We start from the raw sequence: 57,432 nt of genomic DNA on the forward strand, positions 1-57,432 counted from the left end.
ATGCGCTTAGCCTTCGATGTTGGGGGGCCATTTCTGGGTGTTGATTTCCGAGGTGTACTTCAGGAAGGCGACGATGTCGTCGAGTTCCTGCTCGGTGAAATTGAACTGCGGCATCTGACGGCGTCCCGGCGTGCCGGTCGGCTGCGACTTGATCCACGCCTTGATGAACTCGCCGCCGCGACGCGGATAGACGTTGCCCAGCTCCGGTGCGAAGTACGCGCCTTCGCCCAGCAGCGTGTGGCAACCGATACAGTTGCGCGTTTCCCAGATGTGCTTGCCACGCAGGACCGACTCCGTCAGGTTCGCACGGTTGTCGGATTTCGGCAGGCCGCTCATGGTGTCGAAAGACAACGCCACCAGGAGCAGGAAGAAGAACACCGCCCCGCCGTAAAAGATGTTGCGAGCCATCGCCTTTGTAAAGGTACCGCTCATGGTTTGTCCCTCATTGTTTTGTCATACGCCCGAGTGATTGAGAAATAACCCGAAGGTTGCAGGCATTCTCTGCAGCGGGAGGTTGGCGCTCCATGATTTGAATCAATTTCGGGAATCGGAATGAAAATCGTCACGATCAATGGAAACGGGGCCGGGGCCGTGGAGGGGAATTCCCCTTCCACTGCCCCGGCCCCGTCGGTCGGTGCGGGTGCGTCTGCGTTTAGTAGGTGTAGCTCACCATCATGCCACCGCCCCAGTCCGGGCTGTTGTCCGAAAAGCCTTTCACGCCATAGACCTGCAGCTTCCATTGCGCGCTGAGCTTCTGGCTCACGAACAGCGATGCTTCGCTGACGGGGTCGCTGGTCGAGCGCAGCTTCCCGCGCCAGTCATAGGCAACACCCACGGTGGTCTCGGGCGCGACCTTGGTGGCGACGCCGACGGACGCATAGAACGGGTTGCGCAGCTCCTTGTCACCCATGTCCTTCCATCCCAGGGTGCCGAACGTGGTCACGGCACCGAAGGCCTTGGCCAGATCGACCTGCAGCGCGTAGTCGGTCTTCTCGCTGCCCAGGCAGTCGTTTTCCGCCGTCGGTGCCTTCACCTTGGCAACGGCGTCGAGCAGCAGTCCGCCGCTGCTGCCATCGAGCAGGTTGTAGCCCGCGCTCGCGGTGATGTCGCCCACCCCGGTCTTGGTGCCGGCACAGTTGGTCCCCTGGATCGGGTCGCCATCCTGGGTGACGACCGCGTCCTTGACGCTCAGGTAGGGCACGGTCAGCTTCAGCGTGATCGGGCCGGTTTCGTATTTCGCCGCGATCGGCACGTACCACGTCTCGCTGGTGGTGTCCGTGCCGTACTCGCCGCTGGAGTAATCCAGACCGGTGGTCAGGGTCAGATTGCCGGCGGCGGCGGGGAGCGCCATTGCCGCCAGGATGCTTGCAACGATGGTACGGGTATGCTTCATGTGTTCCTCCCTGTCAGACTGCTCGTGTTGGATGCCCAAGATCAGTTCCGGCCGCTGCGGTCGACCCCCTCGGGTCTGTCGACCCCTTCCGGCCGCTCAATTCTTTCCGGTCTCTCGATTCTCTCCGGCCTTTCCACCCGTTCCGGTTTTTCTACCCGTTCCGGGCGTTCGATCCGCTCGGGACGCCCGCTTCTGTCCAGCGTTTCGTCGCGCTCACGGCGCCCGCTGCGATCGTCTGCAGTCCCCTTATCCACGCGCTCGCGTTCACCCGACGTGGACATCCCCTTCTCGATGCGATCGCGACTGCCCTCGTTTTCCGTTTCCGTGCGCCCGTCATCGCCCGAGCGCCCCTTGCCGGATCGATCGCGATCGTCCGCGCTGTCGTCATCGCCCTTGCCGGAACCCGATTTCGTGCCGACCTCGCCGCGTCGTCCGCTCCGCTCCGAGGCCCCCTCGCGCACGAATTCGATCCGCATTGCCTTCACTTCCCGCGCGTCGCTGAATATGCCATGAACCCGGACGCGCCGGTCGGTGGTAAGCGTCCCCGCATCCCCGCCCGCAAAGGTCGTGGCTTGGCCGAGTTCCACCGAGAACGCGCCTATCATAACGCGGTTATCCAGATGATCAAGCACCAGGCCCTCGACGATCGCATTGCGTACGCGGCCCGCGAACGGGATGAGGGGGTCCTTCCGCGCCTGCGTCACCTGCAGGGCATTCCCCGTCCAGGTTCCGCGCACCAGCAGTTCGCGGCCTTCGGCGGGGGGCTGGCCCGCGAGTGGCAGGCCCTGCAGCGAATTGGTGCGTTCGATTGCGCCGATCGCGCTCGCTTCACGCAGTTGCGGCGCCCGTTCGATGCGCGTTGCCACGACCGTGCCGTCCGCGGCGCGCAGGCCGCTGACCCGCACCGGTTCGCCGAGCCGCAGGCCCGGATCGACCTTGGCATCCGGTGCGATGCGTACCGCCTGACCCATCACGCGCAGCGGCGACGACGCATCCGGCAGTGCGGTGAGCGGTCCCTCGTAAGCATTGAGGATGGTGATGTTGCGCGCCTCGAGCCCGCGGCTGGACACGCCGGCCTCGACTGCGACGACCTGGCCGACCGCAAGTCGCGCCGTTGCGCTGCCGATGCCGTTTTCCGTCACCGGCACGGCGGCTTCGTAATGCACTTCGACGCCATTCACGCAGATCGACGCGAAGCCCGTGATCGTACCGACGATCCCGGTGCCGCCGAAGCCGCCTTCGCTGGCCGGGGCGCCCGTGCCGCCGACGCCGCTGCGCGCGACATTGCCGGTCCCGCCGAAACCGCCTTCATTCGCGGCAGCCGGCGCTCCGGTCCCGCCGAAGCCGCCTTCGTTCGCGACAGCCGGTGCTCCGGTCCCGCCGAATCCCCCGTCGTTCGCGGCGGACGGTGCGCCGGTTCCACCAATTCCGCCTTCGCGCGCGGGCGCGCCGCTGCCGCCGATGCCGCCCGGGTAGACACAGGCCTGGGTGGCTGCTTGTGCGCCGGTCGCGGCACAGGCCGATAGTACGAGCGTCGCGAGAAGTTTTCGGGCAAAACGCACAAGAGGAGTCACGATTCTGTCTTCCCGGAGTCGGACGCCTCGGGCGGCGGCGCACTTTCTTCAGTATAGAAGTAAAGACCGATTGTCATGCGTTGGCGTGGAGTGCTCGTCGATGCGTCGCCGGCCTCGAGTTCGGAGGCGAGTGCGTTGAATGCGATCAGTGCCTGCATGCCGTCGGCCGCGACAGCCTCGCGCAACCGCTCGATGCTGGCGGGCGACAGTGCATCGTAGTGCACGCTGCGCTCGAAGAATGCGGGCCCGTCGGCGGTCAGGTTATGGACTGCCGCGCATGCGTGGTCGTGTACGTTGTGGCCGAAATACGCGGCTTTCTCGTCGAAGCCCTTCTGGGGCACGAACGCCGACGTCTCCAGATGTACGCGGTCGAGCTCGTCGATGCGCGCGATACCGAGCCGCTGCCACTCGTCGAGCACGACGCGGGCGCGGATGTCTTTGCTGACGTGGGCAACGAGTGCGTCGAAGGAGCGTTCTCCGCCGACGCTGGCGAGGCGGGCAAGTGGGGCGGCCGTACCGGGCTGGACGCAGAACGGTGGCTTGCTCAACCACGTGCTGACGAGGTGGGCGCCCAGCGAGACCGCTTCGGGCAGTTCCTCGCTCGGGTCTTGCGGGGCATCGCGCAGACGCCGGACGTCCTTGCGGTGGACGCCGGTGATGAGGCTGATGCGGCTGTCACTCGGGGATTTGTCGTCGAGGCGGAATTCCTTGTCCGCGACCTCTACGAAGATGCCCTTGAGCATGTCCGCGAAAAAGGTGTAAGTGATCCCTTTTCGCAGCATCAGCCGCACCAGCGGCTGCATCACGTGCCGAAGCGCGTGAAGCAGGGTGGCTGGGGGGGAAGGGGGCGGCATGGATGGATTACGGAGCGATCGTGCTGGCTAGTCTATCGCTCCGTGGGAAAAAATTCCATGCGCCCGCTCCGGATGGGCGAGCGATCAGCCGCGCCCGCCGCGCCCGCTCGAGTCGATGCGCTCGGGACGCTCGACACGTTCAGGACGGTCGGCACGTTCAAGACGCTCGACACGCTCCACGCGTTCGACACGCTCGGGGCGGTCGGCCCGCTCGACGCGCTCGGCACGCTCGATGCGCTCGACCCGCTCAGGGCGAGCTTCCCTGCCCTGGCGATCGATACGGTCTCGCGTTTCGACGCGCTCGCGGTTGCGCACGATCTCGCCAGCGTCGTTGCGGCGGATTTCGGTGCGGGTCTCGACGACCGTGCCATCGACGATTTCCCTGCTGCGGGTGCGCTCGCGCAAGACCACGCCGTCGGCATTGGTGCGAGTGTCGGTGCGGCTCTGCTCGAGGAGCTGCCCGTCGGCACTGAAGGTCTGTTCCATCACACGCGCGCGTGCGGGTGCTGCGCCGGTCGCGCTCAGGGTGCGGGTACGGGTCACGGTCGTCGTGCCGTCAGGGTTGGTCACCGTTGTAACGGTCTGGACGGGGTTGGCGCCGTTCGGCTGGTCGTCGTCGACAGTGCCGTCGCCGCGCAGTTTCACGCCATTGACGATGTCGTCGTCTGCGGCGTCCGCTACGCCGGGCTGGTCGTCATCGACGGTGCCATCGCCGCGCAGTTTCACGCCATTGACGATGTCGTCATCGATGGCGGCGCCCACCGCACCGGGCTGATCGTCATCGACGGTGCCGTCGCCACGCACCTTGACTCCGTTGGCGTTGAAATCGTCCGCGCCGGCAGCAACGACGTTTGTGCCAAGGGCAGCCAGCAATACGGTGGCAGCACAAAGGGGCACGCTGATCCACGGAAATTTTTTCATTGCTTCCTCCTAACTCTGTCGGACGTGGGAAAATTTCCCGCGTAACCGAAGCTTAGATAGGGGGGTGCCTTGCGTCAAGGTGGATTTCAGGCGAGCTTGTATCAGGATGTGTAGCGAATTGCAGCCGTAAACGGCGGAGGCCCGGCCGGTTTCCCGGGCCGGGCCTCCGCGCACGTCAGCGCGCGCCGATCAGGCGGTCGCGAGCGGGATCTTGCCGATCTTCACCTGCCATTCCTTCGGGCCGGTGTTGTGCACGCTGGTGCCGTTCGAATCGACCGCGACGGTCACGGGCATGTCCTGCACGTCGAACTCGTAGATCGCTTCCATGCCGAGATCGGCGAAGCCGACGACCTTTGCCGTCTTGATCGCCTTGGCGACGAGGTAGGCCGCGCCGCCGACAGCCATCAGGTAGGCCGACTTGTTGTCGCGGATCGCGTCGATCGCGGCGGGGCCGCGCTCGGCCTTGCCGACCATCGAGATCAGGCCGGTCTGCTCGAGCATCATGCGCGTGAACTTGTCCATGCGCGTCGCGGTGGTCGGGCCGGCGGGGCCGACGACTTCGTCGCGCACCGGGTCTACCGGGCCGACGTAGTAGATCACGCGGTTGGTGAAATCGACCGGCAGCTTCTCGCCCTTCGCCAGCATGTCCTGGATGCGCTTGTGCGCGGCGTCGCGACCGGTGAGCATCTTGCCGTTCAGCAGCAGCACCTGGCCCGGCTTCCACGACGCGACTTCTTCCTTCGTCAGGGTGTCGAGATTCACGCGCGTGGCGACCTTGGTGTCGGCCTGCCAGGTGACGTCCGGCCAGTCTTCCAGCTTCGGCGCTTCCAGCTTCGCCGGGCCGGAGCCGTCGAGTTCGAAGTGCACGTGGCGGGTCGCGGCACAGTTGGGGATCATCGCCACCGGCAGGCTCGCCGCGTGCGTCGGATAGTCGAGGATCTTGACGTCGAGCACGGTCGTCAGGCCGCCGAGGCCCTGTGCGCCGATACCCAGCGCGTTGACCTTTTCGAAGAGCTCGAGGCGCAGTTCCTCGGCACGCGTGAGCGTCGCGCCGGAAGCGGCCTTTTCCTTCAGCTCATGGATGTCGACCGGCGCCATCAGCGATTCCTTCGCGAGCAGCATCGCCTTCTCCGGCGTGCCGCCGATGCCGATGCCGAGGATGCCCGGCGGACACCAGCCGGCGCCCATCGTCGGGACGGTCTTCAGCACCCAATCGACGATCGAGTCGGACGGATTCAGCGCGTAGAACTTGGTCTTGTTCTCCGAGCCGCCGCCCTTGGCCGCGCAGATCACTTCGACGTGGTCGCCCGGGACGATCTCGTAATGCACGACCGCCGGGGTGTTGTCCTTGCTGTTCTGGCGCTTGCCCGCCGGATCGAGCAGAACCGAGGCGCGCAGCTTGTTGTCGACGTTGGTGTATGCGCGGCGCACGCCCTCGTTGACCATCTCCTGGACGCTCATCTTCGAGTCCCAGCGGACGTTCATGCCGACCTTGAGGAAGACCACGGCGATGCCGGTGTCCTGACAGATGGGGCGGTGGCCTTCGGCGCACATGCGCGAGTTGGTCAGGATCTGCGCGATGGCGTCCTTCGCGGCGGGGCTTTCCTCACGCTTCCAGGCCTCGCCGAGAGCCTTGATGTAGTCGAGCGGGTGGTAGTAGCTGATGTACTGGAAGGCATCCGCGACGGACTGGATCAGGTCTTCTTCGCGAATCACGGTCATGGCGCATCTCCTGGTAAGGCCGGGTCACTCGGTAGGGGCGCAATTCTAACAGCCCCGGGGCGACGACGTCCCGCGGGAAGGGTAACGTTCGGCTGCAGAGGGGTGTAAGTCCTGTGTAAGATATAAAGCCTTAAATGCCGAACAGATCGCGAAGGCAGCATCTTCAGCGAACGACTAACAAGACCGGCTCGACCGGTCGGCCCTGCAGGGCGCTTCAATTACTTTGAATAGTTGAGGAGAGGTCAGTATGTCGAACGAACAGCAGCCCCGTATGTATTACCCGTCGGAAGAAATCGTCAAGAACGCCGCGGTCTCGGGCATGGACGCGTATCGCGCGCTGTGCAAGGAAGCCGAGGACGACTACGAGGGCTACTGGGCGCGCCAGGCCCGCGAGCTGGTCGAGTGGAAGAAGCCTTTCACCCAGGTGCTCGACGAAAGCAACGCCCCCTTCTTCAAGTGGTTCGCCGACGGTCAGCTGAACGTCTCCTACAACTGCCTCGACCGCAACGTCAATAACGGTCTGGGCGACAAGGTCGCGCTGATCTTCGAAGCCGACAACGGCGAAGTGACCCGCGTCACGTACAAGGACCTGCTGTCGCGCGTGTGCAAGTTCGCCAACGCGCTGCGCGGCATGGGCGTCAAGAAGGGCGACCGCGTCGTCATCTACCTGCCGATGTCGATCGAAGGCGTCGTCGCGATGCAGGCCTGCGCCCGTATCGGCGCGACCCACTCGATCGTCTTCGGCGGCTTCTCCGCCCAGGCGCTGCGTGACCGCATCAACGATGCCGGCGCGGTCGCGCTGATCACCTCCGACGGCCAGTTCCGCGGCGGCAAGGCGCTGCCCCTGAAGCCGATCGCCGATGAGGCGCTCGGCATGGGCGGCTGCGAGTCCATCAAGAATGTCATCGTCGTCCAGCGCACCGGCGGTGCCTCCACGATGGTCGAGGGCCGCGACAAGTGGTTCCATGATGTCGTCGCGAACCAGACCGAAACCTGCGAGCCGGAGTGGGTCGATGCCGAGCATCCGCTGTTCCTGCTCTACACCTCGGGCTCGACGGGCAAGCCGAAGGGCGTCCAGCATTCGACGGGCGGCTACCTGCTGCACGCGATCCTGACCATGAAGTACACGTTCGACATCAAGCCGAACGACATCTTCTGGTGCACCGCCGACATCGGCTGGGTGACCGGCCACACCTACATCACCTACGGCCCGCTCGCCTGCGGCGCGACCGAGATCGTGTTCGAAGGCGTGCCGACCTACCCCGACGCCGGCCGCTTCTGGAAGATGATCCAGGACCAGAAGGTCACCGTCTTCTACACCGCGCCGACCGCGATCCGTTCGCTGATCAAGGCTGCGGAAAACACCCCGAACGTCCATCCGAAGAACTACAACCTGTCGAGCCTGCGCATCCTCGGTTCGGTCGGCGAGCCGATCAACCCGGCCGCGTGGGAGTGGTACTACGAGAACGTCGGCGGCAGCCGCTGCCCGATCGTGGATACCTTCTGGCAGACCGAGACCGGCGGCCACATGATCACCCCGCTGCCGGGCGCGACCCCGCTGGTGCCGGGCTCCTGCACGCTGCCGTTCCCGGGCATCATCGCTGCCGTCGTCGATGAGACCGGCACCGAAGTGCCGAACGGGCAGGGCGGCATCCTCGTCGTGAAGCGTCCGTGGCCGGCAATGATCCGCACGATCTGGGGCGACCCGGAGCGCTTCAAGAAGTCCTACTACCCGGACGACTTCAAGGGCAAGCTGTATCTCGCCGGCGACGGTGCGATCCGCGACAAGGACAGCGGTTACTTCACGATCACCGGCCGTATCGACGACGTGCTGAACGTCTCGGGCCACCGCATGGGCACGATGGAAATCGAATCGGCGCTCGTGGCCCACGAGAAGGTTGCCGAGGCCGCAGTCGTGGGCCGTCCGGACGACCTGACCGGCGAGGCCATCGTCGCCTTCGTCGTGCTGAAGGGTTCGCGTCCGACCGGCGAAGAGGCCAAGGCGGTGATCAAGGAGCTGCAGAACTGGGTCGGTCACGAGATCGGGCCCATCGCCAAGCCCAAGGACATCCGCTTCGGCGAGAACCTGCCGAAGACCCGTTCGGGCAAGATCATGCGCCGGCTGCTGCGTCAGCTGGCGAAGGGGGAGGAGATCACCCAGGATACGTCGACCCTCGAGAACCCGGCGATCCTGGAACAGCTCAAGCAGTCCGCGAGCTGACCCTTTCATGACGGGTGACCGGTCCGCCAGAGGCCGACCCCGGACAAGAACAAATTGAGGCAGGCCGGCGCGAGCCGGCAGTGGGAGGAGGAGAAGGCGCGCGCAAGCGCGCCTTTTTTTTCCCGAGGGCGGCCCGGGTCCGCGGGCCGCCCGCCGGGCATCGTTATACTTCGGGTAGCCATCGTCATCATGAGGAAGACATGATGCGCAGAGGTCTGGCCGGGCAGCGGCTCGTCGCAGCGTTCCTCGGGGGGGCGTTGCTGTTCAACTATCCCGTGCTGTCCTTGCTGGACAGGTCCGAACCCTTTTTCGGCATGCCCATGCTCTGGGTGTGCCTGTTTGCCGTGTGGGCGGCGCTGATCGCCGTGGTCGCGTGGATCGCGGAGCGAGGGGCGCGTTGAGGAGCCACGGATGCTCACGGGCACGGTCGTAGTCGCGGCGTCGTTCGCCTACCTGATGTTGCTGTTCGCGGTGGCGTGGTACGGCGACCGGCGGGCGGAGCAGGGGCGTTCGATCATCGCGAATCCATGGACCTATGCGATGTCGCTCGCCGTGTATTGCACGGCGTGGACCTATTTCGGCAGCGTCGGGCGTGCGGCCTCGGGCGGAGTGTGGTTCCTGCCCATCTATCTCGGTCCGACGCTGGCGATGAGTTTGTCGTGGATCGTGATGCTGAAGATGATCCGCATCTCGCGCACGTACCGCATCACCTCGATCGCCGACTTCATTGCCAGCCGTTACGGCAAGAGTCATCTGCTGGGCGGACTGGTGACGATCATCGCCGTGGTCGGCATGGTTCCCTACATCGCGCTGCAGCTGAAGGCGATTTCCAGCGGCTACTCGGTGCTCACCGGCAGCGACGACAGCGGCGTCTTCCCCTTCGCCACGGCGAGCTGGTTCAATGATGGCACGCTCTATGTCGCGCTGACGCTGGCCGTGTTCACGGTGCTGTTCGGCGCGCGCCACCTCGACGCCGCGGAACGTCATGAAGGCATGGTCGCGGCGATCGCGTTCGAGTCGGTGGTCAAGCTGCTGGCCTTCCTGGTCGTCGGCGGCTTCGTCACCTGGAGCGTGTACGAAGGATTCGGGGACATCTTCGCGCGCGCCTTCGCGAATCCCGACCTCGCCGCGCTGCTGAGCCTGCAGACGGCGAGTACGGCCGGCTACGGGGGCTGGTTCGCGATGACGCTGCTGGCGCTGCTGTCGGTGATCTTTCTCCCGCGCCAGTTCCAGGTGACGGTCGTCGAAAACGTGAACGAGCAGCATCTGCGCCGCGCGACCTGGCTCTTCCCGGCCTACCTGCTGCTGATCAACATCTTCGTGCTGCCGATTGCGCTCGGCGGCCTGCTGTATTTCGGGCGGGGTACGGTCGACCCCGACACCTTCGTCCTGTCACTGCCGCTCGCGCACGGCGAGAAGGCGCTCGCGCTGCTGGCCTTCATCGGGGGGCTGTCGGCGGCAACGGGGATGGTCATCGTCGAGACGATCGCCGTGTCGACAATGGTCTGCAACGATCTCGTGATGCCGCTGCTGCTGAGTACGAAGCGCTTCAAACGCAACGTTCATCCCGACCTGACCGGCCTGCTGCTGGGCATCCGGCGCGGGGCGATCGTCGTCGTGCTCCTGCTGGGCTATCTGTATTTTCGCCTTGCCGGCGAGGCATACGCGCTCGTGAGCATCGGACTGATCAGCTTCGCCGCGGTGGCGCAGTTTGCGCCGGCGATGCTGGGCGGGATGTACTGGCGCGGCGGCACGCGGGATGGCGCGTTCGCCGGCCTGTTGGCGGGCTTCGTGGTGTGGGCCTACACGCTGATGCTGCCCTCCGTGGCAAAGTCCGGCTGGCTCGACCGGGACTTTCTCGATCAGGGGCTGTTTGGCCTGGACTACCTGCGTCCGGAGCAGCTCTTCGGCCTGGCGGGGCTGGACAGCATCAGCCATGCCCTGTTCTGGAGCCTGACCGCGAACATCGCGTGCTACGTGCTGGTGTCGCTTGCACGCGTGCCGACGGGGCAGGAGGCCACGCAGGCGACGCTCTTCGTCGACGTCTTCAGCCGCGGCCAGGATGCCCCCGCGACCTTCTGGCGGGGCAGGGCGCAGGTTCAGGATTTGCAGCCGCTCGTGGCGCGCTTCCTGGGCGCCGAACGGGCACGGCGCATGTTCGAGGCCTACGCGCGCGAGCGCGGCGTCCGCAGCATCGAGGAGCTCAAGCCGGACGCCGGTCTGGTGCAGTTCGCCGAAACCCAGCTCGCCGGCGCGATCGGCAGCGCGTCCGCGCGCGTGATGGTGTCGTCGGTCGTGCAGGAGGAGCCGCTCGGGCTGGACGAGGTGATGGATATCCTCGACGAGGCCTCGCAGGTGCGCGCCTATTCGCACGAACTGGAGGAGAAGTCGCAGGCGCTGGAGGCTGCGACCGCGGAGCTGCGCGCGGCGAACGAGCGCCTGACCGAACTCGACCGCCTCAAGGACGACTTCATGTCTTCGGTGACGCATGAGCTGCGCACGCCGCTGACCTCGATCCGCGCGTTTTCCGAGATGCTGCTCGACGATCCGAAGATCGACCTCAAGGATCGCACGCGCTTCCTGACGATCATCGTATCCGAGACCGAGCGCCTGACGCGGCTGGTGAACCAGGTCCTGGACATGGCCAAGATCGAGTCGGGCCATGCCGAATGGCACAACACCGACATCGACATGCGCGAACTGGTCGGACACGCGGCGGAGACCACCGATCAGCTTTTCCGTGATCGCGGGGCGGTGCTCGAGATCGACCTGCCGGACGCGGCGCCGCATCTGCGTGCGGATCGCGATCGCCTGCTGCAGGTGCTGCTCAACCTGCTCTCGAATGCGGCCAAGTTCGTGCCGGACGGGGCGGGCGTGGCGCGGGTGCGGCTGAGTGCCGAGACCGGGCAGCTCCGGGTCGACGTGACCGACAACGGTCCGGGCATTGCGCCCGAGCAGCTCGGCGTGATCTTCGAGAAATTCCGCCAGGGCGGCGACGAGCGGTCGCGCCCGCAGGGCACCGGACTGGGACTGCCGATCAGCCGCCAGATCGTCGAGCACTTCGGCGGGCGGCTGTGGGTGCAGTCACGCCCCGGCGAAGGCGCGACCTTCAGCTTCGTTCTGCCGCTGCCGCTCGAGAGTGAGCGGGGTGCGGGTCACGCAATGACTTAGAATAGAAGAAGGAAAGGGGAGAGCATGGCCAAAAAAATACTGATTGCCGACGACGAACAGAACATTGTCATTTCACTCGAATTCCTCATGAAGCGCGAGGGCTACGAGGTGAGTATCGCCAACGACGGGGACGAGGCGGCGCGGCGCATTCGCGCCGAGAAGCCGGATCTGGTTCTCCTCGACGTGATGATGCCGAAGAAGAGCGGCTTCGAGGTTTGCCAGGAGGTGAAATCCGATCCCGAACTGCAGTCGGTTCGGATCCTGATGCTCACGGCGAAGGGGCGCGACACCGAGGTCGCGAAGGGGCTGGCGCTCGGGGCGGACGCCTACATGACCAAGCCGTTCTCGACGAAGGAGCTGGTGGAGCGCGTACGCAGCCTGCTTGCGGAGCGTTGAGTGATGACGGCTCGCGCCCGTTTCATCCTGGCGGTGTGCATTCTCGCGCTGCTCATGACCGGCCCCTTCGTCGTGACGGCGGGCCTGGTCTGGCTCGAGACCGGCGCGGCCGACCGGGGACGGCTGATCGACGTGGTGGTGCCGCACCTTCCGCTCGGTGCGCTGATGACCATCGTCGGCTTCGCGCTCGGCATGGTGGTCGTGCGCAACCTGTTCCGGCATTACGTGCAGGGGCTGCTGCGCATGGAGGAGCATCTCAAGTTGATGCTCGGCGCCAACCGCGAATTCCGCGTCAAGCCGGAGGGGCCGCCCGAGGTGCAGGCGCTGGCGCATGCGGTCAACGTGCTGGCGCAGCAGCGCGACGAGCTGATGCAGGACGTCGAGGCGCAGATCGCGCACGCGAAGCATTCGGTCGAGGAGGAAAAAAACCGCCTTGCGGCGCTGATGTCGGAGCTCACGCAGAGCGTCGTCGTGTGCAATCTCGACGGTCGCATCCTGCTTTACAACCACCGTGCGCGGCAGCAGTTCCGCGCGCTGTCCGACGCGCCGGCCGTCGCCGGCGGCGGCGAGCTGATCGGGCTCGGGCGCTCGATCTACGCGGTGTTCGAGCGCAACCTCATCAACCACGCACTGGAGAGCATCCAGCACGGCCTGCGCCGCAGCGCGGGCCAGCCGGTCGCCAACTTCGTCACGACGACGCGTGCGGGCCAGTTGCTGCGTGCGCAGATGGCGCCGGTGCTGGCCGTGGGACAGGGGAGTGACAGCGAGCGGGCGATCACCGGCTTCATCCTGATGCTCGACAACATCACGCGCACCTTCGAAACCGAATCGAAGCGCGACCAGATGCTGCATACGCTCACCGAAGGCAACCGGGCGGCGCTTGCCAACGTGCGTGCGGCGGCCGAGATGCTGGAATACCCGGACCTGCAGGAGGACCTGCGCGAGCGCTTCCGTACCGTGATCCGCGACGAAGTGCGGGCGATGAGCACTCGCCTCGACCATACGGCAAACGAATTCGCCGATTCGCTGAAGGCGCGCTGGCCGCTCGAGGAAATGCTCGGGGCCGACCTCATCGCCGCGGCGCAGCGCCGCATCGAGAATGTCGTCAAGCTGCCCACGAAGCTGGAGGAGATCGACGAGTCGCTGTGGGTGAAGGTCGACAGCTTCTCGCTGCTGCAGGCGCTGACTTACCTTGCCAACCGCCTGTCCGACGAGTTCGAGGTGCGCGAGGTGCGTTTCCGCCTGAGCGCCGCGGGCCGGCTGGTTCATCTCGACCTCATCTGGTCCGGCCAGGCGATGAGCACCGAGACGGTGATGAGCTGGGAGCTCGAGCCGATGCGCTTTGCGGACGAGAACAGCCCGCTCACGGTGCGCGACGTGATCGAGCGCCACGACGGCGAGATGTGGCTGGAGCGCGAGAAGGTGCGCCACCGCGCGTTCTTCCGCATCCTGTTGCCGGCCGCCATGCCGCAGGAACAGCTCGACGAGGCGGCCATCCTGCGGGGAGAAAGCCGGCCGGAATACTACGATTTCGACCTCTTCAACTGGTCGGACAAGTCGCGTGCGCTCGATGACCGTCTGCTCAGCGAACTGACCTACACGGTATTCGACACGGAAACGACGGGGCTGAACCCGTCGCAGGGTGACGAGATCATCCAGATCGGCGCGACGCGCATCGTCAATGGCAAGCTGCTGCGCCAGGAGTCGTTCGAGCAGCTTGTCGATCCCGGCCGCTACCTCTCGCCCGAGTCGGTGCAGATCCACGGCATCACCCACGACATGCTCAGGAACCAGCCGACGATCGAGGCTGTCCTGCCGGCCTTCCACGCGTTTGCCGAGGACACCGTGCTGATTGCGCACAATGCCGCCTTCGACATGCGCTTCCTGCAGATGAAGGAGGAGGCGACCGGCATCCGCTTCGACCAGCCGGTGCTCGATACGCTGCTGCTGTCTGCCGTCGTCCATCCGAACCAGGAATCGCACCGGCTCGAAGCGATCGCCGAGCGGCTGAGCCTGCCCATCATCGGCCGGCACACGGCACTGGGCGATGCGATCGTCACGGCGGAGGTGTTCCTGAAGCTGATCCCGCTGCTGGCCGAGAAAGGTATCCATACGCTGCGCCAGGCACGCGAGGCGGCGGAGCAGTCCTACTACGCGCGGGTGAGGTATTGATGCCTGATTCGCCTGATTCCGGGCAGGGAGTGACGAGCCGCTCCACTTCCGTCTCGCATCGGGCTGTGCCGGCATGACGACCTCGTCTCTCTTCGCCCGCCGCTTACGGCGGTACTACCTCTGGTACACGGTCAGCTTCATCACGTTCGTCGGCCTTCTTGCCGTCGGCGAGAAGATGGGGATGTCGGCGGGAATGATCGGCCACATCTTCCTGTTCGCGACTATCGCGATCTACGCGGGTATCGGCGTCATGAGCCGTACCGCCGACGTGACCGAATACTACGTCGCCGGCCGCCGCGTGCCGGCCGTGTTCAACGGCATGGCGACGGCAGCGGACTGGATGAGCGCGGCTTCCTACATCGGCCTTGCCGGGACGCTCTATTTCGCGGGATTCGAGGGGCTTGCCTTCGTCACCGGCTGGACAGGCGGCTTCGTCCTCGTCGCGCTCCTGCTGGCGCCCTACCTGCGGAAATTCGGCCAGTACACGATTCCGGACTTCCTCGGTGCGCGCTACCAGGGTAACGCGGCACGCGTGGTCGGCCTGATCGCCGCGGTGATCGCGAGTTTCGTGTACCTGGTGGCGCAGATCTACGGCGTCGGCCTGATCACCAGCCGCTTTGTCAGCATCGAGTTCGAGATCGGCCTGTTCGTAGGCCTCGCGGGCATTCTCGTCTGCTCCTTCCTCGGCGGCATGCGCGCGGTCACCTGGACGCAGGTCGCGCAGTACGTGATCCTGATCGTCGCCTATCTGGTGCCGGTCACCATCCTGTCGTACAAGGTGACCGGCGTGCCGGTTGCGCCGGTGATGTACGGGACGGTCCTCGGGCAGTTGTCGGAAAAGGAAAACGAACTTTTCGCCGATCCGGCCGAGGTGGCCGTGCGCAAGCAGTTCAGCGAGCGCGCCGACCAGTATGCGGCCAAGATCGCCACGCTCCCGGATTCGCTCGACGCCGAACGGCGCGAACTTATCGAACGGCTCAACCAGTTACGCCTTAAAAATGCCCCGGCGCGCGATATCGCACACACGGAGCGCGCATTGCGCGACTTGCCGCGCACGCCGGAGCACGCGCGACAGCTATGGGAGCGCGCCCGCGCCGATGCGGTCGAACGTTCGCACCTGCCGGCACGGCATGCGCAGGCCCACCCGGGCGACACGCCCGAACAACGCCAGATCGCGCGCAACAACTTCCTCGCGCTCGTGTTCGTGCTGATGGTCGGCACCGCCGCGTTGCCGCATGTGCTGATGCGCTACTACACGACCCCGGGGGTGGTCGAAGCGCGCAAGTCGGTGTTCTGGGCACTGTTCTTCATCTTCCTCCTGTATGTCACGGCCCCCGCGTACGCCGTGTTCGCCAAATGGGAGGTGTACAACAACCTCATCGGCACGAGCATCTCGATGCTGCCGAACTGGCTCTTCTCGTGGGGCAAGGTCGGCATGGTGAACATCGAGGACATCAACGGCGACGGCATCCTGCAGCTTGCCGAACTGAGCCTCAACACCGACGTGATCCTGCTCGCCACGCCCGAGATCGCCGGCCTGCCCTACGTCATCTCGGGGCTCGTCGCCGCAGGTGGCCTGGCGGCGGCGCTATCGACGGCCGACGGCCTGCTGCTCACGATCTCGAATGCGCTGTCGCACGATCTCTACTACAAAGTCATCAATCCGGGCGCCAGCACCCAGCGCCGCCTCGTCATCGCCAAGTCGCAGCTGCTGGTGGTGGCCGCCGTTGCCGCATGGGTCGCGTCGATGCGCCCGGACAACATCCTCTTCATGGTCGGCCTCGCATTCTCGATCGCCGCGGCGGCGTTCTTTCCGGCGCTGGTGCTGGGTATCTTCTGGAAGCGCGCCAACCGCCCCGGCGCAGTCGCCGGCATGCTCGCGGGACCGGCGGTCACGATCTACTACTTCGCCCGCACCCATGCGTTCTTCGGCGGTTCGATGGACAACGCCTGGTTCAACATCAGCCCGATCTCCAGCGGCGTCTTCGGCGTGCCCCTGGGCTTCCTCTCGATCGTCATCGTCAGCCTGCTCACCCGCCCGCCACCACCCGAAATCGGTGCCTTGGTCGATTTCGTGCGCTACCCGCGTCTCCCGGCCGACGATCCGGGCATGTTTACGGAGTCGAAATAGGGAGCAGCCGCGTCGGAACGGCCGCTGCGCGCGGATAATCTTGGTAGCAGGCAAAAATGGGGTTCCGTATGCCTGCTGTTCTGCTACAATGCGCGGCTCCACGGAGAGATGGATGAGTGGTTTAAGTCGCACGCCTGGAAAGCGTGTTCAGGGTAATACCCTGACGCGGGTTCGAATCCCGCTCTCTCCGCCAGATACCCAGTAAAGACGCGCCTTTCGGCGCGTTTTTCGTTTACACCCGCCATCCCGAATACGCTTAATTATGGGGCGTCGTCCGCACGCGCGGTGACGTAAAGTCTCAAGGCCGACACGCTCGTCATTCTCAGATTCCCGCGTCCCAAGCGGTTTCCGTTTGGATTCCGGGAGTATGCCCGGCAAGGTGTGCCGCGCGGAAGGCACGTACGGTCTCCAGGAATTCCGAAAGGATTGGCGACTGATCGTCGGCGCGGTATAGGCAGCTGAGGTCGATGTGGGCATTTGGTGGCCCAAATTCATGTTTTTGCATCGCAAAGTGGCTAGCCGCCGATAGCCATCATAGTACGGGACTCGCCCTGCTCGCGCCTGACGAAGCAGTTGCCCTCCCTTCAACGGAAAGGCTAGTCGCGTATGACGACAGGCACTGCTGCCGGCTACACCCCCTATAATGCACACTCCCCGTATGTCGGCTATACCCGTGATGAGAATGAACCTCAAGGTGCCCTTCGCCGAGAAGGATGAGGCGAAGAAGCTCGGTGCCCGGTGGGACGCCGCGCGGAAGCTGTGGTACATAGAGGGGCATCTCGACGAAGGGATCTTCTTGCGATGGTCGCCCACCCCTCATGACGCGGCCGCGCCTGCGGCAAGCGCGCCGAAACGGAGCAGCGCACGCAGCAAAGCCGCATCCGATACGGTCCAGGTGGGCAGCCGGTACGTCGAGCGTCCCCGGGTGTGTAATTGCCTGCCGTGGGACGACTGCGAGAAATGTCGGGTCGTACCGACGTCGACTAGCCTGAAAGGGAGCAGCGAGTGGAAGCGGTAGCGGTCATCGACTTCGAGACAACCGGGTTGTCGCCAGCGCGGGGTGACCGCGCGACAGAAATTGCTGCCGTGATTCTGGAGCGCGGCAAGGTCGTCGGCCGGTACCAGAGCTTGATGAACGCCGGTGTCCCGATTCCGCCGTTCATTGAATCGCTGACGGGAATATCCAACCGCATGATTCAGGACGCACCCCCGGTGGCCGAGGTCATGCGGGAGGTGGCGGGTTTCGTCGGCGACTACCCCATCGTCGCCCACAACGCCGCGTTCGACTCGAAATTCTGGGATGCGGAGCTCGCGGGTGTGCAACGGACCCGGACGCAGGATTTTGTCTGCTCCCTGCTCCTGTCCCGGAGGATTCTGCCCGACGCGCCCAGCCACAAGCTCGGCCGCCTGGTTGAGTTTGCCGGTTTGCCGGTGGCAGGCCGATACCACCGCGCCCTCGCAGACGCGGAGATGGCGGCCAGCCTTCTGGTGTACCTCGAGGAGGAACTCCGTCGGCGCCACAAAGCGCGGGACGTGACCGTGGAACTGCTGCGGCGGATTCAGCGCACGCCGAAAAGCCAACTGGCCAAATGCCTGGCGGCCTGGAAGGGGTAGGTGACCCCGTCCGGTGACCTCCAAAAGAGTCACTACAGCCACACGACTCGTCCCTTGCCGTGGGCTGCTGCCGGTTTCATGGACACCTTGCTAACGTGGGAAGACGAAACCGCAGGTAGTTGATGAAGACGAGTGCTGCACCCGCCGCGGCGGCGTTGGCGGCCTGGTCCGGTCCATTCAATGCTTGGCCATCTGTCTCATCATGGGGGGGCGTCGCCGGCAGCACCTTGAGTGCCCGCCGAGCTACGTAAACGCCGGGCATCCAGGGCCGGGGACGGCTGGCTAGCCCACGATGCTCGGGATCCGGTCGAAGCCGGCTTCCTCTGTCGCATCTCCGACGATGCCGACCAAAAGGTGCTCACGCGTAATCGGGTTGTATTGCAGTGCCGGTAGCAGACGGAAATTCCTGATCTCGCTCAGAACGAGCGGAGACGGGTTGCTGCTTCCACGCGTAGCGGCCGAGCGACCCGGATCCTCGTCGACGACCTCGATCTCGCGCCTGCCCATTACTTCATTCTTCCCCGTCTAAACCAAAGTCTAATTTTCACGTCGGTTCCTTCCATTTAACTTCCCTTCCACGACAACGCCCGACCTATCCGTCAGGGCGGCAAAGGATGGCGACGAGATTCGCCTTGCTTCGAGAGACACCCGACTCTCGATTGACGATACGAAGGAGACACGGATGGCTTTACTCAACAGGATGGATTGGTACGACCTGGCCAGGACTACCAACTGGACCCCGACGTACGTTACCGAAGATGAACTGTTTCCGCCGCAGCTGTCGGGTGGATTCGGTCTGCCGCAGGGGGCTTGGGAGAAATACGACGAGCCGTACAAGCAGACCTATCCCGAGTATGTAAAGGTACAGCGCGAAAAGGATGCGGGTGCGTACTCGGTAAAAGCTGCGCTCGAGCGCAGCCGGATCTTCGAGAATTCCGACCCCGGCTGGAAATCGGTCATGAAGGCGCATTATGGCGCCATCGCAAGGGGCGAATACGCCGCTGCCAGTGCCGAAGCCCGCATGATGCGTTTTTCGAAGGCGCCCGGAATGCGGAATATGGCGACCCTGGGTTGCATGGACGAAATCCGTCACGGCCAGATGCAGCTCTATTTCCCGCATGAGCACGTCGCCAAGGACCGCCAGATGGACTGGGCGTTCAAGGCCTACGATACCAACGAATGGGCGATGATCGCGGCGCGCCATTTTTTCGACGACATCATGCTGACGCGTGACGCCATCAGCGTCTCGATCATGCTGACGTTCAGTTTCGAAACCGGCTTTACCAATATGCAGTTCCTGGGGCTCGCCGCGGATGCCGCCGAGGCGGGAGACCATACGTTTGCAAATCTCATTTCGAGTATCCAGACGGACGAATCGCGTCACGCCCAGATTGGCGGACCGGCGCTCAAGGTATTGATCGAAAACGGTCACAAGGCAGAGGCGCAGAAACGCGTCGATATTGCCGTATGGAGGGCCTGGAAGCTCTTTTCGGTCCTGACCGGGCCGATCATGGACTATTACACCCCCCTCGAACACCGCAAACAGTCCTTCAAGGAATTCATGGAGGAATGGATTGTCGCCCAGTTCGAACGCGCCCTGACGGACATGGGCCTCGACCTCCCGTGGTACTGGGAACAGTTCCTGGCAGACCTCAATGAAACTCACCACGGCATGCATCTGGGGTCCTACTACTGGCGCCCGACGGTATGGTGGAATCCGGCCGCTGGAGTCACGCCGGAAGAACGCGACTGGCTGGAAAAGAAATACCCGGGATGGAATGAAACCTGGGGCCAATGCTGGGACGTGATCATCGAAAACGTGGTGGACGGCAACATGGCTTTGACCTATCCGGAAACCCTTCCCTACGTTTGCAACATGTGTCAGCTCCCGATTCTCGGCACTCCAGGCAGTAAGTGGAACGTCAAGGATTACCCGCTCGACTACAACGGCCGCCTCTACCACTTCGGCTCTGAAGTCGACCGCTGGGTCTTCCAGCAGGAACCCGAGCGTTACGCTGGGCACCTGAGCATTGTCGACCGGTTCCTCGCCGGCATGATTCAGCCGATGGATCTCGGCGGCGCGCTTCACTACATGAACATCGCCCCGGGAGAGTGCGGCGACGACGCGCATGACTACGCATGGGCGGACGTATATCGGGCGATGCGGGCTACCAAAAAGGCCGGCTAAGAACATTACCGCCCGAAACCCGACTGATCGGGTTTCGGGTTGGATTAACGAGGAGATTGAAGATGGCGCTATTTCCCCTGACCTCGAATTTCGAGGGGGATTTCGTTTTGCAGTTGGTGCCGGTAGATACCGAAGACACCATGGATGACGTCGCCGCTGCTGCGGCAATTCACTCCGTCGGTCGGCGCGTGAAGGCGCGTCCGGGATGCATTCTGCGTGTTCGCAGGCAGGGAACGGAGGATTTCCTTCCGCGAACGATGAAGGTGTCCGAATCCGGTCTAAGGCCAACCGAAACGGTAGAAATCGTCTGGGAGTCGTCCAAACACTGAGTGGTATCCCAACCACTACCGCAATCGGAGCGAAAAATGGGCTTTATGAAAATTTGCACCATCGACGACGTATGGGAAGGCGAGATGGAAGCCTTCACCGTCGATGGCAAGGAGATCCTGCTGGTGTGCGCCGAAGGGGGAGAGGTCAAGGCGTTTCAAGGGATTTGCCCCCACCAGGACATTCCACTCGTAGAAGGCAAGTTCGACGGGAAGAAGATCATTTGCAGAGCGCATCTATGGCAGTTCGATGCCTGCAGCGGCAAAGGCATCAACCCCGATGACTGCGCGCTGGCGGAATACCCCGTGAAAATCGAAGGGAGTGACGTTTTTGTCGAGACGGAGGGAGTAATTCCCCTGTTCGCGCACAGCTGACCCACTGACAGCTGAATTTGTCATGAGCTGACAACTGCAGGTCATGACTTGTAGCGATGACACGTCAAATTCCGGAGAAGTGCCCGGTCGATCAAAAACCATCGTCCGGCGAGCGGCAAGGACTGAGCGAGGAGACATCAATGATCTTGGGAAGCAGTGCGCAAGCGTACCACAACAACATGGTCGGGCCGATAATGCGCGCCGGCGATTTGGCCACGGCAGTAATTGAAGCTGCGAAGCTGGATAACCCGGGCAGGGAGCTGTTCGTCGAGGACAAACGTGCGTACATCCGGATCCATATGGAGCAGGAAATGGTGCTTCGGCGGCAGACCATCGAGGAAGAGCTGGGGAGGCCTTTCAAGATGAATGATTTGGAAGTGGACCTGAGTTCCTTCGCGGGGCAGATCGAAAGCCGTGATAACGAAATCCGCTTCTATTTCGTCAAGAGAATTTGAATAGGCCCATGGTCTTCGATCAGGGCGCCACATAAAGAGATGTTGAGGAGACAAGAATGTCGGAAATCCAGCAGTTGAAGCCGCTGAAAACATGGAGCCATCTGGCGGCGCGCCGTCGCAAGCCCAGTGAATACGAGATCGTCAGCGCGAACCTCCATTACAACGACCGCGATCCGAATGCTCCCTATGAGCTGGATCCGAACATGTTCATGAATGCGTGGTACAAGAAGAACACGTTCGCGACAACGCTCGATCACGACGACTGGAATGCCTTCCGCGATCCCGACGAGGTCGTCTATCGCACCTACAACATGATGCAGGACGGCCAGGAAACGTATGTCTTTGGCCTGCTGGATCAGTTCAGTCAACGGGAGCACGACAAGTCTCTCGATCTGCGCTGGACCGGTTCGCTTGCGCGCCTCTATACACCATCGCGGTATCTCTTCCACACGCTTCAAATGGCGTCCGCCTATGTCGGGCAGGTCTCCCCGGCCAGCACGATCACAAGCTGCCACTACTTCCAGATGGCGGACAGCCTGCGTTGGCTTAGCCATACGGCCTATCGCACCAAAGAACTGTCCGTGGCCTTCCCCGACAAGTGTTTCGCCCAGGATGAACGCACTTATTGGGAAAAGGATCCGGTGTGGCAGGGCTTTCGCGAACTCATGGAGAAGGCGTTGACGGTGTGGGACTGGGGTGAAGCCCTTGTCGTTCTAAACCTGGTGGCGAAACCCGCCATCGAAGAGAGTGTTCTCCGCAAGCTCGGGGAATCGGCACGACATAACGGCGACACCCTCCTTGGGCTGATTACGGATGCACAGCTAATCGACTCCGCGCGCCATCGGCGCTGGATCAGCGCCCTGATCAAGATGGCACTCGAAAAGCCGGGCAATCTGGAAATCATCCGTGGTTGGGTGGCGAAGTGGGAGCCGCTGGCTGACAAGGCAATTGATGCCTATTGCGAAATGCTGCCTGACGTTCCGGATGCGGCCGCCTCGGCCAAATCCGCGACGCGCGACTTTCGGCGTTCCCTGGGATTGTAAGCCAAACAGACACCTGTTACCTGCGGCACGTTCAAGGGCGTGCCAGCAGAATTTATTCGTCTTCTTGGAGGTGCCATGGGCGATCTGGCGACGATTAGAAACGAGAGGGATGGCTGCGCCTTTCCTCAGGAGAATGGCGATACGATCCTGCGTGCGGCTCTTCGTGCGGGCATAGGGATTAGCTACGAGTGCAATTCCGGCGGCTGTGGTGGCTGCAAATTCGAACTTCTCGAGGGCGACATCGAGACACTCTGGCCGCAGGCGCCCGGCCTGAGCGAGCGTGACAGGAAGCGGGGCCGCCATCTGGCTTGTCAATGCAGGGCCATCGGGGATGTGACCATTGCGGCTCCCAGTGCCCTGGAATATGTGCCGAGAGTTCCGCCCAAGCGCCAGAAGGCATGGCTCCATGAGGTGCGCACCATCACCCACGATATTCGCGAGTTCAGATTCGTTTCCAGCGAAGAGGCCGACTTTCTGCCTGGGCAATATGCAATGCTGGAGCTGCCTGGCCTGGAAGGTTCTCGTGCATATTCACTTTCCAATACGGCAAACGCCAACCGTGAATGGCATTTCCAGGTGCGGCGGGTACAGCATGGCAAAGGCTCCCATATCCTGTTCGACAGGTTGGCCGTGGGTGATGAAATCGCCCTGGATGGACCGTACGGACTTGCCTATTTGCGCACGGAATCCGAGCGTGATCTGGTGTGCGTAGCAGGGGGTTCCGGTTTGGCCCCCATGGTGTCCATTGCCAGAGGCGCGGCCGAGGGAGGCTTGCTGGACAACAGGACCCTCCATTTCTTCTACGGTGCCAGGACACGCCATGACGTCTGCGGGGAGGAGATGCTTCGTGAACTCGGGAAATTTGGCGACTCGATCCGGTACATCCCGGTGGTTTCACTTCCGTGCGATGAAGGGCAGTGGAATGGTCTGACGGGCTATGTCCATGACCAGCTTGCTCAGGTCTTGCCACGGGAGTTTTGCAGCTACGAATTCTATTTCGCCGGCCCACCGCCGATGACGCAGGCGATACAGGAATTGCTGATGGTCGGGCACAAGGTGCCATTTGGACAGATTCATTTTGATCGTTTCTTTTAGCGTGAGCGGGAAACCGTACTCAAACAACGATTAACACGCGAAATGGAGAGAAGAGCGATGTCAAGGAAGCGAATTGCGCAGCTGGCGGTCCTGGCTGCCCTGGCGGCACAGGGCCATAGTGCGTCGGCCACCGATGTATTCTATCTGGAGGGGGTTGGGGCGGTTTCGCGCTCGATGGGCGGTGCGGGGGTGGCTCAGGATCTGGGGCCGAGCGGCATGATGACGAACCCCGCCACGCTGTCATTGATGCGTGAGGAAAGGCAGGCATTGTTCGGACTGGATCTGGTGACAACAGATATCAGTGCCAGGAACAAGGCGACCGGAGAGACGGCAAATTCCGACTCGCACTCGCGCAACCGCGGCCCTTATCTTGCTCCCGAGGTCGCTTACGTCGAAAGATTCGGCAAGTGGTCCTTCGGAATCGGCGCGTTTGCGAGAGGCGGCCTCGGAACAGAGTATGGTCGCAAGAGTTTTCTGTCCCGCGATTCTGGAGGGGGCGATACAGGTCTGGACAATTCCAGCAGGCTCCTGGTCCTGGATATTCCCTTGGCGATGAGCTATCAGGTCGACGATGCATTGTCCATTGGCGCAAGCCTTGATGCCGTGTGGCAGGGGGTGAACCTGGACTTGTTGCTGGGCGCGGATCAGGCCGGGGATCTGATTGGCGGCGGACGGGTCAGCGGGTCACTGCTGCCGGTGCTCGGTACTGTGCCGGCACTCCAGGGGGCTCATTTCAGCCTGACCAAGAACGGACCCATTGCCAGCGGGGTTAACGCCTGGGGTTACTCGGGGCGGCTCGGGTTGGTCTACCAAGCGACGCAAGCCACGAGATTCGGTGCCTCCTACACAATTCAAAGCCAGGTCGGCGACATGGAGGGGGACGCCACCTTGACGGCAATTTCCGGTGTGGCAGGCAAGATTCCATTGACGGGGAAGATCAAGATCAAGGACTTTCAGATGCCGGCAAAGCTGAGTGTTGGCGTTTTGCACAGTCTGACCGACAAGTGGAGTGTGGCTGCCGACATTTCGAGGGTGTTTTGGAAGGACGTGATGAAGGACATCAAGGTTGCGTTCGAGGCGGATGGAGGCGGCAATCTCAATGTGTCTCTTCCGCAGGACTACCGTGACCAGACGATTCTCGCCCTGGGAACTTCCTATGTACTGACGCCGGAATGGACGGTGCGCGCCGGGGTGCGTTTTGCCTCCCAAGCCCTTCGCAGCGGAACTCTTTTGGCGGTGGTTCCGGCGATCCCCACCAAGCACATTTCGGCCGGCTTTACTTACGCATTCTCCAAGTCGAGCAGAGTCAATTTTGCATATTCGCATGCATTCAAGGAACGCATGACCAACAGATCCTTGCCGAATACCTCCGCGCCGATCGAGGTTTCGCATTCTCAGGACAACGTGACACTTGATTACACGATCAGCTTCTGATTTCCAGTGAATCGATGATCCAAGCCCGCGCGCCTGGGTCGGGATTGGCCGGTGCTTGAAGCGCCGGTTCGCCTCGGCCTGGAAGCGCGGGATCTGCGCTTCCCTAAGGCCAACCTTCCCGTTATCCTCCTTCGCATCGTTCCTTCAGGGTGCGACGGGCGAGGCGTGCCTTGTCCTGCTTTTTTGGGAACAGGTGCGATCGTGGATGACATTGCCAGCCGTATTGGCGTAAACGAATTCCAGACGAAGTCTCTCAAGGTTCGCAAGTCTGCTGGTGTCGAAAAATGACTAATTCTGGCGAGACATTGGTCGGCGACAGTCCCGATCCATCGGTTGGGAGCCCTATTGCTTCCGTCAAGGGCGTCGAACTGTTGGTGGATGACCCTGTAGATGTTCGTCGCCAGAAGCTGGCACGGATCATCCTGGATTCGATGTACCAGTTCCTGGGGTTGCTGGATATCGACGGAACCGTCATAGAAATCAATAAGGCTGCCTTGGCGGGGGCGGGGATAGAACTTCAGGAGGTCGTTGGGAAGCCATTCTGGGAGGCGCGTTGGTGGGCTTTGTCCGAAGAGACCCGCCAACGCGTCAAATCCATGGTTGCCCAGGCCAGGGAAGGGCGGTTCGTGCGATGCGATATCGAAATTTATGGGAAATCCAGAGGTACGGGGACAATAGTTGTCGATTTTTCCCTGACCCCCATATTCGACGATCGCGGAGAGATCGCCTTTCTGCTGCCGGAGGGGAGGGATGTCTCGGAGAAGATTGAAATCGAGGCCGAGCTGACGCGAAAGAACAACGAAGTGAATGCTGCGTTGGAAAAGCTGCGCGAGATTGACGGCTTCAAGACGAAATTCTTCGCTAACGTCAGTCACGACTTGCGTACCCCCCTCACACTGATTCTCGGGCCCGTCAATCAGTTGCTCCACGCGTCGGATCTGGTTTGTGAGCGCGATCAGTTTCGGCTGAAGGCTATCAAGCGCAACGCGCAAGCCTTGCTTCAGCAGGTCAACGACTTGTTGGACCTGGGGAGAATCGATGCCGGGGAAATGCCCCTTGTCTACTCTTGCCTGGACGTGACCGCATTGTTGCGTGAGGTGGCGGCAGGGTTTGCAGCGGCGGCGGCGGAGCGCGGCATCAGCTTGACCGTGCCGAATGGCGAAGAACTGGAGGTCGATGTCGACCGGAGGAAATTCGGTCGGGTGATTACCAATCTGCTTGCAAATGCCCTGAAGTTCACTCCGGATGGCGGTCGTATCCGGTGTTCGGTCAGTCGGCTGTCAAGGGACCGTTTTTTGGTGAGTGTCCAGGACAATGGTCCCGGCGTTCCCGACAAGCTCAAGAGCGCGATCTTCGATCGCTATTCTCAGGGAGAAGATCAACTCTCGGCGAAAGGAAGCGGGCTCGGCCTGAATATTGTCAAGGAGCTGGTCGAGTTACATCGCGGAACGATCTCGGTGCTCGATGCGCCCGAACGGGGCGCCGTGTTTCAGGTGGAGTTGCCGCTTCGGGCACCATCGGGGGCCTTTGTCCGGGCGACAGATTCCACGGGCGACGTTTCGCCCGATGTTGAAGCTGGCCCCCTGAGGTCACTCGAGGCTCCTCACGTTTCGGGGAGGCGGGGAGAGGCACGAATCCTGGTTGTTGAAGACAATCCGGATCTTCGGCAGTTTCTCTATGACGTGCTTGCCGACGATTATCAGGTCGCGCTCGCCGAAAACGGGGAGGCGGCGTTGCGCGTGGCGCAGGAATGGGTCCCGGACATGGTCGTTACCGACTTGATGATGCCGGAAATGGACGGTGAGCGGTTCGTGCGAATCTTTCGCGAGCAACACACGGAAAACATACCGGTGCTGGTTCTTTCGGCGCGGGCGGATGATGCACTACGCGAATCCTTGCTGGAAGATCTGGTACAGGATTACGTCACAAAGCCGTTCTCGCCCCAGGAGTTGCGCGCGCGCGTCCGTAATCTGGTGACCGTAAAGCTGACTGCGGACATTCTCCGAAAGGAGCTCAACTCGCAGGCGTCAGACATCAAGGAGTTGACTGCAGGTCTTATCGCGAGCCACAAGTCCCTGCAGGACGGGCTGATGGCCTTGCAGATATCCGAGCGCCGCTGGCAGGGTTTTTACGAGAACACGGCGGTCGGCATAGCGTTGCTCGATACCGACGGAAAGATCATGAAGGCAAACCCGGCGCTTCAGAAGATGCTCGGCTATCAGGCCCATGACATCGGCGGCGTTTCGCTCATCGATCTTACCGAGGAATCAGAGCGCGCAAAGACGCGACGGAATGTCATGGGCTTGCTCGAAGGGAGAGTCGAGAGTTACCAGGTAAAAAAGCGTTATGAGCGAAGTGATGGAGGGTTCCTGTGGGCCAACGTCATTGCTTCGGTCATTCCACTCGTCGATGTACATGCGCCGCGTATAGCCGTGATCGTGGAAGATGTGACGGCCCAGAAAGCTGCGGAAGACGCGTTGGCCAAGACCCAAACGGAACTTGTGCGGGTTTCCCGGGTGACGACAATGGGAGAGCTGGTCGCGTCGATAGCTCATGAAGTCAATCAGCCTCTTTCGGCCATCGTCACCAACAGCCATGCCGCACTGCGATGGATCGAAAGGGAAACGCCGGACTATGAGGAAGTCGTGGCTGCGCTGCACAGGGTGCATCGCGATGCGGTGCACGCCGGAAAGGTAATCTCGCGAATCCGCAATTTCCTGAAGGACCGGGGCTTGAAGCGGGGTCCGGTAAACGTCCGGGATATGATTGACAGCCTGGTCCAGATGCTCCAGAGGGCGCTGACCGAAACTGCAACAAGCGTTGACGTCCGGATCAAGGACCCGCTCCCGGCGCTCGAGGCTGACCAGGTCCAGCTACAACAGGTGATGCTGAATCTGCTTGTGAACGCCCTTGACGCGATGAGAAGGCAAAAAGGAAAAGGACGCAAAATTGTGGTTGCCGTCGAGGCGGATGCTTCAGGAGGCGTGTTGTTTTCGGTGAGTGATTCAGGTCCAGGCATTCCGGCGGACAAGATATCTGGGATCTTCGAACCGTTCTATTCTACGAAAGAGGACGGGCTGGGTATGGGGTTGGCCATAAGCAGGTCCATTGTCGAGGGGCATGGCGGAAAATTGTGGCTTGAGTCATGTGGTCCGCAAGGAGCGTGTTTCTGCTTCACCATTCCTGCCACTCAGGACTGAGCTGTCCTGCGTACCGTGCGTCGCATGCCTGTCGAACCCAGAGGAATACCAGGCATCAGGACCTGTTGAGCCTCTGAATCGCGATCGTCAATTCCGGGAGCGATCGCATTTGCATCTTGTTCATGACGTTGTGTCGGTGCACCTTTACAGTGCTCTCGCTCACGCCCAGTTCACCCGCGATGATCTTGTTCTGCTTCCCTTGCGCGACCAGAAACATGATTTCCTTTTCCCGTGGAGTCAGGTGCTCATAGCGCTCCATCAACTCTGCTGTCTTGAGTTTGTCGTCGAAGCTGGCGCTCACGCGCGACAATGCGGCGGTGATTGCATCCAGCAACTCGAAGCCCTCGAATGGCTTTCGCAGAAAGTCGATGGCTCCGCCCTTCATCGCACGCACTGCATCCGGGACGTTTGCATTGCCCGTGATAAAGACAATGGGGAGATCCGTCCCTCGTTGAGCCAGGCGTTCCTGCAGCGCCAAGCCGTCCAAACCGGGCATCTGGACATCGAGCACGATACAGGCAAAATCATCGAGCTCCTTGGCCGCCAGGAACTCCAGCGGCGACTCGAATACCTTGGCGATCATCCCCTCCGCGCGAATCAGGCTACTTAGCGACTCGCGAATGGACGCATCGTCATCGATGACATAAACAGTAGGCGTAGTTGCCGGCGATGTAGTCACGGTGCGCTGCCCCACGAATTTCGTCGTCCAAGGTAGTCGCCGTTCGATCGCCGCAACGTTGGGACAACGCCCCGACCGAGCGCTTTTTTCAACAGCCTCAAGAGTGAGCGGGTTCATGGCGTGAGCTACACGACTCGCGTCTTCCCGACGCTTGTCTTCCGGCAATTGGATTTCCGACACCACGCCTCCTCGATGGTCCGATCGCCGACGACCTTGGTGATGCGCCCGCGGCCTTCGATGGGCCTTCGGGCTGGTGCCGGCAAGCTGTACCTGTAGCACGTCCATTGCCGGCACCCATGGGCAGGAGAGCGCCGAAGCGGTGGTTCCGCAAGGTGGGGCAACAACCCCAGTTTAAGAAATATCGAGATTTATTGCAAACACCAATGATTTCGATGGTATGGAAACTGCGGCCACGGGGAAGCGAGGCCGGGCCGGGGATCTTCGTCTCAGCGCCTGCCGCTCAGGCGGTCGTTTTTTTCAGTCGGTAGTTGAGCTGCGGCCGCGTCATGCCGAGCATGCGCGCGGCCGCAGCGAGATTGCCGTTGGCGCGCTGCACGGCGCGCTCGAGCAGGTCGTGCTCCAGCACTTCGAGCGAAATGCCGGCGTCGAGCAGCGCGTCGGTGAGGTCGGGGCCGACGCTGGGCGCCTTGGGCGTCAGGGTCTGGCCGAGCTTGCCGCTGCCGTCGATGCAGGTGTGCGCCGGCGGGGCAGGGGGCGCGCCGACGAAGAGGTGTTCGACTTCGATCCAGCCGTTCTGCGGCGCGAGGATGACGCCGCGCTCGATGACGTTTTCGAGCTCGCGCACGTTGCCCGGCCAGCGCTGCGTCTTCAGTGCCGTCATCGCGCGGTCGGTGACGCCGGCGATGCGCTTGTCGTGGAGCGAGCGGAAGCGGTCGACCATCGTCTCGACGAGCAGCGGGATGTCGGCGACGCGTTCGCGCAGCGGCGGGATCGTCACCGGATAGACGTTGAGGCGGTAGAACAGGTCGCGCCGGAAGCGTCCGTCGGCGACGCCTGCTGCAGATCGACGTTGGTCGCCGCGACCAGCCGCACGTTGATCTTGCGTGTGCGCTCGTCGCCGAGGCGCTCGATCTCGCCTTCCTGCAGCACGCGCAGCAGCTTGGCCTGCGCGGGCAGCGGCAGCTCGCCGACTTCGTCGAGGAACAGCGTGCCGCCGTCGGCGCGTTCGAACTTGCCTGCGCGCGACGCGTCCGCGCCGGTGAAGGCGCCGCGCTCGACGCCGAAGAGCTCGGATTCGATCAGCTCGTCGGGCAGCGCCGCGCAGTTGACCGCGACGAAGGGCGCGTCCTTGCGCGCGCTGAGCTCGTGCAGCGCGCGCGCGAAGCGTTCCTTGCCGACGCCGGTCTCGCCCAGGAGCAGCACCGAGACGTTCGTCGCAGCGGCCTTGGTGACGAGCTCGTAGGCCTGGCGAAAGCCGCTGGAGGCGCCGATCAGGCTCGGCATCGCGGCGGGGCAGACGATGCTGCGGCGCATCGCCTCGACCTCTTCGCGCAGTTCCAGCAGGCGGCCGACGATGGAGTCGGGCTCGAAGTAGGGGATGAGCTCGTGCGCGTCCGGCCATTCCTCGGCCGGCTTGCCGACGATGCGGCATTGCCCGGCGCCCATCGCCGCGCACTCGACTTCGCGGAACAGGATGAAGCGACCAGTGAAAGCCGTGGTGTAGCCCGAGGCGTAGCCGATCATCATCCAGCACACCGGATGGTCGACTTCGCCGAACTGCTGCACGTGGACTTCCGCTTCCCACGACTGGTGCCACAGGAATTCGCCGTAGAAGCTGCGGGCGTCCTCGTCGATGTCGAGGCGCACCGGCTCGACTTCGACGCAGCCTTCGAGCATGTGCAGTTGCGGGCCGACGACGAACATGTCGGCGAGGCTGCCGCCGCCGCGGATCTTGCGCGCGAGCTCGGCGTCGCGCAGGCCCGACGCGAAGCCCATGCGGGTGAGGATGCGGCGCGCCTGCTCGCTGCCGACCGATGCGATGAGTTCCTTGCGCAGCTCCGATAGCGCGGCGGTATGAAGCAGCACCATGCGGTGCTCGCCGAGCCAGATCAGGCCTTCCTTGGCCGAAAAGCGCAGCAGCTGGCGCAGGTCCGAATTCTCGGGGTAACGGATGTCCTTCACCTCTCCTCCTGGGGTCGCCCGCCGGCGGTGGGCCGGGGGGGCGGGGCTGCGGCCGGGCTCGCCGCGGTGAACACCGCGGTCGGCCCGGCCGTCGTTGTACGAACGATATACCACAGACGCGCCCTGCGTGCCGCGACGTTCGCCCGGTCCTCCGAGCTATCTTGCCACAAAAATTGAAATCTCGAGATTTGCGGATGGCGCGAAAAAAAGCGGCACGGATCTTGTTTGTAGCGGCAAGACGGTGGTCCGGCGGTGATCGGATCATCAACGACGAGAGACCGGCGCAGGCCGGCGAAGCGAGGAGACAGAGAGATGAGCGAGCGTTTTTCGGTGCGGATCGAGGACAGTGGCGAGGTGTTCAGCTGCACGGGCGAGCAGAACCTGCTGCGCGCGATGGAGGTCCTCGGCCGGCGGGGGATTCCCGTCGGCTGCCGCGGCGGCGGCTGCGGCGTGTGCAAGGTGCGCGTGACCGAGGGGCAGTTCAGCACGCGCAAGATGAGCCGCGCCTGCCTTTCCGCGGAAGAGGAGCGCGACGGCGTGATACTCGCGTGCAAGGTGTTCGCGGCCAGCGACCTGTCGCTGCGCGTCGTCGGCGGCCTGAGCAAGGCGCTCGCGCGCCCGCGCTACTGACCCGGCAATCCATTCCAACCGTTCGCCCTGAGCCTGTCGAAGGACGGCGGCCGCCTGGCGGGCCGCGAAGGGCCAGCGCTGTGCCGGGCCCTGCTGCAGCGCGCAAAAGCGGCTTCACCATTTGATCACTTTTTTTCGGGCGGATTGATCATTTGATCGATCGGAAAATTGCGGCGATAAGTAAAAATATCGAGAAAAAACGTAAACGCCAGAAAACATCGGTAATTGCGACATATGGCACGACTCTTGAGTGCTATCTCGGGGCGGCACCGCAAAACAGACCAAATGAACGAGGAGATGCAGGCATGGATGCAAACAGCCCCGGAATCGACATCGACCGCAAGTACGTGCGGCTCGTCGAACGCCGCGCCGACGGTCTCGTGGAGTTCGAGTTTGCGATCGGCGAGCCGGATCTGTGCGTCGAGATGCTGCTGCCCGCGGAGGCCTACGAGCAGTTCTGCGCCGCGCACCGGGTGATCCGCCTGGATCCCCGCGACGCGGCGCCGGTCGCGGACGACGCGGAGGGCTGGAGCTGGAACATGCACCAGGCCACGCAGCAGCGCTTTCGCTGAGCACTTGTAAAGAAAACCAAGGAGGAGACCTCAATGCAAATCGATCTGCGCACGGTGGCGATCAAGCCGCTGCGCCAAACCTTCGATCACGTCGCGCGCCGCATCGGCGGCGACAAGCCCGCCTCGCGCTACCAGGAAGGCACGTTCGACCTGCAGGCGACGGCGAATTTCCAATACCGTCCGACCTGGGATCCCGAGCACGAGATCTTCGACGCCGGACGCACGGCGATCCGCATGGCCGACTGGTATGCGTTCCGCGATCCGCGCCAGTTCTACTACGGCGCCTACACGCTGGCGCGCGCGAAGCAGCAGGACACCGCCGAGGCGAATTTCGACTTCGTCGAGTCGCGCGGCCTCGCCGCCGCGCTGCCGGCCGAGCTCACCGCGACCGTGCTGAAGCTCCTCGTGCCGCTGCGCCACGTCGCGTGGGGCGCGAACATGAACAACGCGTCGATCTGCGCCTACGGCTATGGCACCGCGTTCTCGCAGCCGTGCATTTACCACGCGATGGACCAGCTCGGCATCGCGCAGTACCTGACGCGCGTCGGCCTGCTGCTCGGCGACGCCGATGCGCTTGACGAGGGCAAGCGCGCGTGGACCGCGGACGACGCCTGGCAGGGCCTGCGCCGCCTGGTCGAGGACAGCTTCGTCGTGCGCGATCCGTTCGAGATCTTCGTCGTGCAGAACGTCGTGCTCGACGGCCTGCTGTATCCGCTGGTGTTCGAGACCATCGTCGACGACGTGCTGTCGGCGGACGGCGGCACCGCGGTCGCGATGCTCACGCAGTTCATGACCGACTGGTTCGGCGAGACGAAGAAATGGGTCGATGCGACGGTGAAGACCGCCGCCGCCGAGTCGGCCGAAAACCGCGCGCTGCTCGCGCGCTGGACCGCGCACTGGCGCGACCGCGCCGCCGCGGCCCTGCTGCCGGTGGCGCGCATCGCGCTCGGCGAGCGCAGCGACGAAGTCGTGGCCGAGGTCGTCAGCCAATTCAACGCACGCCTGGCGAAGGCCGGCGTCGAGATCTGAGGAGCCCGTGATGTCGACCGTATTCATCGCCCTGCAGACCAACGACGACACCCGCCCGATCATCGGCGCGATCCTCGAGGACAACCCGCACGCCCGGCTCAACGAGCAGCCGGCAATGGTGAAGATCGACGCCGAGGGGCGGCTGGTGGTGCGCCGCAGCTCGATCGAGGAGCGGATCGGGCGCGATTTCGACCTGCAGGAGCTGCACATCAACCTGATCTCGCTGTCGGGCAACATCGACGAGTCCGACGACGAGCTGACGCTGAGCTGGGGCGCCTGAGCGCCCGCCGCAAGAACAGAGAGGAGACCGGATTCATGGACATGCAAGTCGCGAAGAAGAAGCTCGGCCTGAAGGAACGCTACCAGGTCATGACGCGCGGGCTCGACTGGACGCCCTCCTACCAGAAGATGGAGGACATCTACCCGTACGCCGCCTACGAGGGCATCAAGATCCACGACTGGGACAAGTGGGAGGACCCGTTCCGGCTGACGATGGACGCCTACTGGAAGTACCAGGCCGAGAAGGAGCGCAAGCTCTACGCGATCATCGACGCCTACGCGCAGAACAACGGCCACCTCAACGTGACCGACGCGCGCTACCTCAACGCGGTGAAGCTCTTCCTCACCGGCATCAGCCCGCTCGAATACATGGCGCACCGCGGCTTCGCGCACGTCGGCCGCCAGTTCCCCGGCGCCGGCCCGCGCGTGGCGTGCCTGATGCAGTCGCTCGACGAGATCCGCCACGCGCAGACGCAGATCCATTCGCTGTCGAACTACAACAAGTACTACAACGGCTTCCACGACTTCCGCCACATGCTCGAGCGCGTGTGGTACCTGTCGGTGCCGCGCTCCTTCTTCGACGACGCGGTGACCGCCGGGCCGTTCGAGTTCATGGTCGCGATCGGCTTTTCGTTCGAGTACGTGCTGACCAACCTGCTGTTCGTGCCTTTCGTCTCGGGCGCGGCCTACAACGGCGACATGGGGACGATGACCTTCGGCTTCTCCGCGCAGTCGGACGAGGCGCGCCACATGACGCTGGGCCTGGAGGTGATCAAGTTCATCCTTGAGCAGGACCCGGACAACTTGCCCATCGTGCAGCGCTGGATCGACAAGTGGACGTGGCGCGGCTACCGCGTGCTGACCCTGGTGGGCATGATGATGGACTACATGCTGCCCAAGCGCATCATGAGCTGGAAGGAAGCCTGGGAGGTGTATTTCGAGGAGAACGGCGGGGCGCTGTTCAAGGATCTGGCGCGCTACGGCATCCGTCCGCCGAAGTGGCTGGACCAGATCTCCTTCGGGCGTGCGTATCGCATCCCTGCCGGCTGCCTCGTCGGCAGACGTTCCACTAGGTGGAACGAGGGGCCTTTCTCCAGTTAATCTCGAGATTTATGTTGAAGATATCCGTGCAGCGCGAGCGCTGCGCACAATAACTCGAGGAGACAGTCATGAACCACCTTCCGCGGCTTCTTGCGAAGCTGTGCGTCGCCGCCGTCGCGCTGGCGGCCGCGCTGCCCGCCGTGCACGCCGCCCCGCCGGCGAAGCGGCCCAACATCCTGCTCATCGTCGCCGACGACCTCGGCTACACGGACCTCGGCGCCTACGGCGGCGAGATCGCGACGCCCAACCTCGACCGGCTCGCGGCCGGCGGCGCGAAGCTCACCGGCTTTTATGCGTCGCCGTTCTGCTCGCCGACGCGCGCGATGCTGATGTCCGGCAGCGATAACCATCTCGTCGGCTTCGGCGACATGGCCGAGCTGATGCTGCCCGAGCAGCGCGGCAAGCCGGGCTACGAGGGCTATCTGAACGAGCGCGTCGTGCCGATGGGCCAGGTGCTGAAGGACGCCGGCTATCGCACCGTGATGGCCGGCAAATGGCATCTTGGCGTGAAGGAGGAGATGAGCCCCGCGGCGCGCGGCTTCGAGCGTTCCTTCGCGATGGTGCAGGGCGGCGCGAGCCACTGGGGCGACCAGAGCGGCATCGTCGCGCTCGACCCGGCGAAGCCGCCGAAGGCGGTCTACCGCGAGGACGGCAAGTCGGTCGAACTGCCGCGCGAAGGCTTCTATTCGTCCGAAGCCTTCGCGACGAAGCTCATCGACTACCTGAAGGCCGACGCGCCGAGCGGCAAGCCCTTCTTCGCCTACCTCGCCTTCACCGCGCCGCACTGGCCCTTGCATGCGCCCGACGAGGACATCGCGAAGTACGCCGACCGCTACAAGGACGGCTACGACGCGCTGCGCCGCGCGCGCCTCGAACGCATGAAGGCACTCGGCCTGATCGCTGCCGATACGCCGGTGTACGAGGGGCATCCGTACTGGCCGAAGTGGGAGTCGCTCTCGGCCGCCCAGAAGCTGTCGGAAGCGCGCCGCATGGCGGTGTATGCGGCGATGGTCGACAACATGGACCGGCAGATCGGCCGCGTGCTCGATTACCTGAAGCAGACCGGCGAGCTCGACAACACCTTCGTGTTCTTCATGTCCGACAACGGCGCCGACGGCAACTCGGTGTATGACGTCGCGCACACCCGCGAGTGGATCCACCACGACATGGACAACAGCACGCCGAACCTCGGTCGGCCGGGATCGTTCGCGGAGTACGGGCCGGGGTGGGCGCAGGTCGGCATGACGCCGTTCAAGCTGTACAAGTCGATGCTGTACGAGGGCGGCATCAGCGTGCCGGCGATCGCGTGGGGGCCGGGGATCGAAGGCGGCTCGGTGAAGCGCGAGTTCGCGGACGTGATGGACGTCGCGCCGACGGTCTATGAGCTGGCCGGCGCGAAGCATCCGGGCACGTCCTACCAGGGGCGCGAAGTGCTGCCGCTGCGCGGCAAGTCGATGCTCGCCTACCTGGAGAACGGCGCCCGCGCCGTGCATGGGGCGGACGAGGCGATCGGCTGGGAGCTGGGCGGGCGCAAGGCGCTGAGGAAGGGCGACTGGAAGATCGTGTATGCGAACAAGCCGTGGGGCAGCGGCGAATGGGAGCTGTACAACATCGCCAAAGACCGCACCGAAAGCGAGAACCTCGCGGCGCGCCACCCCGAGAAACTGAAGGAGCTGCTGGCGGCCTGGCGCCAGTACGTCGCCGAAACCGGCACGCTCGAAATCGAGGGCCTGGCGTCGCGCCCCGGTTACAGCAACGGCGGGAAGTATTACGAGGACCTCGCGCTGGAGGCCGCCACGACCGGCAAGGCGGAGCCCCGCAGCGCCGCTCCGGGCAAGTGAGCAGGGGCGGGCGCGTCCGCGTGCCGTAAGACCCGTTTCCGCAACGCAAACAGCACGACGAGGGGCGTGAGGCCCGGGTTTCCCCGTGGTGGGCCGGGCGTGCCCTGCGCCTCGTCGCAATAGATCAAGGAAAACACGATGAAAGAACACTTTGCCATGCTCTCCCGTGCAGCCGTTCGTGCGTTGTCCCGCAAGGGAGCCGTCGGCGCCTGCGGCGTGCTGGGATTGATCCACGCACTGTCCGCGACCGCGGCGGATGTCCTGCCCGGCGCGTTCACCGCCTTGCCCGTGGGGATGTCGGCGGTCCAGGTCTTCCAGACCCATGTCGAACGCGACAAGCAGTACGTCGATGGGCATGCGCGGCCGATCGACGCGCGCCTCGACTCGGACGTCTCGATGCTGAGATATCACAGGCTCATCGAGGTCGGCGGCTACACGGTCGATCCGAACATCATCGTTCCGTATGTGGAGCTGGAGGGAAAGCGCGACCTGTCGGCGTTCGGGAAGGAAAGCGGCCTGGGCGACGCCGTGCTCAACGCCATCGTGTGGCTGGTGAACGATCCGAAGAGCCGGACCTTTTTCGGCATATCACCGTACCTGTATGTTCCGACCGGCCATTACGAGCATGATCAACGCCTGAATGCCGGCGAAAACCGCTGGAAATTCGCCCTGCAAGCCGGCTACACGACTGCGTTGAGCGACAAGGTCCTGTTCGACCTCACCGGCGATGTCACGCTGTTCGGCAAGAACGACGATTTCGGCCGCGCCCGCGCCGATCTCGAGCAGGACGAGGCCTATCAGGTGCAATCCTATCTGCGCTACAAGCTCACGCCCGCGTTCGAAGCCCATGCGGGGCTCTCGCACGTGTGGGGCGGTGAAACGAAGGTCGGCGGCGCAAGGCAGGGGAACGAGCTCCGGACCACGAAGTACATGCTCGGCGCCTCGTACATGTTCGGCCCCGCGACGCAGCTGCTGGCTCAGTACGGGCGGGACATCTCGGTGGAGAATGGCTTCCGCGAGTCGGGCAAATTCCTCCTGCGATTCACGCAGATGTTCTGACGGCCATTGCGCAAGACGCGCCGCCGGGGGTTTAGTGTGATCCGGCCCGATGGGTGAGGCGGACACCCGGGCGGTCGCGGGGAGGTGAACATGTTCGGACGCGTTGTCCTCATCGGTATCGCGGCGCTGGCGGCGCTGGCGGCGCTTGCCGCGCACGCCCGCACGCCGCAAGGCGCGGCGCGTCCGGACTACGTCCCCGACGCCCGGTGCCTCGCCTGCCACCCGGCGCAGGCGGCGCTGTGGGCCGGATCGAAGCACCGCCTGGCGATGCAGCAGGCGACGCCCGCGAGCGTGCTCGGCGACTTCGATGGGGCGCGCTTCGCCGGCGCCGACGAGGCGGTGCGCTTCTTCCGCCGCGGCAAGGATTTCTTCGCGCGCACCACCGGCGCCGACGGCGTCGAACGCGATTTCGCGGTGACGCATACGCTCGGCGTCCGTCCGCTGCAGCAGTACCTCGTGCCCTTGCCCGGCGGGCGGCTGCAGGCGCTCGCGGTGGCGTGGGACATGCGCGCGAAGCGCTGGTTCGCGCTGTATCCCGAAGGCGGGATCGCGCCCGGTTCGTCGCTGCACTGGAGCGGCCGCTACCAGAACTGGAACCTGATGTGCGGGGAATGCCACACGACCGCCTATCGCAAGCAGTACGACGAGGCGCGCGACACCTACCGCACCACCTGGGCGGCGGGCGAGGTCGGCTGTCAGGCCTGCCACGGCGCGGGGCGCGCGCATGCCGAGAGCGCGGCGCGCATCGCGTCCGGCGGGGCGAAAGGGCCGCCGGTGCCGACGCCCAACCGCGCGCTGCAGCCGGCGCACGCGCAGGTCGACCAGTGCGCGGCCTGCCACGCGCGCCGCACGCGGCTGCAGGAGCACGCCGAGCCGGGGGCGCCGCTGCTCGACAACTTCGTGCCGGACAACCTGCGCGCCGACCTGTATCAGGCCGACGGCCAGCAGCTCGGCGAAGTCTTCGAATACGGCTCGTTCCGCCAGAGCCGCATGTACGCGGCCGGCGTCGCCTGCAGCGACTGCCACGAAGCGCACGGCGGCAAGCTGCGTGCGAGCGGCAACGCGCTGTGCACGGCGTGCCACAATGCGGCGCCGCCGGCACGATTCCCGGGCCTGCAGGCGAAGCGCTACGACTCGCCCGAGCACCACTTCCACGCCGAGGGCGGCGCGGGCAGCCAGTGCGTCGACTGTCACATGCCGGCGCGCAACTACATGATCGTGCATGAGCGGCGCGACCACGCGATCCGCATTCCGCGCCCCGACCTCACGCGCCGGATCGGCACGCCCAACGCCTGCGCCGGCTGCCACGCGGACCGCCCGGCCGAATGGGCGGAGGCCGCCATCCGCGCCCGCCACGGCGAGCGCAGCCGCCCGGAGCATTACGGCGAGGTCTTCGCCGCGGCGCGCGCGGGCCGCGCCGACGCCCCCGCGCGCCTGGCCGCGCTCGCCACCGACGCGGCCCAGCCCGGGATTGTGCGCGCGAGCGCGGTCGAGCTGCTCGGCAGCTTAGGCCTGCGCACGCCGCAGGCCGCGCTCGCCGACGCCGATCCGGTCGTGCGCGCGGCGGCCGCCGCGGCCTTCGCGGTGCATCCCAAGGCCGAGCGGCTAGCGGCGCTGCCGCCGCTGCTCGACGATGCGCGCCGCGCAGTGCGCATCGCCGCGGCGCGCGCGCTCGCCGACGTCGCCGACGACGAGCTGCCGCCCGGGCATCGCGCCGCGCGCCGCCGCGCACTCGGCGAATACCTCGCCGCGCAGCGGGCGATGGCCGACATGCCGGCGGCGCAGCTCAATCTCGCCTCGCTCTTTGCCGCGCAGGGCGACGTCGCGCAGGCCGAGCGGCATTACCGGCGCGCGATCGCGCAGGATGCCTCGGTCAGCGATGCCCATGTCGGCCTCGCGACCGTGCTCGCGGGGGCGGGGCGCGGCGACGAGGCCGAGCGCGTGCTGCGCGACGGTGTGCGCCATGCGGCCCGGCCCGGCGAGCTGCATTTCGCGCTGGGCCTGCTCGTCGGCGGGCGCGGGCAGTGGCAGGAGGCGGCACGCGAGCTGGAGGCGGCCGCCGCGCTCATGCCGGGCGACTTCCGCGTGAGCCGCAACCTCGCCATCGTGCGCGAGCGGCTGCGGGCGGGGCGCTAGCGGCTAGCCGGCCGCGACGGGCGCTGCGGCGTCGCGCGCCGCGGCGATCGCGGCGGCGGTGGCCTGCAGGTCGCCGAGGTGCGCCTCGACGACCTTGGCGCGCAGGCAGTAGCGGCGCGGCCAGATCATGTTGATGCAGCCCTGCACGCCGTCGGCGGCAAGGATGGGTACTGCGATCGCGTCGAGCCCGTCGTCGAACTCGCTGATGTCCTCGACGCCGCCGCCGAAGATCGCGTCGCGCACGGCATAACCCTGGCGCTGCGTCTCGTCGAGGATCGCGTCGATTTCACGGCGCAGCACGATCGCGCTGCGCGGGTTCTCCGGCGGATGGGCGCGGTAATGCGTCATCACGTCGTCGCGCTGCGCCTGCGTGCAGAACGCGAGCCAGGCGCGCCCCGGGGCCGACAGGAAGAGGTCCACGCGGTAGCCGAGGTGGTAGCGCGGGTTCATCGACAGGCCCGACAGGCGCCGCGAGCTCTCGGCGAGCTCCATCATGTAGTCCTTGTAGACCAGCAGGTCGGACGGCCACAGCGCCTTGCGCTGCAGCGCGGCCAGGTGCGGGGCGGCGAGCTCGGCCAGGCGCTGCGTCGCCTCGGGCGGGCGCTGTGCGGCCGGCAGCGCGATGGCACGCCGCCACAGCCCGTCGTAGATCGCGCGCCACGCGATGCCGGCCTGCTCCAGCGTGTGCAGGATGCGCAGCAGGGTGGGTTTCGGCAACCCGGTCGAGTCGTGCAGCTGCTGCAGCGAGCGGCCTTCGCTCTGTCGCAGCAGCTGCAGCACTTCGAGTCCGCGTTCGAGTGCGCGTATCGATTTCATCCTTCGGTCCCGGGTGCGGACGGCAGGGCGCGTGCCGCGTCGGCGCGGCGTCGCGCGCTCAGGGGCGCTTGCCGCGCGCGAAGAAGTCCTGCGGCATCTGCTTCACGGCGTCGAGGGTGCGCAGGATGTGTTCGGACAGGATCGAGGTCGCGCGCGTCGCGTCGCGCGCGAGCGTCGCGTCGACGAGCGCCTGGTGCTCCGCATGGATGTCGCGCGGGATCGGCTGGCGGAACAGACTGATGCGCCGGTAGCGCTCCGACTGCTGGTAGAGGATGTGCTGGAAGTGGCGGATCCAGCGCGACGGGCAGGCAGCGATCAGCGCCTCGTGGAAGGCGCGGTTGCGCTTCTCCCAGTCCTCGGTGGCGCCGGGGTCGTGCTCGGCGAGCTTCTGCTCGGCGCGCGACAGGCGATGGAAGGCGCCGACGAGACCCGCTTCCCATTCCTCGTTGCCGCGCGCGATCGCCTGCCGCAGCGCCTCGGTCTCGAGCAGCACGCGGGTGCGCGTGATGTCCTCGAAGTCGGCCAGCGAGATCGGCGCGACGCGGAAGCCGCGCTGCCCCTGGCCGACCACCAGCGCGTCGGTGACGAGCAGCAGCAGCGCCTCGCGCAGCGTGCCGGCGCCGACGTCGTACTGCTCCTTCAGGTGCTCGACGCGCAGCTTCTCGCCCGGCGGGTGCATGCCCTCGATGATGTCGCGCCGCAGCCGCTTGTAGGCGGCCTCGACGAGGGTCTTGGGCTCGTCGGCCTCGAGGGGGTCGGAAACGGTGGCGTCGATCATGGCAGCCGGAAGTTCAAGGATGTGTAGGGAAATTCTAGCCGACTCGCTTCTTCCGCGCAGCGAAAAAATATCGAGATTTTGTGTTGACGTCGAGATTGAGAGGAATTATCTTGAATCCGACGCCGCAACATCGCTCGCAGGAGAGCCACCGATGAAAGTCGCAGTCCCGCAATCCACCGTGTCCTGGGAAGCCGCCCACGCGGCCGTCGCGGCCGCGGTGCGCCATGCCGAAGCGCTCGGCCTGCGGGTGAACGTCGGCGTCGCCGATGCGGCAGGCAACCTCGTCGCCTTCCTGCGCATGCCCGGCGCCTTCCCCCAGTCGATCGACATCGCGATCGACAAGGCCTACACGGCCGCCGGTTTCGGTTTCCCGACCGGCCAGTGGATGGACGTGGTCGCCGGCAACGAAGGCATGAAGCTCGGTTTCTCGGCGCGGCCGCGCCTGGTGGTGTTCGGCGGCGGGCTGCCGATCCGCGTGGCCGGCGAACTGATTGGCGGCATCGGCGTGTCCGGTGCCTCGGAAGAACAGGACGGCGCATGTGCGCGCGCAGGGCTTGCGGCGATCGGCGCCGACATCCAGGACTAGCGGAGGCATTCGATGAAACAGATCCACAACTTCATCAACGGCGAGTTCGTCGCCACCGAGCGGACCTTCGACAAGCGTTCGCCGCTCGACAACCGCGTCATCGCCGCGGTGCATGAGGCGGGCAAGCGTGAAGTCGATGCGGCGGTCGCCGCCGCGCATGCGGCGCTCAACGGCCCGTGGGGGCGCATGACGGTGGCCGAGCGCGTCGAGCGGCTCAACGCGCTCGCCGACGGCATCAACCGCCGCTTCGACGAGTTCCTCGCCGCCGAATGCGCCGATACCGGCAAGCCGGCGAGCCTCGCGCGCCACATCGACATCCCGCGCGGCGCGGCGAACTTCAAGGTGTTCGCCGACGTCGTGAAGAGCGTGCCGACCGAGTTCTTCGAGACCGCGACGCCCGACGGTCGCGGCGCGCTGAACTACGCGGTGCGCCGGCCGGTCGGCGTCGTCGGCGTGATCTGCCCGTGGAACCTGCCGCTGCTGCTGATGACGTGGAAAGTCGGTCCGGCGCTCGCGTGCGGCAACACGGTGGTCGTGAAGCCCTCCGAGGAGACGCCGCAGACCGCGACGCTGCTGGGCGAGGTGATGAACGAGGTCGGCATCCCGAAGGGCGTCTACAACGTCGTGCATGGCTTCGGCCCCGGTTCGGCAGGCGAGTTCGTGACCACGCACCCGCAGGTGAACGCGATCACCTTCACCGGCGAGACGCGCACCGGCGCGGCGATCATGAAGGCCGCGGCGGACGGCGCGCGCCCGGTGTCGCTCGAGATGGGCGGCAAGAACGCGGCGATCGTGTTCGCCGACTGCGACTTCGACGCCGCGATCGAAGGCACGATGCGCTCGGTGTTCGTCAACTGTGGCCAGGTCTGCCTCGGCACCGAGCGCGTGTATGTCGAGCGGCCGATTTTCGAGCGCTTCGTCGCCGCGCTGAAGACCGGCGCCGAAAGCCTTAGGCTGGGCGTGCCCGAGGACGAGGCGACCGGCATGGGGCCGCTGATCTCGCAGGAGCATCGCGACAAGGTGCTGGGCTACTACGCGAAGGCGAAGGAGCTCGGCGCGACGGTCGTCACCGGCGGTGGTGCGCCGGCGATGCCGGGCGAACTCGCGCACGGCGCGTGGGTCGAGCCGACGATCTGGACCGGGCTCGGCGACGACTCGCCGATCGCGCGCGAGGAGATCTTCGGCCCGTGCACGCTGATCCAGCCCTTCGACGCCGAGGACGAGGTGATCGGCCGCGCCAACGACACCGACTACGGCCTCGCCTGCTCGGTGTGGACGAAGGACCTCGCCCGTGCGCACCGCGTCGCCGGGCGGATCGAGGCCGGCCTGGTGTGGGTGAACTCGTGGTTCCTGCGCGACCTGCGCACCCCCTTCGGCGGCGCCAAGCAGTCGGGCATCGGCCGCGAGGGCGGGGTGCATTCGCTCGAGTTCTACACCGAGCTCAAGAACGTGTGCATCAAGCTGTGAGCGCGCGGCGATGAGCGACACTTCCCCGGAGATCGCGCGCAGCGTCGCCGCTGCCGGCATCCGCACGAATTACCACGATCTCGGCGCCGGCCATCCGCTGCTGATGATCCACGGCTCCGGCCCGGGCGTGTCGGCGTGGGCCAACTGGCGGCTCGTGATGCCGATGCTCGCCGAGCGGGCGCGCGTGATCGCGCCCGACATGGTCGGCTTCGGCTTCAGCGAGCGCCCCGCGGGGCAGCGCTACGAGCTCGACGCGTGGGTCGCGCAGGCGGTGGGCGTGCTCGATGCGCTCGACATCGAGCGCACCGACCTCGTCGGCAACTCCTTCGGCGGCGCGCTGGCGCTGGCGCTTGCGATCCGCCATCCGCGGCGTGTGCGCCGGCTGGTGCTGATGGGCAGCGTCGGCGTGCCCTTCGCGATCACCCCGGGGCTCGACGCGGTGTGGGGCTATACGCCCGCGCTCGACAACATGCGCGCGCTGCTCGACCTCTTCGCGTGGGACCGCGCGCTGGTGAACGACGAGCTCGCGCGGCTGCGCTACGAGGCGAGCATCCGCCCCGGCTTCCAGGAGTCGTTCGCGGCGATGTTCCCGGCCCCGCGCCAGCGCTGGGTCGACGCGATGGCGAGCCGCGAGGCCGACATCCGCGCGCTGCCGCACGAGACGCTGGTGATCCACGGTCGCGAGGACCGCATCATCCCGCTCGCCAATTCGCTGACGCTGGCGGACTGGATCCCGCGCGCGCAGCTGCACGTGTATGGCCGCTGCGGGCACTGGACGCAGATCGAGCACGCCGCCCGCTTCGCCCGCCTGGTCGGCGACTTCCTCGCCGAGGCGGGCGCCGACGAACCCCAACCCCTGATCCGAGACTGACATGGACCCACGACTGATCGAACGACTCGGCGACGAACTCCACCAGGCGCTGGTGAAGCGCGAGACGCTCGCGCCGCTCACCGAGCGCCATCCCGACATCACCATCGAGGACGCCTACCGCGTGCAGCAGCGCATGATCGCGCGGCGGCTCGAAGCCGGCGAGCGCATCGTCGGCAAGAAGATCGGCGTCACCAGCCGCGCCGTCATGAACATGCTGGGCGTGTACCAGCCCGACTTCGGCATGCTGCTCGACGGCATGCTGTACAACGAGGGCGAGGCGATCGCCGCCGACACGCTGATCCAGCCCAAGGCCGAAGGCGAGATCGCCTTCGTGCTGAAGCGCGACCTGAAGGGCCCGGGCGTGACCGCGGCCGACGTGCTCGCCGCGACCGAAGGCGTGATGACCTGCTTCGAGATCGTCGATTCGCGCATCCGCGACTGGAAGATCAAGGTCCAGGACACCGTCGCCGACAACGCCTCGTGTGGCGTGTTCGTGCTCGGCGACCGCCTCGTCGACCCGCGCCGCGTCGATCTCAACACCTGCGGCATGGTGCTGGAAAAGAACGGCGAGATCGTCGCCACCGGCGCCGGCGCGGCGGCGCTCGGCGCCCCGGCGAATGCCGTCGCATGGCTCGCCAACACCCTCGGCAGCCTCGACATCCCGCTCAAGGCCGGCGAAGTGATCCTGTCCGGCTCGCTCGCGGCGATGGTGCCGGTGAAGGCCGGCGACAACCTGCGCGTGACGATCGGCGGCATCGGCGGCTGCTCGGTGCGCTTCGTCTGAACCCCCGCCCCCAGAGAGAAGGAAGAGACAACATGAGCAAGAAGATCCGATGCGCCCTGATCGGTCCCGGCAACATCGGCACCGACCTGCTGGCGAAGCTGATGCGCAGCCCGGTGCTGGAGCCGGTGTGGATGGTCGGCATCGACCCCGCCTCCGACGGCCTGGTGCGCGCGCGCGAGATGGGCCTGAAGACCACCGCCGAGGGTGTCGACGGCCTGCTGCCGCACGTGGTTGCGGACAACATCCAGATTGCGTTCGACGCGACCAGCGCCTACGTGCATGCCGAGAACAGCCGCAAGCTGAACGAACTGGGCGTGCTGATGATCGACCTCACGCCCGCGGCAATCGGCCCCTACTGCGTGCCGCCGGTCAATCTCAAGGACCATGTCGGGCAAGGCGAGATGAACGTGAACATGGTCACCTGCGGCGGCCAGGCGACGATCCCGATGGTCGCGGCGGTGTCGCGCGTGCAGACGGTGGCCTACGGCGAGATCGTCGCGACGGTCTCCAGCCGCTCGGTCGGCCCCGGCACGCGCAAGAACATCGACGAGTTCACGCGCACCACCTCCGGTGCGGTCGAGCGCGTCGGCGGCGCGAAGCGGGGCAAGGCCATCATCATCATCAACCCCGCCGAGCCGCCGCTCATCATGCGCGACACCGTGCACTGCCTCACCGAGTCCGAGCCGGACCAGGCGGCGATCACGGCGTCCATCCACGCGATGATCGCGGAAGTGCAGAAGTACGTGCCGGGCTACCGGCTCGTCAACGGCCCCGTCTTCGACGGCAAGCGCGTGTCGGTCTTCCTCGAAGTGGAAGGACTGGGCGACTACCTGCCGAAGTACGCCGGCAACCTCGACATCATGACCGCCGCCGCCGCGCGCACCGCCGAGATGTTCGCCGAGGAGATCCTCGCCGGGCGCCTCACCCTCGAACCGCGCGCCGCCGTGGCCGCCTGACCGGAGACCAACATGAACCTTCGCGGCAAGAAAATCACCGTCCACGACATGACCCTGCGGGACGGCATGCACCCCAAGCGTCATCTGATGACGCTCGAACAGATGAAGACCATCGCCTGCGGGCTCGACGCAGCGGGCGTGCCGCTGATCGAGGTCACGCACGGCGACGGCCTCGGCGGCAGCTCGGTGAACTACGGCTTTCCCGCGCACACCGACGAGGAATACCTGTCGACGGTGATCCCGCTGATGAAGCAGGCCAAGGTGTCGGCGCTGCTGCTGCCCGGCATCGGCACCGTCGATCACCTGCAGATGGCGTACGATCTGGGCGTGGCGACGATCCGCGTCGCGACCCACTGCACCGAGGCGGACGTGTCCGAGCAGCACATCGGCGCGGCGCGCAAACTCGGCATGGACACCGTCGGCTTCCTGATGATGGCGCACATGAACAGCCCCGAAGGGCTCGTCACGCAGGCGAAGCTGATGGAGTCCTACGGCGCGAACTGCATCTACATCACCGACTCGGCCGGGCATCTGCTGCCCGACACGGTGAAGGCGCGCATCGGCGCGGTGCGCGCGGCGCTGAAGCCGGAAACGGAGCTGGGCTTCCACGGCCACCACAACCTCGCGATGGGCGTGGCGAACTCGATCGCGGCGATCGAGGCGGGCGCCAACCGCATCGACGCGGCCGCGGCGGGCCTCGGCGCGGGCGCGGGCAACACGCCGATGGAAGTGCTCGTCGCGGTGTGCGAGCTGATGGGCATCGAGACCGGCGTCGACGTGTTCGCGATCCAGGACGTCGCCGAAGACCTCGTCGTGCCGGTCATGGACTTCCCGATCCGCATCGACCGCGATGCGCTCACGCTCGGCTATGCCGGCGTGTATGGCTCCTTCCTGCTCTTCGCCAAGCGTGCCGAGAAGAAGTACGGCGTGCCGGCGCGCGAGATCCTCGTCGAGATGGGTCGCCGCGGCATGGTCGGCGGGCAGGAGGACATGATCGAGGACACCGCAATGACGCTGGCGAAGGCCCGGCAGCAGGAGGTGGCGGCATGAAGCTCGACCGCGAAATCATCGAGCGGCTCGCGGAGCGGCTGGAGGGCTGCGAGCTCGAGGCGCGCGACACGACCAAGATCACCGACGACCACCCGGACATGGACTGGGACGACGCCTACGCGATCCAGGACGAGATCAAGCGCCGCAAGCTCGCGCGCGGCGCGCGCATCGTCGGCCTGAAGGCGGGGCTGACCTCGCACGCGAAGATGAAGCAGATGGGCGTCGACACGCCGGTGTTCGGCTTCCTCGCCGACTACTTCGCGGTGCCCGACGGCGGCGAGGTCGACAGCGCGAAGCTCATCCACCCCAAGGTCGAGCCCGAGATCGCCTTCGTCACCAAGGCGCCGCTGAGCGGCCCCGGCTGCCACATCGGCGCGGTGCTCGCGGCGACCGACTTCGTGATCCCGGCGATCGAGATCATCGACAGCCGCTACCGCGACTTCAAGTTCGACCTCAAGAGCGTGGTCGCCGACAACTGCTCGTCCTCGCGCTTCGTCGTCGGCGGGCGCATGGGCGACGTCGCCGCGCTCGACCTGCGCACGCTGGGCGTGGTGCTGGAGAAGAACGGCGAGCCGGTGGCCTTCGGTGCCGGCGCCGCGGTGCTCGGCCATCCCGCCGCGGCGATCGCGATGCTCGCGAACATGCTCGGCGAGAAGGGCGAGGAAATCCCCGCCGGCACGCTGATCCTCTCGGGCGGCATCACCGAGGCCGTCGCCGTGCAGCCCGGCGACGCGGTGACGCTGCGCGTGCAGGACCTGGGTTCGGTGTCCGTGCGTTTCGCCTGAACGACAGCAGAAGGAGACAGCAAATGCCATTCGCCCAGATCTACCTCGTGGAAGGACGCAGCGAGGAGCAGAAGCGCGCGGTGATCGAGAAGGTCACCCAGGCCCTCGTCGAGGCCGTCGGCGCGCCGAAGGAGAACGTGCGCGTGTGGATCCAGGACGTGCCCAAGACCAACTGGGGCATTGCCGGACAGACCGCGAAAGACCTCGGGCGCTGACGCGCCGGCGCCGCGGCGAGGAGTGGATCTTCGCCAACCCGAAGATCCACCTCGCCCGTCATTCTCAGATTCCCGCGTCCCAAACGGTTTCCGTCTGGATTCCGGGCGAATGCCCGGCAACGTGAGCCCCGTGGAATGCGCGTACGGTCTCCAGGAATTCCGTAAGGATCGGCGACTGATCGTCGGCGCGATAAAGGCAGCTCAGGTCGATGCGGCAGTTGGGCGGGGTGTCGTGCAGGGGGCGGAAGACGACGCCGGGCAGGGTCAGCGCGGTGACTGATTCGGGCACGAGGCAGATGCCGAAGCCGCCCGCCACCAGCGCGACCCCGGTGACCGCGTCGCCGACTTCCTGAGACACCTGGGGCACGAAGCCGGCTTCCTCGCACAGCCGCATCACCTTGTCGATAAAGTTGGGGCGCGCGCCGGTCGGGAACAGCACCATCGGATGCTCGGCAAGCATGGGGAAAGACACCGACTCCTCGCGGGCGAGCGGGTGGCTTTCGTTGATCGCGACCAGCAGTTGCTCGGTCGCGACGAGTTCGGTCGCGAGGTCGGGCAGGGGCGCGAGCATGCGGTTGAAGCCCAGCGTGATACGTCGCTGGCGCAGGGCCTCGATCTGTTCCGCCTTGGTCATCGTGTGCAACACGATCTTCACTTCGGGATAGGCGGTGCGGAAGGCGAGCAGGAGCCTGGGGATGATGCCGAGGATGCCTGAGCCGAAGATCGCGATGTCGAGCCGCCCGAGCTTCCCCTGACCTGCGCGCTGGGTGCGTTCCGTCGCCTGCTCGACGACGGAGCGGATGTTGCGCGCTTCCTCCAGGAACAGTTCTCCCGCCTGGGTGAGTTCCATCCCCCTGGGCGTGCGGGTGAACAGGCGCACGCCCAATTCTTCCTCCAGTTGCTGGATCTGCCGCGTGAGCGGCGGCTGCGAGATGTGCAGCCGTGCGGCGGCGCGGCCGATGTTTTCCTCCTCGGCCACGGCGATGAAGTAACGAAGGTGTCGGAGGTCCATGTATTCCCCGGATGGGTAAGTGGAAGGTCGGCAACACAATACCTTGAAGGTATGGAGGTTGCCAATTAATGGTATTGGACGGTAATTCCCGGCCCCGATAACTTCCTGCCTACACAAGAACCATCAAGGTCATCGTTCAAGGAGGAAGACATGGGGATCAAGAAGACCGCGCAATGCGGCGTCGCGGCTATCCGCAGGAAGAAGATCGCCGGTGCGGTCGTCGGTGCGCTGGCAGCCCTTTCGGCTGCGCAAGGGGCGCTGGCGTTCCAGATCGACAGCGGCAATCCGGACATCCGGATGACGTGGGACAATACCGTCAAGTACAGCGCCGCATGGCGCGTGCGCGATGCGAATTCGAAGGTCGCGGACAACTCGCTGGGCGTGCAGGCGAACACCAACGACGGCGACCTCAACTTCGATCGCGGCCTGATCTCGAACCGCATCGACCTGCTGTCCGAGTTCGACTTCCGCTACAAGCGCGACTTCGGCTTCCGCGTCAGCGGCGCGGCCTGGTACGACGAGGTCTATAACCGCCACAACGACAACCCCGGTGCGCTCGGGGGGGCACTGGTGAATTCGCGTTCGGCGAAGTTCGACGAATTCACCGACGACACGCGCGACCTGCACGGCCGCAAGGCCGAGTTCCTCGATGCCTTCGTGTGGACCAACCTCACGCCCGGCGACACGAACCTGAACCTCAAGGCCGGCCGCTTCACCCAGCTCTACGGCGAGAGCCTGTTCTTCGGCAGCAACGGCATCGCTGCCGCGCAGACCTCGCTCGACCTGATCAAGGCGCTGTCGGTGCCGAACTCGCAGTTCAAGGAGATCCTGCGACCGATCGGGCAGGTCGCCGCGCAGCTGCAGCTCAGTCCGAGCTTCTCGATCGGTGCCTACTATCAGGCCGAATGGCGCAAGACGCGCCTGCCGGCGGCGGGCTCCTACTTCAGCTTCGCGGACTTCGTCGACGAAGGCGGCGAGACCGTGATCCTCGGGCCGGGCGCCTTCGTGCATCGCGGCAAGGACATCGACGCGAAGGACTCGGGGCAGGGCGGCCTGCAGCTGAAATTCAAGGCCGGCGATACCGAGTACGGCGTGTATGCCGCGCAATGGCACGACAAGATGCCGCAGTTCTACCTGCGCCCGGGTGTGAATCCGCGCAACGGCAGCATCGGCGACTACGTGCAGGTCTTTGCGGAGAACATCCGCACCGTCGGCGCGAGCTTCAGCACGCTGGTCGGCGAGACCAACGTCGCCGGTGAGCTCTCGTTCCGCGACAACATGCCGCTCGTCGCGAGCGGCAACACCGTGATCCTGCCGGGCAACACCACCGCCGACGGCGACCGCGATGCCGCGTTCCCGGTCGGCCGGACGATGCACCTGAACCTCTCGGCGATCAGCGTGCTGGCGGGCAACTCGTTGTGGGACGGCGCGTCCTTCATCGGCGAATTCGCGTTCAACCGCCGCTTGAAGATCACCGACAACGCCAGCCAGCTCGATCCGCGCGCGACGCGCGATGCCTCGGCGCTCCAGTTCATCTTCCAGCCCGAGTATTTCCAGGTCCTGCCGGGCCTCGATCTGCAGGTGCCGATCGGCGTGGCCTACGGCCTCTCCGGGCGCTCGTCGGTGAACGGCGCGCTGTTCCCGGCCGAGCATGGCGGCAACGTCAGCATCGGCGTGAAGGGCGAGTACCAGAAGACCTGGCAGGCGAGCGTCAACTACACGCATTACATCGGCTCGCCCGGCTCGATCATCCGCTACAACACCGCCGTGCCCCAGCTCTCGTACGACAACTTCCACGGCGACCGCGACTTCGTCTCGCTGTCGATCCAGCGGACGTTCTGATTTCCGGCATTCAATAAGACGAGGAGACGATCATGCACAAGCAATTCATTCTTTCGGCAGCCGTTGCCGCAGCGCTGCTCGGCACTCACGGCGCATCCGCGGCGGTGAGCGCCGACGAGGCGGCGAAGCTCAAGAGCACGCTCACGCCGCTGGGCGCGGAGAAGGCCGCCAACAAGGACGGCAGCATCCCGTCCTGGGAAGGCGGCCAGACGAAGGCGCTGGCGGGCAAGAAGATGGGCGACATCCCGCTCGAGATCTTCGCCGGCGAGAAGCCCGCGTTCCAGGTCAATGCGAAGAACATGGCCCAGTACGACGCGCTGCTGTCGGAAGGCACCAAGGCGCTGCTGCAGAAGTATCCCGAGAGCTTCCGGCTCGATGTCTACCCGACCCACCGCACGGCCGCCGCGCCGCAGAAGGTCTATGACAACGTCGCGAAGAACGCGACGCGCTGCAAGCTGAAGGAGGGCGGCTACTCGCTCGAAGGCTGCGTCGGCGGCACGCCCTTCCCGATTCCGAAGGAAGGCGTCGAGGTGATGTGGAACTACCTGATGCGCGTCGAGGCGCCGTCGATCGAGTACCGCTTCAAGAACATCGTCGGCAACGCGGACGGCACGCACACGCTGGCGACGCGCAACGAGATCTCGTTCCAGTACCCGCAGTACTATGACGACGCCACGCCGGAGAGCTGGTCGGGCGAGTACGCGCTCCTGCGCTTCAACACGCTGGAGCCCCCGTTCAAGGCCGGCGAATCGCTGGTGATCCGCGACAGCATCGACCAGAAGGTCGGGCGCCAGGCCTGGCAGTATCTGGTCGGGCAGCGCCGCGTGCGCCGCGCGCCCACCGTCTCGTACGACACGCCGGACTTCGTCGCGTCGGGCGCGAACTATTTCGACGAAGTACAGGGCTTCTTCGGCTCGCTCGACCGCTTCCAGTGGAAGCTCGTCGGCAAGCAGGAGCTGCTGATCCCTTACAACAACAACGGTTTCGTCGGCGCGAAGCTGGACGACGCGATCGCCAAGTACCACCTGAACCCGGACCAGGTGCGTTGGGAACGCCACCGCGTGTGGGTCGTCGAGGCGAGCGTCGCCTCGGGCAAGCGCCATGCCGTGCCCAAGCGCCGCTACTACCTCGACGAGGACACCTGGCTGATCGCGCTGGTCGACGGCTACGACGCCGAAGGCAAGCTGTGGCGCACCACGCAAGTCACGCCCTTCGTCGTCCCGTCGGTGCCGGCGACGCTGATGAAGACCGCGACCGTGTTCAACCTGCAGGCCGGCACGATGAGCGTGATCCAGGCGCTCAACGGCGAGGACTTCAAGGTCGTCCCGCGCAAGCAGGAAACCTACTTCACCGGCGACGCGGTCGCCGCCGAAGGCGTGCGCTGACGCCTGTCCGGTTGCGGACCCGATCCCGGTTTCTCCTCCCGGCCGGGTCGGGGCCCGCTTTTCCTGTCTTCGATCCGAGTCCCGATGATGCGCCTACTTCTTTCGTCCGGCCGCAGCGTGGTGCCTATCACCGCGCTCCTGGCTGCCGTACTGACTTTCAGCGTGCCCGTGGCGGCGGCCCCGGTGGCCGACCTGCTCGAGCTGCCGGCGGCCGTCAATGCGCGCGCGATCCGCTCCCTGCAACTCGCGGTGACGCGCGCCGGCGAACGCCTCGTCGCGGTCGGTGAGCGCGGCACCGTGCTGCTGTCCGACGATCACGGCCGCAGCTGGCGGCAGGCCGCGCGCGTTCCCGTCAGCGTCGCGCTGACCGACGTCCATTTCCCCACGCCGCAGCTCGGCTGGGCGGTGGGGCACAGCGGCGTCGTGCTGCACACCGCCGACGGCGGCGAAAGCTGGGAACGCCAGCTCGACGGCAAGCAGGCGGCGCAGCTCGTCCTCGACGACGCGCAGGCGCAGGCCGGCGAACAGGCCGGCGAACAGGCCGCGCGGCGCGTTCGGGAGGCCGAATCGCTCGTCGCCGACGGTCCGGACAAGCCCCTGCTGGGCGTGCACTTCGCCGATGCCCGACGCGGCTGGGTCGTGGGCGCCTACGGCCTCGCGCTCGCCACCACCGACGGCGGCAAGAGCTGGCACTCGCTGATGGGCCGCATCCCGAACCCGCGCGGCAAGCATCTCTACCAGGTGGGCGGCGACGGCGCGCTGCTGCTGGTGTCGGGCGAGCAGGGCGCGCTGTTCCGCTCGACGGACGGCGGCGCGAGCTTCGCCGAAGTGCGCACCCCGTACGCGGGCACCTACTTCGGCGTCCTGCGCACGCGCAGCGACGCCGTGATCGCGTTCGGCCTGCGCGGCAACGCATGGCGCAGCACGGACGGCGGCGCGAACTGGGAACGGGTCGATACCGGCCAGCCGGTCACGATCGCGGCCGGGCATCCGCTCAAGGACGGTTCCCTGCTGCTGGGCGACGAGAGCGGCCGCCTGCTGCGCAGCACCGACGACGGCCACAGCGTGAGCGCGCTCGCCGTGCCGCCCGCCGCCGGCTTGACCGGCTTCGTCCAGGCTGCCGACGGCGCCCTGATCCTCTCCGGTCCGCGCGGCCTGACCCGCGTCGAGCCGGACCTCCTTCTCTCGGAACTGAAGAAATGAGCCACGCGCACGCGCTTTCCGCTGGCGTCGTCGTCCCCGACCTCGCCGACTTCGACTCGCGCTCGGGTTCGCTCGGCGAACGCCTGCTGTTCAACAACCGCCTCGTGATCGTCCTGCTGTGCCTCGCCGCGACCCTCGTGCTCGGCTTTCAGGCGCGCGGGCTGTCGCTGAACGCGGCCTTCGAGAAGATGATCCCGACCGGGCATCCCTACATCGCGAACTTCCTCGACAACCGCAAGCAGCTCGCCGGCATGGGCAACACGCTGCGCATCGCGGTGGAAGCGAAGGACGGCACGATCTTCGACCCCGACTACCTCGACACCGTGCGCAAGATCAACGACGAGCTCTTCCTGCTGCCCGGCGTCGATCGCCCCTACATGAAGTCGCTGTGGACCCCGGCGGTGCGCTGGACCGGCGTGACGGAGGAGGGGCTCGACGGCGGCCCGGTGATCCCGGACGACTACGACGCTTCGCCCGGCAGCCTCGAACAGGTGCGGCTCAACGTCGAACGCTCGGGCGAGATCGGCCAGCTCGTCGCGGCGAACTACAAGTCCAGCATCGTGCTCGTGCCGCTGCAGGACAAGGTCGCCGAGACCGGCGAGCGCATCGACTACGCCAAACTGTCGGCGCGCATCGAGGAGCTGCGCGCAAAGTACGAGAGCGATCGCGTCGGCGTCCACGTCACCGGCTTCGCGAAGGTCGTCGGCGACCTGATCGCCGGCCTGCAACAGGTGATCATCTTCTTCGCCATCGCGATCGGCATCTGCACCGCGGTGCTCTACTGGTACACGCGCTGCCTGCGCAGCACGCTGCTGGTCGTGCTGTGCTCGATGATCGCGGTCGTGTGGCTGCTGGGCCTGCTGCCGACGCTCGGCTATGAGCTCGACCCGTACTCGGTGCTGGTGCCTTTCCTCGTCTTCGCCATCGGCATGAGCCACGGCGCGCAGAAGATGAACGGCATCATGCAGGACATCGGCCGCGGCACGCACAAGCTGGTCGCCGCGCGCTACACCTTCCGCCGCCTCTTCCTCGCCGGCGTCACCGCGCTGCTGGCCGACGCGGTGGGCTTCGCGGTGCTGATGGTGATCGACATCCAGGTCATCCAGGACCTCGCCGTCACCGCGAGCATCGGCGTCGCCGTGCTGATCTTCACCAACCTCGTGCTGCTGCCGATCCTGCTGTCCTACACCGGCGTGAGCCCCGCCGCCGCCGCGCGCAGCCTGAGCGCCGAGACGATGGAAGCGAACGACGCCGCGCACGCGAAGCATCCGTTCTGGGCCTTCCTCGACCTCTTCACCCAGCGCAAGTGGGCGGGCATCGCCGTCGCGGCGGGCGTCGTCATGGGCCTCGCGGGGCTCGCGATCAGCTTCCAGCTCAAGATCGGCGACACCGCCCCGGGAGCGCCGGAGCTGCGCGCCGACTCGCGCTACAACCGCGACAACGCCTTCATGGTTGCCAACTACGCCGCGAGCAGCGACGTGTACATCGTGATGGTGAAGACGCCGCAATACGCCTGCGCGCACTACGACACCCTGATGTCGGTCGATGCGCTCGAACGCGAGCTGCAGCAGCTGCCCGGCGTCGAGGCGACGAGCTCGCTCGCGGGCCTCGCCAAGGTGTCGCACGCCGGCATGAACGAAGGCAGCCTCAAGTGGTTCGAGGTCCCGCGCTCGCAGGACATGCTCAACGCCATCATCACCCGCGCGCCGCGCGAACTCTTCAACCAGAACTGCGACCTGACGACCGTCTACGTGTACCTCAAGGACCACAAGGCCGACACGCTGACCAGCGTCGTGCAGGCGGTCGAGGCCTTCGCCGCCAATCACGGCAGCGAGGAGATCCGCTTCCTCAACGCCGCCGGCAACGCCGGCATCGAGGCGGCGACCAACATCGTCGTGAAGAAGGCCAACGTAGAGATGCTGTTCCTCGTCTATGGCGCAGTCATCATCCTCGCCTTCGTCACCTTCCGCTCCTGGCGCGCGGTGATCTGTGCGGTGTTGCCGCTGATGCTCACCTCGGTGCTGTGTGAAGCGCTGATGGTCGGGCTCAACATCGGCGTCAAGGTCGCGACGCTGCCCGTGATCGCGCTCGGGGTGGGCATCGGCGTCGACTACGCGCTCTACGTCATGACCGTCACGCTCGCCCAGCTCAAGAACGGCATGAGCCTGTCGGAGGCGTACTACAAGGCGCTGCTCTTCACCGGCAAGGTTGTCGTGCTCACCGGCATCACCCTCGGCATCGCGGTCGCCATCTGGGCCTTCTCGCCGATCAAGTTCCAGGCCGACATGGGCATCCTCCTCGCCTTCATGTTCGTGTGGAACATGCTCGGCGCCCTGATCCTGCTCCCCGCGCTGGGCCATTTCCTGCTGCGTCCGAAGAAGACGGTCGCGATCTGACGAGATTCGGAGAGACACAACATGTACCGTCATCTGCTGGTGCCGCTCGACGGCTCGGAACTCGCGACCAACCTAGTCACCCAGGCCGTCGATTTCGCCCGATCGCTTGGCGCGCGCGTCACCTTCTTCACTGCCCGCGACGACCTCGGCGGCACCGACGAGGGCGCGCTGCTGCGCACCCTCGCGCCGCAGGACTTCGCTGAGCAGGCCGCCGGCGACGCCGGCGCGATCCTCGCCAAGGCGCGCGCAGCTGCGGGGCAGCACGACCTGCCATGCGACACGGTCGTGCGCACCGGCCGCCGGCCGTGGGAACTGATCCTGCAGGTCGCCGAAGAGCGCGGCTGCGACCTCATCTTCATGGCCTCGCATGGCCTGCGCGGCCTGCGCACGCTGGTGCCCGGATCGCAGACGCAGAAGGTGCTCGCGCACGCCCGCCTGCCGGTGCTCGTCGCCAGCGTCGAACGCAACGCCGCGGACGACGCGGCGACGGCGGCGATCGGCATCATCCGCGACGAACACCGCTCCATCGCGTCGGTGCTCGCTGGCCTGCGCGACGTGATGCGGCAGGCCAGCGAGCGCGACGAGACGCCCGACCTCGACTTCATCGCCGGCCTGCTGCACTACCTGAAGGCCTTCCCCGAAGTCCTGCATCACCCGAAGGAGGATCAGTTCCTGTTCGCGAAGCTCGCCGCACGCACCCATGAGGCCGACGACGTACTCGCCGCCCTGCGCCGCGAGCACGAAGAGGGGGCCGCGCAGATCGCGGCCGTCGAGGCGGCGGTGGAACGCTGCCGGCAGCAGGCCGAACACGTCGGCGAACTCGCCCAGCTCATCGACGCCTTCGTCGAGGCGCAGTGGCGGCACCTGAACACCGAGGAGGAGCAGATCCTGCCTGCCGCGCGCAAGCACCTCAGCGACGAGGACTGGCGCGCGATCGAACACGCCTTCCGCATCAACGGCGACTTCCGCGTGGGGGGCGAATACGACGAAAGTCTCAGGAAACTCTTCGTAAAACTGATGAACATGATCGCTTCGAGCGATAATTGAACGTCGGTTATTACAAGTAGGGCGCCGCACGTACGGCGCCCCGGCGAGGAGAGACAAGCGGATGCACGAGAAGCTGATCGAGCAGTTCAACCTGCGCTCGCGGCTGCGGTTCAACGTCGACAGCGGCCAAATCTGGCTCGGCGAGAACCGCATGCTGATGTTCCACGCGCAGGCCTTCGGCGCGCTGCGCAAGGAACTCTTCGATTCGCTCGGGGCGAAACGGGCAAAGGGGCTGCTGCTGCGCATGGGCTTCGCCTCCGGCCGTCACGACGCCGAACTCGCCGGCAAGCTCTCGAACCAGCTCAACGCCTACAACGCCTTCCAGATCGGCCCCGAGCTGCACGCCTTCGAAGGGCTCGTCAAACCGACCATTCTCGACGCCAAGATCGACTGTGAGCAGGGCACCTTCTGCGGCGAGGTCTTGTGGGAGAACTCCTGGGAGGCCGAATCCCACGTCCAGCACTTCGGCGTCGGTGACGACGTCGC

49 protein-coding genes, 1 tRNA gene and 2 pseudogenes (1 of these 52 cut by a window edge) are annotated in these 57,432 nt (G+C 65.2%); 40 read left to right on the top strand and 12 right to left on the bottom strand.

Translation table 11 applies throughout. The annotated features are described in order from the left end of the window. Positions 1-6: 6 nt before the first annotated feature. From GPA22_RS04510 to GPA22_RS04535, 6 genes are all read right to left on the bottom strand, one after another. Positions 7-432: a c-type cytochrome gene (locus GPA22_RS04510; RefSeq protein ID WP_169254902.1), complete on the bottom strand. Its 426-nt coding sequence runs from the start codon at positions 430-432 to the stop codon at positions 7-9. Positions 433-652: 220 nt separating this feature from the next. Further along, on the bottom strand, positions 653-1,393 hold the full coding sequence (locus tag GPA22_RS04515; RefSeq protein ID WP_169254903.1) for a hypothetical protein: 741 nt from the start codon (positions 1,391-1,393) through the stop codon (positions 653-655). Positions 1,394-1,434: 41 nt separating this feature from the next. After that, positions 1,435-2,967, bottom strand: a complete 1,533-nt coding sequence (locus tag GPA22_RS23015; protein WP_169254904.1) for a DUF5666 domain-containing protein — start codon at positions 2,965-2,967, stop codon at positions 1,435-1,437. Further along, positions 2,964-3,821 (bottom strand): DUF6502 family protein, encoded by an 858-nt coding sequence (locus tag GPA22_RS04525; RefSeq protein ID WP_169254905.1) that lies wholly within the window; start codon positions 3,819-3,821, stop codon positions 2,964-2,966. Before GPA22_RS04525 ends, GPA22_RS23015 begins: the two co-directional genes overlap by 4 nt. Before the next feature lie 84 nt (positions 3,822-3,905). Next, complete coding sequence (locus GPA22_RS22600) at positions 3,906-4,742, bottom strand: hypothetical protein (RefSeq protein ID WP_211168932.1); 837 nt, start codon at positions 4,740-4,742, stop codon at positions 3,906-3,908. A 189-nt stretch (positions 4,743-4,931) separates the two neighbouring features. Continuing rightward, the gene (locus tag GPA22_RS04535; RefSeq protein WP_169254906.1) at positions 4,932-6,464 is read right to left on the bottom strand and encodes a fumarate hydratase; all 1,533 of its coding nucleotides are present in this window, start codon (positions 6,462-6,464) and stop codon (positions 4,932-4,934) included. Between the two features lie 247 nt (positions 6,465-6,711). Between GPA22_RS04535 and acs the strand changes: the two genes are divergently transcribed. The 9 genes from acs to GPA22_RS04580 all read left to right on the top strand — a co-directional run bounded on the left by acs (position 6,712) and on the right by GPA22_RS04580 (position 18,169). Next, a complete protein-coding gene (gene acs / locus GPA22_RS04540) occupies positions 6,712-8,685 on the top strand; it encodes an acetate--CoA ligase (RefSeq protein WP_169254907.1) in 1,974 nt (657 codons plus the stop codon). A gap of 203 nt (positions 8,686-8,888) precedes the next feature. Next, positions 8,889-9,086, top strand: coding sequence for a hypothetical protein (locus GPA22_RS04545; protein ID WP_211168937.1), 198 nt, complete (start codon positions 8,889-8,891; stop codon positions 9,084-9,086). 10 nt (positions 9,087-9,096) lie between these two features. Beyond that, positions 9,097-11,856: an ATP-binding protein gene (locus tag GPA22_RS04550; protein ID WP_169254909.1), complete on the top strand. Its 2,760-nt coding sequence runs from the start codon at positions 9,097-9,099 to the stop codon at positions 11,854-11,856. Positions 11,857-11,880: 24 nt separating this feature from the next. Next, positions 11,881-12,252 carry a response regulator transcription factor gene (locus GPA22_RS04555; protein ID WP_169254910.1) on the top strand — a complete coding sequence of 124 codons (372 nt, stop codon included), beginning with the start codon at positions 11,881-11,883 and terminating at the stop codon, positions 12,250-12,252. Positions 12,253-12,255: 3 nt separating this feature from the next. Beyond that, positions 12,256-14,424, top strand: a complete 2,169-nt coding sequence (locus GPA22_RS04560; protein ID WP_169254911.1) for a 3'-5' exonuclease — start codon at positions 12,256-12,258, stop codon at positions 14,422-14,424. 73 nt (positions 14,425-14,497) lie between these two features. Next, positions 14,498-16,555 carry a VC_2705 family sodium/solute symporter gene (locus GPA22_RS04565; protein WP_169254912.1) on the top strand — a complete coding sequence of 686 codons (2,058 nt, stop codon included), beginning with the start codon at positions 14,498-14,500 and terminating at the stop codon, positions 16,553-16,555. Positions 16,556-16,657: 102 nt separating this feature from the next. After that, positions 16,658-16,748, top strand: a tRNA-Ser gene (locus GPA22_RS04570). 489 nt (positions 16,749-17,237) lie between these two features. Next, positions 17,238-17,573, top strand: coding sequence for a DUF5710 domain-containing protein (locus GPA22_RS22705; protein ID WP_343035950.1), 336 nt, complete (start codon positions 17,238-17,240; stop codon positions 17,571-17,573). Next, on the top strand, positions 17,561-18,169 hold the full coding sequence (locus GPA22_RS04580; RefSeq protein ID WP_169254914.1) for an exonuclease domain-containing protein: 609 nt from the start codon (positions 17,561-17,563) through the stop codon (positions 18,167-18,169). The genes GPA22_RS22705 and GPA22_RS04580 overlap by 13 nt, the downstream gene beginning before the upstream one ends. 282 nt (positions 18,170-18,451) lie before the next feature. On the opposite strand, the gene GPA22_RS04585 is transcribed toward GPA22_RS04580, so the two are convergent. Then, positions 18,452-18,676, bottom strand: coding sequence for a hypothetical protein (locus GPA22_RS04585; RefSeq protein WP_169254915.1), 225 nt, complete (start codon positions 18,674-18,676; stop codon positions 18,452-18,454). Between the two features lie 175 nt (positions 18,677-18,851). Between GPA22_RS04585 and GPA22_RS04590 the strand changes: the two genes are divergently transcribed. The 9 genes from GPA22_RS04590 to GPA22_RS04630 all read left to right on the top strand — a co-directional run bounded on the left by GPA22_RS04590 (position 18,852) and on the right by GPA22_RS04630 (position 28,285). Next, entirely contained in the window at positions 18,852-20,357 is a 1,506-nt protein-coding gene (locus tag GPA22_RS04590) for an aromatic/alkene/methane monooxygenase hydroxylase/oxygenase subunit alpha (RefSeq protein WP_169254916.1), read from the top strand. A gap of 62 nt (positions 20,358-20,419) precedes the next feature. Further along, positions 20,420-20,686 (top strand): toluene-4-monooxygenase system B family protein, encoded by a 267-nt coding sequence (locus tag GPA22_RS04595; RefSeq protein ID WP_169254917.1) that lies wholly within the window; start codon positions 20,420-20,422, stop codon positions 20,684-20,686. A 36-nt stretch (positions 20,687-20,722) separates the two neighbouring features. After that, the gene (locus GPA22_RS04600; RefSeq protein ID WP_169254918.1) at positions 20,723-21,058 is read left to right on the top strand and encodes a monooxygenase system ferredoxin subunit; all 336 of its coding nucleotides are present in this window, start codon (positions 20,723-20,725) and stop codon (positions 21,056-21,058) included. Between the two features lie 56 nt (positions 21,059-21,114). Further along, positions 21,115-21,513 carry an MmoB/DmpM family protein gene (locus GPA22_RS04605; protein WP_246264073.1) on the top strand — a complete coding sequence of 133 codons (399 nt, stop codon included), beginning with the start codon at positions 21,115-21,117 and terminating at the stop codon, positions 21,511-21,513. Between the two features lie 56 nt (positions 21,514-21,569). Next, a complete protein-coding gene (locus tag GPA22_RS04610) occupies positions 21,570-22,556 on the top strand; it encodes an aromatic/alkene monooxygenase hydroxylase subunit beta (RefSeq protein WP_169254920.1) in 987 nt (328 codons plus the stop codon). A gap of 75 nt (positions 22,557-22,631) precedes the next feature. Continuing rightward, positions 22,632-23,651, top strand: coding sequence for a 2Fe-2S iron-sulfur cluster-binding protein (locus GPA22_RS04615; protein WP_169254921.1), 1,020 nt, complete (start codon positions 22,632-22,634; stop codon positions 23,649-23,651). A 57-nt stretch (positions 23,652-23,708) separates the two neighbouring features. Beyond that, complete coding sequence (locus tag GPA22_RS04620) at positions 23,709-25,085, top strand: OmpP1/FadL family transporter (RefSeq protein ID WP_169254922.1); 1,377 nt, start codon at positions 23,709-23,711, stop codon at positions 25,083-25,085. A gap of 51 nt (positions 25,086-25,136) precedes the next feature. After that, positions 25,137-25,373, top strand: coding sequence for a hypothetical protein (locus tag GPA22_RS04625; RefSeq protein ID WP_169254923.1), 237 nt, complete (start codon positions 25,137-25,139; stop codon positions 25,371-25,373). Continuing rightward, positions 25,370-28,285 carry an ATP-binding protein gene (locus GPA22_RS04630; RefSeq protein ID WP_169254924.1) on the top strand — a complete coding sequence of 972 codons (2,916 nt, stop codon included), beginning with the start codon at positions 25,370-25,372 and terminating at the stop codon, positions 28,283-28,285. Before GPA22_RS04625 ends, GPA22_RS04630 begins: the two co-directional genes overlap by 4 nt. A 55-nt stretch (positions 28,286-28,340) precedes the next feature. Here the strand turns inward: GPA22_RS04630 and GPA22_RS04635 are convergent, their stop codons facing one another. Both GPA22_RS04635 and GPA22_RS04640 read right to left on the bottom strand, forming a co-directional pair. Further along, the gene (locus GPA22_RS04635; RefSeq protein ID WP_343035952.1) at positions 28,341-29,144 is read right to left on the bottom strand and encodes a response regulator transcription factor; all 804 of its coding nucleotides are present in this window, start codon (positions 29,142-29,144) and stop codon (positions 28,341-28,343) included. A gap of 280 nt (positions 29,145-29,424) precedes the next feature. Beyond that, positions 29,425-31,106, bottom strand: a pseudogene (locus tag GPA22_RS04640) (sigma 54-interacting transcriptional regulator). A gap of 312 nt (positions 31,107-31,418) precedes the next feature. Between GPA22_RS04640 and GPA22_RS04645 the strand changes: the two are divergent. The 8 genes and pseudogenes from GPA22_RS04645 to GPA22_RS04680 all read left to right on the top strand — a co-directional run bounded on the left by GPA22_RS04645 (position 31,419) and on the right by GPA22_RS04680 (position 39,753). After that, a complete protein-coding gene (locus GPA22_RS04645; RefSeq protein ID WP_169254925.1) occupies positions 31,419-31,736 on the top strand; it encodes a 2Fe-2S iron-sulfur cluster-binding protein in 318 nt (105 codons plus the stop codon). 305 nt (positions 31,737-32,041) lie between these two features. After that, positions 32,042-32,308, top strand: coding sequence for a phenol hydroxylase subunit (locus GPA22_RS04650; protein WP_169254926.1), 267 nt, complete (start codon positions 32,042-32,044; stop codon positions 32,306-32,308). Positions 32,309-32,341: 33 nt separating this feature from the next. Further along, complete coding sequence (locus tag GPA22_RS04655) at positions 32,342-33,337, top strand: aromatic/alkene monooxygenase hydroxylase subunit beta (protein WP_169254927.1); 996 nt, start codon at positions 32,342-32,344, stop codon at positions 33,335-33,337. A 10-nt stretch (positions 33,338-33,347) separates the two neighbouring features. Beyond that, on the top strand, positions 33,348-33,617 hold the full coding sequence (locus GPA22_RS04660) for an MmoB/DmpM family protein (protein ID WP_169254928.1): 270 nt from the start codon (positions 33,348-33,350) through the stop codon (positions 33,615-33,617). Between the two features lie 35 nt (positions 33,618-33,652). Next, a pseudogene (locus GPA22_RS04665) lies at positions 33,653-34,633 on the top strand (ferritin family protein); the annotation flags it as partial. Between the two features lie 152 nt (positions 34,634-34,785). Continuing rightward, on the top strand, positions 34,786-36,558 hold the full coding sequence (locus GPA22_RS04670) for an arylsulfatase (protein ID WP_169254929.1): 1,773 nt from the start codon (positions 34,786-34,788) through the stop codon (positions 36,556-36,558). Positions 36,559-36,696: 138 nt separating this feature from the next. Further along, positions 36,697-37,617, top strand: coding sequence for a transporter (locus GPA22_RS04675; protein ID WP_246264074.1), 921 nt, complete (start codon positions 36,697-36,699; stop codon positions 37,615-37,617). Between the two features lie 90 nt (positions 37,618-37,707). Then, positions 37,708-39,753: a cytochrome c3 family protein gene (locus tag GPA22_RS04680; RefSeq protein ID WP_169254930.1), complete on the top strand. Its 2,046-nt coding sequence runs from the start codon at positions 37,708-37,710 to the stop codon at positions 39,751-39,753. A 3-nt stretch (positions 39,754-39,756) separates the two neighbouring features. Here GPA22_RS04680 and GPA22_RS04685 read toward each other — a convergent pair whose 3' ends face one another. Continuing rightward, positions 39,757-40,569, bottom strand: coding sequence for a helix-turn-helix domain-containing protein (locus GPA22_RS04685; RefSeq protein ID WP_169254931.1), 813 nt, complete (start codon positions 40,567-40,569; stop codon positions 39,757-39,759). A gap of 58 nt (positions 40,570-40,627) precedes the next feature. After that, complete coding sequence (locus tag GPA22_RS04690) at positions 40,628-41,347, bottom strand: FCD domain-containing protein (protein ID WP_169254932.1); 720 nt, start codon at positions 41,345-41,347, stop codon at positions 40,628-40,630. Between the two features lie 151 nt (positions 41,348-41,498). Between GPA22_RS04690 and GPA22_RS04695 the strand changes: the two genes are divergently transcribed. From GPA22_RS04695 to GPA22_RS04730, 8 genes are read left to right on the top strand one after another with little or no spacing between them, the layout of a single operon-like run. After that, positions 41,499-41,933, top strand: a complete 435-nt coding sequence (locus GPA22_RS04695) for a GlcG/HbpS family heme-binding protein (RefSeq protein WP_169254933.1) — start codon at positions 41,499-41,501, stop codon at positions 41,931-41,933. A gap of 12 nt (positions 41,934-41,945) precedes the next feature. Then, complete coding sequence (locus GPA22_RS04700; RefSeq protein ID WP_169254934.1) at positions 41,946-43,400, top strand: 2-hydroxymuconic semialdehyde dehydrogenase; 1,455 nt, start codon at positions 41,946-41,948, stop codon at positions 43,398-43,400. A gap of 10 nt (positions 43,401-43,410) precedes the next feature. Then, positions 43,411-44,271 carry an alpha/beta fold hydrolase gene (locus tag GPA22_RS04705; protein ID WP_169254935.1) on the top strand — a complete coding sequence of 287 codons (861 nt, stop codon included), beginning with the start codon at positions 43,411-43,413 and terminating at the stop codon, positions 44,269-44,271. Between the two features lies 1 nt (position 44,272). Beyond that, a complete protein-coding gene (dmpE, locus tag GPA22_RS04710) occupies positions 44,273-45,055 on the top strand; it encodes a 2-oxopent-4-enoate hydratase (RefSeq protein ID WP_169254936.1) in 783 nt (260 codons plus the stop codon). 32 nt (positions 45,056-45,087) lie between these two features. Then, positions 45,088-46,011 carry an acetaldehyde dehydrogenase (acetylating) gene (locus GPA22_RS04715; RefSeq protein WP_169254937.1) on the top strand — a complete coding sequence of 308 codons (924 nt, stop codon included), beginning with the start codon at positions 45,088-45,090 and terminating at the stop codon, positions 46,009-46,011. Between the two features lie 12 nt (positions 46,012-46,023). After that, positions 46,024-47,061, top strand: a complete 1,038-nt coding sequence (gene dmpG, locus GPA22_RS04720; RefSeq protein WP_169254938.1) for a 4-hydroxy-2-oxovalerate aldolase — start codon at positions 46,024-46,026, stop codon at positions 47,059-47,061. Next, complete coding sequence (dmpH, locus tag GPA22_RS04725) at positions 47,058-47,846, top strand: 2-oxo-3-hexenedioate decarboxylase (RefSeq protein WP_169254939.1); 789 nt, start codon at positions 47,058-47,060, stop codon at positions 47,844-47,846. Before dmpG ends, dmpH begins: the two co-directional genes overlap by 4 nt. Continuing rightward, on the top strand, positions 47,843-48,061 hold the full coding sequence (locus GPA22_RS04730; RefSeq protein WP_269744925.1) for a 2-hydroxymuconate tautomerase: 219 nt from the start codon (positions 47,843-47,845) through the stop codon (positions 48,059-48,061). Before dmpH ends, GPA22_RS04730 begins: the two co-directional genes overlap by 4 nt. Positions 48,062-48,125: 64 nt before the next feature. Here GPA22_RS04730 and GPA22_RS04735 read toward each other — a convergent pair whose 3' ends face one another. Next, positions 48,126-49,073, bottom strand: coding sequence for a LysR family transcriptional regulator (locus GPA22_RS04735; RefSeq protein WP_169254940.1), 948 nt, complete (start codon positions 49,071-49,073; stop codon positions 48,126-48,128). Between the two features lie 150 nt (positions 49,074-49,223). On the opposite strand from GPA22_RS04735, the gene GPA22_RS04740 reads away from it, so the two are divergent. The 6 genes from GPA22_RS04740 to GPA22_RS04765 all read left to right on the top strand — a co-directional run. Further along, positions 49,224-50,915, top strand: coding sequence for a DUF1302 domain-containing protein (locus tag GPA22_RS04740; RefSeq protein WP_169254941.1), 1,692 nt, complete (start codon positions 49,224-49,226; stop codon positions 50,913-50,915). Between the two features lie 32 nt (positions 50,916-50,947). Further along, positions 50,948-52,300, top strand: coding sequence for a DUF1329 domain-containing protein (locus GPA22_RS04745; RefSeq protein WP_169254942.1), 1,353 nt, complete (start codon positions 50,948-50,950; stop codon positions 52,298-52,300). A gap of 84 nt (positions 52,301-52,384) precedes the next feature. Then, a complete protein-coding gene (locus GPA22_RS04750; protein ID WP_169254943.1) occupies positions 52,385-53,503 on the top strand; it encodes a WD40/YVTN/BNR-like repeat-containing protein in 1,119 nt (372 codons plus the stop codon). Beyond that, the gene (locus GPA22_RS04755; RefSeq protein ID WP_169254944.1) at positions 53,500-55,899 is read left to right on the top strand and encodes an efflux RND transporter permease subunit; all 2,400 of its coding nucleotides are present in this window, start codon (positions 53,500-53,502) and stop codon (positions 55,897-55,899) included. The genes GPA22_RS04750 and GPA22_RS04755 overlap by 4 nt, the downstream gene beginning before the upstream one ends. 21 nt (positions 55,900-55,920) lie before the next feature. After that, entirely contained in the window at positions 55,921-56,946 is a 1,026-nt protein-coding gene (locus GPA22_RS04760) for a universal stress protein (RefSeq protein ID WP_169254945.1), read from the top strand. A 61-nt stretch (positions 56,947-57,007) separates the two neighbouring features. Continuing rightward, a protein-coding gene (locus GPA22_RS04765; protein WP_169254946.1) for a sigma-54-dependent Fis family transcriptional regulator crosses the window boundary here: on the top strand, positions 57,008-57,432 show its 5' portion. 1,255 nt of this gene lie beyond the right edge of the window; the window shows 425 of its 1,680 coding nt (coding positions 1-425); the start codon lies at positions 57,008-57,010; the stop codon falls past the right edge of the window.

The organism is Aromatoleum toluvorans (genome assembly GCF_012910905.1).
Lineage (GTDB): Bacteria > Pseudomonadota > Gammaproteobacteria > Burkholderiales > Rhodocyclaceae > Aromatoleum > Aromatoleum toluvorans.

Bases quoted from the DNA above. Each gene is read 5' to 3' on its own strand.
- GPA22_RS04510 (WP_169254902.1), bottom strand. From the start codon at position 432: ATGAGCGGTACCTTTACAAAGGCGATGGCTCGCAACATCTTTTACGGC.
- GPA22_RS04515 (WP_169254903.1), bottom strand. From the start codon at position 1,393: ATGAAGCATACCCGTACCATCGTTGCAAGCATCCTGGCGGCAATGGCG.
- GPA22_RS04525 (WP_169254905.1), bottom strand. From the start codon at position 3,821: ATGCCGCCCCCTTCCCCCCCAGCCACCCTGCTTCACGCGCTTCGGCAC.
- GPA22_RS22600 (WP_211168932.1), bottom strand. From the start codon at position 4,742: ATGAAAAAATTTCCGTGGATCAGCGTGCCCCTTTGTGCTGCCACCGTA.
- GPA22_RS04535 (WP_169254906.1), bottom strand. From the start codon at position 6,464: ATGACCGTGATTCGCGAAGAAGACCTGATCCAGTCCGTCGCGGATGCC.
- acs (WP_169254907.1), top strand. From the start codon at position 6,712: ATGTCGAACGAACAGCAGCCCCGTATGTATTACCCGTCGGAAGAAATC.
- GPA22_RS04545 (WP_211168937.1), top strand. From the start codon at position 8,889: ATGCGCAGAGGTCTGGCCGGGCAGCGGCTCGTCGCAGCGTTCCTCGGG.
- GPA22_RS04550 (WP_169254909.1), top strand. From the start codon at position 9,097: ATGCTCACGGGCACGGTCGTAGTCGCGGCGTCGTTCGCCTACCTGATG.
- GPA22_RS04555 (WP_169254910.1), top strand. From the start codon at position 11,881: ATGGCCAAAAAAATACTGATTGCCGACGACGAACAGAACATTGTCATT.
- GPA22_RS04560 (WP_169254911.1), top strand. From the start codon at position 12,256: ATGACGGCTCGCGCCCGTTTCATCCTGGCGGTGTGCATTCTCGCGCTG.
- GPA22_RS04565 (WP_169254912.1), top strand. From the start codon at position 14,498: ATGACGACCTCGTCTCTCTTCGCCCGCCGCTTACGGCGGTACTACCTC.
- GPA22_RS22705 (WP_343035950.1), top strand. From the start codon at position 17,238: ATGAACCTCAAGGTGCCCTTCGCCGAGAAGGATGAGGCGAAGAAGCTC.
- GPA22_RS04585 (WP_169254915.1), bottom strand. From the start codon at position 18,676: ATGGGCAGGCGCGAGATCGAGGTCGTCGACGAGGATCCGGGTCGCTCG.
- GPA22_RS04590 (WP_169254916.1), top strand. From the start codon at position 18,852: ATGGCTTTACTCAACAGGATGGATTGGTACGACCTGGCCAGGACTACC.
- GPA22_RS04595 (WP_169254917.1), top strand. From the start codon at position 20,420: ATGGCGCTATTTCCCCTGACCTCGAATTTCGAGGGGGATTTCGTTTTG.
- GPA22_RS04600 (WP_169254918.1), top strand. From the start codon at position 20,723: ATGGGCTTTATGAAAATTTGCACCATCGACGACGTATGGGAAGGCGAG.
- GPA22_RS04605 (WP_246264073.1), top strand. From the start codon at position 21,115: ATGACACGTCAAATTCCGGAGAAGTGCCCGGTCGATCAAAAACCATCG.
- GPA22_RS04610 (WP_169254920.1), top strand. From the start codon at position 21,570: ATGTCGGAAATCCAGCAGTTGAAGCCGCTGAAAACATGGAGCCATCTG.
- GPA22_RS04615 (WP_169254921.1), top strand. From the start codon at position 22,632: ATGGGCGATCTGGCGACGATTAGAAACGAGAGGGATGGCTGCGCCTTT.
- GPA22_RS04620 (WP_169254922.1), top strand. From the start codon at position 23,709: ATGTCAAGGAAGCGAATTGCGCAGCTGGCGGTCCTGGCTGCCCTGGCG.
- GPA22_RS04630 (WP_169254924.1), top strand. From the start codon at position 25,370: ATGACTAATTCTGGCGAGACATTGGTCGGCGACAGTCCCGATCCATCG.
- GPA22_RS04645 (WP_169254925.1), top strand. From the start codon at position 31,419: ATGAGCGAGCGTTTTTCGGTGCGGATCGAGGACAGTGGCGAGGTGTTC.
- GPA22_RS04650 (WP_169254926.1), top strand. From the start codon at position 32,042: ATGGATGCAAACAGCCCCGGAATCGACATCGACCGCAAGTACGTGCGG.
- GPA22_RS04655 (WP_169254927.1), top strand. From the start codon at position 32,342: ATGCAAATCGATCTGCGCACGGTGGCGATCAAGCCGCTGCGCCAAACC.
- GPA22_RS04660 (WP_169254928.1), top strand. From the start codon at position 33,348: ATGTCGACCGTATTCATCGCCCTGCAGACCAACGACGACACCCGCCCG.
- GPA22_RS04670 (WP_169254929.1), top strand. From the start codon at position 34,786: ATGAACCACCTTCCGCGGCTTCTTGCGAAGCTGTGCGTCGCCGCCGTC.
- GPA22_RS04675 (WP_246264074.1), top strand. From the start codon at position 36,697: ATGAAAGAACACTTTGCCATGCTCTCCCGTGCAGCCGTTCGTGCGTTG.
- GPA22_RS04680 (WP_169254930.1), top strand. From the start codon at position 37,708: ATGTTCGGACGCGTTGTCCTCATCGGTATCGCGGCGCTGGCGGCGCTG.
- GPA22_RS04685 (WP_169254931.1), bottom strand. From the start codon at position 40,569: ATGAAATCGATACGCGCACTCGAACGCGGACTCGAAGTGCTGCAGCTG.
- GPA22_RS04690 (WP_169254932.1), bottom strand. From the start codon at position 41,347: ATGATCGACGCCACCGTTTCCGACCCCCTCGAGGCCGACGAGCCCAAG.
- GPA22_RS04695 (WP_169254933.1), top strand. From the start codon at position 41,499: ATGAAAGTCGCAGTCCCGCAATCCACCGTGTCCTGGGAAGCCGCCCAC.
- GPA22_RS04700 (WP_169254934.1), top strand. From the start codon at position 41,946: ATGAAACAGATCCACAACTTCATCAACGGCGAGTTCGTCGCCACCGAG.
- GPA22_RS04705 (WP_169254935.1), top strand. From the start codon at position 43,411: ATGAGCGACACTTCCCCGGAGATCGCGCGCAGCGTCGCCGCTGCCGGC.
- dmpE (WP_169254936.1), top strand. From the start codon at position 44,273: ATGGACCCACGACTGATCGAACGACTCGGCGACGAACTCCACCAGGCG.
- GPA22_RS04715 (WP_169254937.1), top strand. From the start codon at position 45,088: ATGAGCAAGAAGATCCGATGCGCCCTGATCGGTCCCGGCAACATCGGC.
- dmpG (WP_169254938.1), top strand. From the start codon at position 46,024: ATGAACCTTCGCGGCAAGAAAATCACCGTCCACGACATGACCCTGCGG.
- dmpH (WP_169254939.1), top strand. From the start codon at position 47,058: ATGAAGCTCGACCGCGAAATCATCGAGCGGCTCGCGGAGCGGCTGGAG.
- GPA22_RS04735 (WP_169254940.1), bottom strand. From the start codon at position 49,073: ATGGACCTCCGACACCTTCGTTACTTCATCGCCGTGGCCGAGGAGGAA.
- GPA22_RS04740 (WP_169254941.1), top strand. From the start codon at position 49,224: ATGGGGATCAAGAAGACCGCGCAATGCGGCGTCGCGGCTATCCGCAGG.
- GPA22_RS04745 (WP_169254942.1), top strand. From the start codon at position 50,948: ATGCACAAGCAATTCATTCTTTCGGCAGCCGTTGCCGCAGCGCTGCTC.
- GPA22_RS04750 (WP_169254943.1), top strand. From the start codon at position 52,385: ATGATGCGCCTACTTCTTTCGTCCGGCCGCAGCGTGGTGCCTATCACC.
- GPA22_RS04755 (WP_169254944.1), top strand. From the start codon at position 53,500: ATGAGCCACGCGCACGCGCTTTCCGCTGGCGTCGTCGTCCCCGACCTC.
- GPA22_RS04760 (WP_169254945.1), top strand. From the start codon at position 55,921: ATGTACCGTCATCTGCTGGTGCCGCTCGACGGCTCGGAACTCGCGACC.